The organism is Streptomyces vietnamensis, from assembly GCF_000830005.1.
Lineage (GTDB): Bacteria > Actinomycetota > Actinomycetes > Streptomycetales > Streptomycetaceae > Streptomyces > Streptomyces vietnamensis.
In genome coordinates this window covers 8,087,961-8,145,631 of the sequence record NZ_CP010407.1, presented here as the reverse complement: position 1 = coordinate 8,145,631, position 57,671 = coordinate 8,087,961, and the positions used below count along the sequence as shown (strand labels likewise).

The following is a 57,671-nucleotide window of genomic DNA, read 5'->3' as shown; positions in this document are numbered from 1 at the left end:
CGGCATCCCGGCGGTCCTGGAGGAGGCCGCCGCCCTGGACGGCGCGGGACCGCTGCGCTCCTTCGTCCAGGTCGTGCTGCCGGTGGCCCGGGGCGGGCTGATCACCGCCTTCCTCCTGCAGTTCATCAGCGCCTGGAACGAGACCCTGTTCGCCCTCGTCCTGACGCACAGCCAGGAACAGATCACCCTGCCGGTGGCGCTCGCGTCCTTCGTCGCCTCCGCGCAGCTCAACGGACTCGACTACGGAACGATGTTCGCCGGAGTCTGCGTCATCCTCGCCCCGATGATCGCGCTGTTCTCCTGGATGGGGACGCGCATCATCCAGGGCATGACCGTGGGGATCGGCAAATGACCCGGCACATGACCTCGACACTGCGCACCGACGTCCTCCGGATCGAGGGGGCCGCCGACCCGGTCGGCACGCTGCCGATCCTGCACGGCATCTCCTCGTACACCGCGGAGGGCGCCGGGATCGACGACGAGATGCGCCGGAACCTGGTGTACGGAGCACCGCACGCACTCCTTCCGTACACCCGGCAGGACGGGTACGACCGCGAGCGGACCGCGCGCGAACTGCCCACCGTGGTCCTGGAGAACGAGCACCTCACGGCCACCTTCCTGCCCGGGTACGGGGGCCGGCTCTGGTCGCTCGTCCACCGGCCGACCGGCCGCGAACTGCTGCACCGCAACCCCGTGCTCCAGCCGGCCAACCTCGCCCTGCGCGACGCCTGGCTGGCCGGCGGCGTGGAGTGGAACCTCGGCACGACCGGCCACTGGCCGCTGACCTGCGAGCCGCTGCACGCGGTGAAGGTGAGCGCGCCGGCCGGGACGCCGGTGCTGCGGATGTTCGCCTTCGAGCGGCTGCGCGGCCTGGTGCTGCGGATGGACGCCTGGCTGCCGGCCGGCTCGCCGGTCCTCCTCGTCCACGTCGCCGTGCACAATCCGGCGGAGGAGGAGACCCCGGTCTACTGGTGGTCGAACATCGCCGTGCCGGAGGCCGCCGACGTACGGGTGCTCGCCCCGTCCGACCACGCCTTCCACTGCGACTACGTCAGCGACCTGAAGCGGGTGGGATTCCCGGTCGTCGAGGCCGAGGACCGCAGTTACCCGGGCCGGGCCGCCCGGGCCGCGGACTACTTCCTCGACGTCCCGGCCGGCGAGCGCCGCTGGATCGCCGCGCTCGACGCGAGCGGTACGGGACTGGTCCAGACGTCCACGGACCGGCTGCGCGGCCGCAAGCTCTTCTGCTGGGGCACGTCCACGGGCGGGAAGCACTGGCAGGAGTGGCTCTCCGGACCGGACTCGTCCTATCTGGAGATCCAGGCCGGGCTCGCCCGCACCCAGCTGGAGCACCTGCCGATGCCCGGCGGTGCCACCTGGTCGTGGGTCGAGGCATACGGGCTCCTGGAGGCCGACCCCGAGGCCGTGCACGGGAGTTGGGGCGAGGCCCGGTGGGCCGTGGCCGACGCCCTGGACCGGCTGGTCCCCGCCGCGGAGCTCGACCGTGCCCTGGCCGAGGCCGACGGGTTCGGCGAGCCGGAGGCCCTGCTCGCCGAGGGGTCCGGCTGGGCAGCCCTGGAGATCGAGGCGGGTCGGCTCCCCGCCTCTCCCCTGCTGCCGTTCGGCGCGCCGGGCCCCGAGCAGGAGCCCTGGCGGCAGCTGCTCGCGACCGGCACCCTGCCGGCCTGCGACCCGCCGGCCGCTCCCGTCACCGGGGCGCACTGGCGGAGGCTCCTGGAGAAGGGGGCGCGCGACTGGCACGCCCTGTACCACCTGGGTCTTGTCCGGCTGGCCGACGGCGAGCGGGAGGCCGCGCGCGACGCCTGGCGGCGCTCGCTCGCCGAGCGGCCGACGCCGTGGGTGCTGCGGGCGCTCGCCTTCCTGGCCGACTCCCCCGCCGAAGCCGCCGAAGCCGCCGCGCTGATGGTCGAGGCGCACCGGCTGCGCCCGGACCTGTTCGAGCTGACCGTCGAGGTACTGGACGCGCTCCTGCGGGCCGAGCGCCCGGAGGAGGCGCTCGCCGTCGTCGAGGCGCTGCGCGGACCGGCCCGCGGCCATGGCCGGGTCCGCCTCGCCGAGGCGAAGGCCGCGTACGCCCTGGGGGACGAGGACCGGGTGCGGCGGCTGCTCGCCGAGGGCATCCGGGTGGACAACATGCGTGAGGGCGAGGTCTCCCTCGACCGGCTGTGGATCGCCGTACATCCAGGGCAGCCCGTACCTCCCGAGTACGACTTCCGCATGACGGAAGACTGAGACCCGGCCCCCTGTCTCCGCCGCAGGGGGCCGCCCATCGGGCAGGTGCGTGACATGCGCACCTCACCACCCCACAGGGAGGACCAGTGTCAGCCGCTCGAAGAAGGTTCCGTGGCGCCCTGTTCGCCACCGCCCTCACCGCCGCCGTCGGCACGGCCTCGGTGGCCGCGCCCGCGTCGGCCACGACCACCGCCGCCACCTACACGGTGTCCGTCGGATCGGTCGGAAGCTACGCGTACCCCACGGACACCCCGGCCGCGACGTACATCGACAAGGACGGGACGTTCTACTTCCAGCAGTCCGCCGCCCTCTACGGCGCGAACGACCCCCGGTACTGGGAGTTCTACACCGGCAAGGACCTCGAATCCGCCACAAGGTCGCCGATCAGCGACGCCGTGAACCCGGCGAACAGCTCCGACCGGAACGACGACACCACCTGGCGCTGCAACAACAGCCCCACCGGCGTGGAGTCCACCCCCGCGCCCGCAGGCTCCGGCTACTCGCAGAAGAACTACTGCGACCTCGTCGGCACCTGGGTCGACCCCGACACCGGCGACTGGTACGGCCTCGTGCACAACGAGTTCACGCCGCAGCCCTTCGGCGACGGACTGCACTACGACGCCATCGACTACGCCAGGTCCACCGACCAGGGCCGGACCTGGACCATCGAGGGCCACGCCATCACCTCCGCGTACAGCACCGCCCGCGGCGACAACGCGGCCTTCCCGAACCAGACGTACCACTACGGCAACGGCGATCCCCGCCTGTTCGTCGACACCGCCTCGGGCTACTTCTACGTCTACTACGGCTCCCGCGTCATCCCCAAGGGCGGGGCCGGCGGCAGCAACGGCGGCCTCGCGCACGTCGCACGCGCCCCGATCTCCGGCAAGATGGCCAGCGGTTCCTGGCAGAAGTGGTACGACGGCGCCTGGACGCAGCCCGGCGTCGGCGGCAGGGAAAGCAACATGGTGCCGGCCACCACGGCCAACCCCAACGGCTACACCCCGGTCGCCGACGACTACGACCCGGCCAACACCGGAACCGTCGACCAGCAGGTCGCGGCCGGCCAACTCCCCGCCAAGTCCGACCTGTTCATCATGAACATCGCCTACGACGCCCACCTCGGCCTGTACATCGGCGAGCCCGAGGTCGTCTCCGGCACGGCGCCGCAGCGCTTCTACGTCACCGACGACCTCGCCACCCAGAAGTGGCGGCTGATCGGCGACAGCGGCAGCTACACCTCGGGCTCCTGGTACCGCTGGTTCCTGGACAACGTGAACCGCACCGACTCGACGATCGTCGGCAAGACCTTCCGGTCGTACTGTTCCATCGCCTGCGCCACGTCGAGCGGCGAGTACGCGAACATCACCGTCGACACGGACGCGCCCGCCGCACCGGTCGACACCACGAAGACCTACCGGATCGGCAGCGCCGACGGCCGGGTCCTCGCGCAGGTCTCCGGCGGCTCGACGACCACCTCGGTGGCCACCGCCACCGGCTCCGCCCTGGAGTCGTGGACGTTCCTGGCCCACGGCGACGGCTCGTACCGGATCGTCAACTCGGCGACCGGTCAGCTCCTCGGCGTCGACTCGACCGCCACCGCCGACCGCGCCTGGGGCACCCGCCCCACCGTCACCGCGGCCGGCAGCAGCGGCGCGAGCGCCGGACAGCAGTGGTGGATCGTCCCCAGCACCTCGAACCCGGGGACCTTCCGGCTGGTCAACCGCTACAGCGGCCTGGTGATCGGCATGTCCGCGGCCACCGGCCGCCTGGCCGAGACCACGCCCGGCCGCTCCTGGACGGACAGCACCGGCAGCGCGGTGGGCGGCGGGCGCACGGCCGCCGAGCAGACCCTCTCCTTCACCCAGACCGGCTCGGCCCCCGAGACGATCGTCTTCAACAGCCCGGGTGACCAGTCCGGTCCGGCGGGGGCGGCGGTCTCCCTGCGGCTGAGCGCCACGGACAACGCCGGCAAGCCGCTGACCTTCTCGGCGACCGGCCTTCCGGCGGGCCTGTCGATCAGCTCCGCGGGCCTGATCACCGGCACCCCGACCACGGCCGGGACCTCCCAGGTCACGGTCACCGCCTCGTCCGGCACCGCCACCAGCTCGGTCGCCTTCGCCTGGACCGTCAACCCCGACTTCAGCGGAACCCACCGCCTGATCACCGGGGGCAAGGCGCTCGACAACGGCAACAGCACCACCGCGGGACGCCAGCTCACCACGGTGACCGCCGGCGGCAAGACCAACCAGAAGTGGCAGTTCGTCCGGCAGTCCGACGGCTCCTACGAGCTCGTCAACGCCAGGTCGGGCCTGTGCGCCGACGTCAACGGCGGCTCCACCGCCGCCGGCGCCGCGATCATCCAGTGGCAGTGCAGCGGGGACAGCAACCAGCGGTGGAACGTCCGACGGCTCCCCGACGGCTCCGTCACGGTCGCCTCGGCCCGCAGCGGCCTGCTGCTCACCACGGCCTCCACCGCCAGCGGGGCGCTCGTGACACAGCAGCCGGACACCGGCTCGGCCCTGCAGCGGTGGTCGGTCAACTGATCCGACCCGACTCCGCACGGCGCTCCTTCTGAGGGGCCGTATCCCCGGCAATGACCCCGGGGATACGGCCCCTCAGGTGCGCTCGACCTCCAACGCGTCGAGCGTCCCCTCAGCCACTGCTCGACCCCGGCCACGTGCACGGTCGCCCACGCCCGGGCGGCTTCGGGCTGCCAGGCGGCGACGGCCTCGTAGAGGGCCCGGTGCCGCTGCCAGGCCCGCGCCACGGCACCCTTCCCGGCCACTCCCCGGGACGAGGCTTGCCACGGGAGTCATGTTTACGTAAACATGTCTTGGGTGGGGCACGCCTCCCACCCCGCACCCACCCCGAACACAGGAGCACCACGCGCATGCCCGTTCTCCGGACAGACCAGACCGGCTTCCTGCTCGACGGCCAACCCTTCCGGCTCCTGTCCGGCGGGCTGCACTACTTCCGGGTCCACCCCGAGCAGTGGGCGGACCGGCTGCACAAGGCCCGGCTCATGGGCCTCAACACCGTCGAGACCTACGTCCCCTGGAACCTCCACCAGCCGCGCCCGGACCACTTCGTCCTGGACGGCGGGCTCGACCTGCCCCGGTTCGTCGAGCTGGCCGCCGCCGAGGGGCTGCACGTGCTGCTGCGCCCCGGCCCGTACATCTGCGCCGAGTGGGAGGGCGGCGGCCTGCCGTCCTGGCTGCTCGCCGAGCCCGACATCCGGCTGCGCACCCGCGACCCGCGCTTCCTGGCCGCCGTGGACGACTACTTCGAGCGCCTGCTCACCCCGCTCCTGCCCCACCTCGCCTCGAACGGCGGGCCGGTCCTGGCCGTGCAGGTGGAGAACGAGTACGGGGCGTTCGGCGACGACACCGCGTACATGGAGCACATCGCCGACTCCCTGCGCCGCGTCGGCGTCGACGTACCCCTCTTCACCTGCGACCAGCCGGTCGACCTGGAGCGCGGCGCGCTCCCCGACGTCCTCGCCACCGCCAACTTCGGCAGCCGCTCCGCCGAGCACCTCGCCGAGCTGCGCGCGAAGCGCCCGGAAGGGCCGCTGATGACCTCGGAGTTCTGGATCGGCTGGTTCGACCGCTGGGGCGCCCGCCATGTGGTCCGCGACCCCGAGGAGGCGGCCCGCGAGCTCGACGAACTGCTCGCCACCGGGGCCTCGGTCAACTTCTACATGTTCCACGGCGGCACCAACTTCGGCTTCACCAACGGCGCCAACGACAAGCACACCTACCGCCCCACCATCACCTCCTACGACTACGACTCCCCGCTCGACGAGGCCGGGGACCCGGCGGCGAAGTTCACCGCCTTCCGCGACGTCATCGCCAAGTACGCGCCCGTGCCGGACGAGCCCGTCCCCGCACCCGGCCCGAAGCTGGCCGTCCCGGCCGTCCGGCTCACCGAGAGCGCCGGCCTGCTCGACGACGTCGCCGCCCTCGCGCCCGGCGTCGACTCGATGCGCCCCCTCACCATGGAGGAACTGGAGCAGGACTTCGGTTTCGTCCTCTACGAGACCGTGCTGCCCCTGGTGGGCCCCGCGCTCCTCGAGGTCGAGCAGGTCCGCGACCGTGCCCAGGTCTTCGTCGACGGACAGCCCGTCGGCGTCCTCGAACGGGAGAACCACGAGCACTCCCTGGCCTTCCACGCGCCCCGGGCCGGCGGCAGGCTCCAGATCCTGGTCGAGAACCAGGGCCGCGTGAACTACGGGCAGGGCATCCACGACCGCAAGGGGCTCCTCGGGAAGGTCCTCCTCGACGGCTCCGAGCTCGTCGGCTGGACCAGCCGCCCGCTGCCGCTCGCCACCCTGGAGGGCATCCCCTTCGCGACCACCGCGCGCACGCCCGTCGGTCCCACCCTGCACCGCGGCACCTTCGAGGTCACCGAGCCGGCCGACACCTTCCTGCACCTCGACGGCTGGACCAAGGGCAACGCCTGGGTCAACGGCTTCGCGCTCGGCCGCCACTGGTCCCGCGGCCCGCAGAAGTCGCTGTACGTCCCCGCGCCCGTCCTGCGCGCCGGCACGAACGAGGTCGTGGTCCTGGAACTCCACGCCGGGCACCGGGCCGCCACGGTCGACTTCCGCGAGACGGCCGACCTCGGTCCGACGGAGGAGTGACCGAGAGCCCGTAGACGTACGAGAAGGCCGGGCACCGACTGAGTCGGTGCCCGGCCTGTTTCGCGTGCGCGTCAGCCGAAGGTCAGCTGCTGGTTGGCGCCGCCGTTGCAGGCGTACTGGGAGACCTGGGCGCCGTCGGCCGCCGAAGCCCCCGCACGGTCAGGCCGGTCGGTCGCCCCGCCCGGGCACCGCCGTGCTGGCGCGCTCCACCAGGCTCGTCGGCACGAGCTGCACGCCCGTCACCGTCTCGCCGCGCAGCTCCCGCAGGGCGGCTTCGACGCACAACTCCCCGACCTTCCCGAAGTCCTGGTGGACCGTCGTCAGCGGCGGGATGAAGGAGGAGGCCTCGGCGATGTCGTCGAATCCGACGACGCTGACGTCCTCGGGCACCCGCACGCCCCGCTCGTGGAAGGCGCGCAGCACACCGAGGGCCATCTGGTCGTTGGCGACGAAGACCGCGGTGCAGCCCGCCTCCTCGGCGAGCGCGAGCCCCGCCCCGTAACCGGACTCGGGCGTCCAGTCCCCCCGGAGCACCGGGGGCACCTTCCGCCCCTCCTCGCGCAGGGCCGCCTCCCAGGCCTCCGCGCGGCGCCCCGCGGCGAAGGACTCCTCGGGTCCCGCCAGGTGCCACACGGTCTCGTGCCCGAGGTCGAGCAGATGCCGTACGGCGCTGCGCGCGCCCTGCCGCTGGTCGGTGTCCACGACGGGGAAGCGTCCGGTGGCGTCGGAGTCCACCACGACCACCTTGACGTGCGGCGGGAGCCGCAGCGCCGTCGTGTCGAGGAGGCGCACCTCCATGATGAGGATCACGGCGTCGACGGCGAGCTCGTCGAGCCGGGTGAAGGCCCCGCGCACGTTGTCCTGGGTCGGGGCGTCGAGGGGGATGAGGGTGACCGCGTATCCGGCGCGTGAGGCGGACCCCGCGATGGCCTCGAGGGTGCGCACGTTGCCGGTGCTGGACAGGCCCATGGTGATGACGCCGATGGCGCGGAAGTCGCCCCTCTTGAGGGCGCGGGCGGCGCTGTTGGGCCGGTAGCCGAGCTCCTTCATGGCGTCGAGGACCTTCTGGCGGGTGCTCTCGATGACGGCGGGGTCCCCGTTCGAGACGCGCGAGACGGTCTGCGAGGACACTCCCGCGAGTGCGGCGACGTCCGCCATGGAGACCCGCCGCGGCCGTCCCCTGCCTCCTCGGCCCGTCGCCCGGCGGCCGTTCTCGCCCTGTTCCGTCACCCGAATCCCTCTCACTCGATGCCACTTCGTTCTTGACGCTCCCGGGTGGGAGTGTCACCATCACGCTACCGATGATTACGTAAACATTTCTCGTCGGCCAGCCCCCTCGGGGCCTTTTCCACCTCCGGACCGCTCGGTCATCGACGCAAGGACCCGCCTCATGACGACCCTGTCGACGCGTGCCGCGGCAGCACCACCGCCCCGTACACGACCACGCCTCCGGCTGCGCAAGGAGGCCCTCGTGGGCTGGGGCTTCGCCGGCCCGTTCGTCGCGGTCTTCGCACTGGTCTTCCTCGCGCCGATCGGATACGCGCTGTACCTGAGCCTGTTCCAGGACCGGCTCATCGGCGGCACCTCCTTCGTCGGCCTCGACAACTACCGCGAGGCGCTGACCGACGCCCGCTTCTGGGAGGGGCTGACCAAGGTCGGCCTCTTCCTCCTGGTCCAGGTGCCCGTCATGCTGGGCATCGCGCTGCTGGTCGCCCTCGCGATCGACAGCGGCCGCCTGTACGGGAAGACATTCTTCCGCGTCTCGGTCTTCCTGCCGTACGCCGTTCCCGCGGTCGTCGCCAGCCTGATCTGGGGCTTCATGTACGGCACGCAGTTCGGCCTGGTCGGCAACGTCAACGACGCGCTCGGCGTCGACCTGCCCGACCCCCTCTCCCCGTCCCTGGTCCTCGCCTCCATCGGCAACATCGTGACCTGGGAGTTCGTCGGCTACAACATGCTGATCTTCTACTCGGCCCTCAAGGTCGTGCCGCGCTCGCTCTACGAGGCCGCCGCCATCGACGGCGCGGGCGAGTGGCGCGTGGTGGCCTCCATCAAGCTGCCGGCGATCCGCAGCTCGCTCGTCATCGCGACGATCTTCTCGATCATCGGCAGCTTCCAGCTCTTCAACGAGCCCAGCATCCTCCAGAAGCTGGCGCCGAACGCGATCACCAGCGACTTCACCCCCAACTTCTACACCTACTCGCTGTCCTTCTCGGGCCAGCAGCACAACTACGCGGCGACCGTCGCGATCGTGATGGGCGTCCTCACCGCGATCATCGCCTACGCGGTCCAGCTGCGCGGCATGCGGAAGGGCTGAGCCGATGACCACCACCCTCACCCGGACCCCCTCGGCCACCACGGCCACCACGGCGAAGCGCCGCGCACGTCGCCCCCACACCCCGCTCGACCCGCGCCCCAGCATCCCGCTGACCCTCGTCACCGGTCTCGTCCTGGTCTACACCCTGCTCCCCCTGGCCTGGCTGCTCATCAACGCCACCAAGGACCAGAAGGGACTGCTCGGCTCCTTCGGGCTCTGGTTCGCCGACGACTTCAACCTGTGGGACAACGTCACCCGCACGCTCACCTACGACGACGGCGTCTTCGTCCGCTGGCTGCTCAACACCCTGCTGTACGTCGCCGCCGGCGCGGGCGGCGCCACGGTCCTCGCCGTCCTCGGCGGCTACGCCCTCGCCAAGTACGACTTCCCCGGCCGCAAGGCGGTCTTCGCGGTGGTCATCGGCGCCGTGGCCGTCCCCGGCACCGCCCTCGCGGTACCCACCTTCCTGATGTTCAGCAAGATGGGCCTGACGAACACCCCGTGGGCCGTCATCATCCCGTCCCTCATCTCCCCCTTCGGGCTCTACCTCATGTGGGTCTTCGCGGCCGAGGCCGTACCGAAGGAACTCCTGGAGGCCGCGCGCATCGACGGCTCCGGCGAGCTGCGGACCTTCTTCACCATCGCGCTTCCCCTGCTGACGCCCGGCACGGTGACGGTTCTGCTCTTCTCGATGGTCGCGACCTGGAACAACTACTTCCTGCCGCTGATCATGATCAAGGACCCCGACTGGTACCCGCTGACCCTCGGGCTCAACGCCTGGAACGCCCAGGCCCAGACCGCCGGCGGCGAGGCCGTCTTCGACCTCATCGTCACCGGCTCCCTGCTCACGATCGTCCCGATCGTGGCGGTCTTCCTCCTGCTCCAGCGGTACTGGCAGTCCGGCCTGGCCGCGGGCAGCGTCAAGGAGTGACCGCGCCCGTTCCACCCTCCTGATCCATCCCTCACATGGCTTCTCCCACCCTCATCACCCTCCAGGAGCACATCCCATGCGAATCCACACCACCCGCAGACTCCTCGGCGCGCTCGCCGTGGTCTCCGCCCTCGCGCTGTCGGCCACGGCCTGCGGTTCCGACGCCGCGGACGGCGGCTCCGGCTCGGCGGGCCCGAAGGACGTCGCGGCCGCGCTGGCGAAGGGCGGCAAGGTGACCGTGTGGGCGTGGGAGCCCACGCTGAAGAAGGTGGCGGAGGACTTCGAGAAGAAGTACCCCAAGGTCGACGTCGAGCTGGTCAACGCGGGCACCGGCGACAAGCAGTACACCGCCCTGCAGAACGCGATAGCGGCCGGCTCCGGCGCCCCCGACGTGGCCCAGGTCGAGTACTACGCGCTCGGCCAGTTCACCATCGCCAAGTCCGTCGAGGACCTCGCCCCGTACGGCGCGCAGAAGCACGCCCTGGACTTCACCGGCGGCCCGTGGAACGCCGTCCACCAGGACAAGTCCATCTACGCCCTGCCGATGGACTCCGGCCCGATGGCGTTCTTCTACAACAAGAAGGTCTTCGACAAGCACAGCATCAAGGTCCCCACCACGTGGGACGAGTACGTGGACGCCGCCCGCGCCCTCCACAAGGCCGACCCGAAGGTCTTCATCGCCAACGACACGGGCGACGCCGGTGCCACCACCAGCCTGATCTGGCAGGCCGGCGGCCGCCCGTACAAGACCGACGGCACGGACGTCACCGTCGACTTCGGTGACGAGGGCACCAAGAAGTACACGGCCACCTGGCAGAAGCTCCTCGACGAGAAGCTGGTCGCGCCCGTCACCTCCTGGAGCGACGCCTGGTACAAGGGCCTCGCCGACGGCTCCATCGCCACCCTCTCCACCGGCGCCTGGATGCCCGCCAACCTCTCCTCCGGCGTCGCCTCCGCCTCCGGCGACTGGCGGGTCGCCCCGCTCCCGCAGTGGACGAAGGGCGCCAAGGCCAGTGCGGAGAACGGCGGCAGCTCGCTCGCCGTCCCGAAGGCCGCGAAGAACAAGGAACTCGCCTACGCCTTCACCGAGTTCGCCACCACCGGCGCCGGAGCGAGCTCCCGCATCGCGCAGGGCGCGTTCCCCGCGACCCGCGCCGACCTCGAGTCCAAGGCCTTCCTCGACACCGCCTTCCCGTACTTCGGCGGCCAGAAGGCCAACCAGATCTTCGCCGAGTCCGCGAAGAACGTCGGCACCGACTGGTCCTACCTGCCCTACCAGGTGTACGCCAACTCGATCTTCAACGACACCGTCGGCAAGGCCTACGTCTCCCCGACCAAGCTCACCGACGGCCTGAAGGCCTGGCAGGACGCGAGCGTGAAGTACGGCAACGACCAGGGCTTCACCGTCAACAAGTAGTAGGCGGCAGACAGGGTGAGCGGGCGCCCCGAGCAGATGCTTGCAGTCGCGCTATACATTCTATGGCCGATTTTTGCTCCAGCGGCGTATCCTGGGTTCACGCACCACCGGAAGGAGACCGGAACCCCATGACCGCCACGGACCCCGCACTCACCGCACTCGCCAGCGGCTGGGGCGCGCTCTCCCTGCTGCACGACCGGATCGAGTCGCACATCGAGCGCGCCCTGCAGTCCGGGCACGGTCTGAGCGTGCGGGAGTACTCGCTGCTCGACGTCCTCAGCCGCCAGCACAGCGGCCCCGGCGGCCACCTCCAGATGAAGCAGGTCGCCGACGCGGTCGTCCTCAGCCAGAGCGCCACGACGCGCCTGGTCACCCGTCTGGAAGATCGCGGACTGCTGTCCCGGTACCTGTGCCCGACCGACCGGCGCGGCATCTACACCGATGTCACCCCGGCCGGCCTGAAGCTCCTCGACGAGGCCAGGCCGACCAATGACGCCGCCCTCCGCCAGGCGCTGGACGAGGCCGCCGGGAACCCCGAGCTGGCCTCACTGGTCGCGGCGGTCGAGGCCGTCGACGCACCGGCACAGCGCGCCTGACGCCACACCCCCCGCCCGGGCGACACCTCGGCCCCCGTTCGAGCCCTGCGCCCGGACGGGGGCTCCTTGTCGCAGTCGGAGCCTTGTTCGAGACGCCGCGGCGTGGCCCGGTCGGCCTCCTCTTCGGAGCGCCTTGCGTCCACCGGATCGGCACCGCGTACCGTTGGCCCGCACCGACCCGCCGTGACCTGGCGTTTCCGGTGCGATTGCGTCTGCTGTCACTATCGCCCGCAAGGAGCAGGACCCTGAGTACGTCGTTCGCGGAAGCGCTGTCCATCGGGCTGCTCGTGCTGGTGCTGGTCTGTGCGGTGGTGCGGCCGTGGGGCTGGCCGGAGGCCGTGGTCGCGGTTCCCGCGGCCGGGCTGGTCGTCGTCACCGGCGCGATCTCGCCGGCCGACGCGTGGGCCGAGGCGGAACGGCTCGGACCGGTGATCGGGTTCCTCGCCGCTGTCCTGGTGCTGGCCCAGCTGTGCGACGACGAAGGCCTGTTCCGCGCCTGCGGGGCGTGGATGGCCCGGACGTCCGCCGGGAGTCCGCGGCGGCTGCTTGTGCAGGTGTTCGTGGTCGCCTCCGTGATCACGGCGGTGCTCAGCCTGGACGCCACCGTGGTGCTGCTCACCCCGGTGGTGTTCGTCACCGCGGCCCGGCTCGGCGCCCGGCCCAAGCCGCATGTCTACGCCTGCACCCACCTCTCGAACACCGCCTCGCTGCTGCTGCCGGTCTCCAACCTCACCAATCTGCTGGCCTTCGCCGCCAGTGGGCTGAGCTTCACCCGGTTCGCCGCGCTGATGACGCTCCCGTGGCTGGCGGCCATCGCCGTCGAGTACGTGGTGCTGCGCCGGTTCTTCGCCTCCGACCTGGACGCGGGTGCGCCGCCCGCGGCCGAGGTGACGGCACCGGAGATGCCGCTGTTCGCCCTCGTCACCGTCGCCTGCACGCTCGCCGGATTCATCCTGACCTCGGTCGTCGGTGTCGATCCGGCCTGGGCCGCCCTGGCCGGCGCGCTCGTGCTCGCCGTCCGGGCCCTGGTCCGGCGCAGCACCACCCCGGTCGCGATCGTCCGCTCGGCCTCCGTGCCGTTCCTGGCCTTCGTGCTGGCGCTCGGCATCGTGGTCCGTGCCGTCGTCGACAACGGACTGGCCTCCGCGCTCGGACACCTCGTCCCCGACGGCAGCTCCCTGCCCGCGCTGCTCGGCACGGCGGCGCTGGCCGCGGTGCTGGCGAACGTCATCAACAATCTGCCCGCCACGCTCGTGCTGCTGCCGCTGGCCGTCCCGTCCGGCCCCGGGGCGGTCCTGGCGGTGCTGCTCGGCGTGAACATCGGCCCCAACCTCACCTACGCCGGGTCCCTGGCCACCCTGTTGTGGCGGCGCATCGTCCGCGAGCACGACACCGACATCGGCCTGGGCGAGTTCACCCGGCTCGGTCTGCTCGTCGTGCCCGCCGCCCTGACACTGGCCGTGGTGGCACTGTGGGGTTCGCTGCAGCTCATCGGAACATGAGGAGCACGCCGACCTCGAGGAGGAGGACGAGCCCGTGACCGTCGTCGTCTGGATCACCGAAGGCACCTGGCCCGCCTGTGTCGACGCCGCCCGCGCGCACGCGCCGCAGGGCGCGGAGATCGTCCTGCTGCACGTCAGCGGCGAGGAGGTGCCGGGCGTCGCGCACGGCGCGTTCGCCGGGCTGCTCGGCCGCGGCCATCCCGAGAGGGACCCCGGCACCCGGGTGGAGACCCTGGCGGCGGCCTCCGCCCAGCACCTCCTGGACGCCGCGGCCGACCGTCTCGGCCGGCCCTGCGCCCACGTGGAGCGCACCGGACGCGTCGAGCGCGAGGTCGTCGCAGCGGCCGAGGGCGCCGAGCTGCTCGTCCTCGCGCGCGACGGCGACCGCACCCGCCTCGGACCGCACAGCCTCGGCCCCGCGACCCGTTTCGTCGTCGACCACGCGCCGTGTCCCGTACTGCTCGTCTGGCCGGAACCGGCACCGGACACGGCCACGATCCCTCCCCCGCCCGACCGGCCGTAGCGGCGCGCCCGTTCAGCAGTGCCCGGTGTCCGGGTCCGGGCCGGAGAGCCGGTACCGGCCGCCTGCCGACAGGCGGACCCGTAAGCACCGCGCATCGCCGGGGACTCCGAGGGCCGCGACCGGCCCTCGTGGTCGGTCAGGACGGGCGGGCCTTCGCGCTCGGGCCGCGGGTCACCCCGCCGGGAGCAGGGTGGGGTCCGCCATGATCCGGCGGATCGTGGTCTGCGCGGCACCGAGCACGGGTCCGCGCCGCCCCAGGGCGGACGGGCGCAGCGCCTCCGGGGCCCAGGGCCGGACCCTGACCCGGTCGGCCAGTTCGGCACGGACGGACGGCAGCAGCCACTCGGCCAGTTCGGCGTAGATGCCGCCGAGGACGAGTCCGTCCGGGTCGATGAGGTCGACGGCGGACGCGAGGGCGAGGCCCAGGGCGCGGCCCGCGCGGTCGAGCGCCGCCAGGGTCGGGGCGTGCCCGGCACCCGCCCGTTCGGCCAGCAGGGCGACCGGGTCGCCCTGCCGGCCGTGCTGCTCCAGGCCGGCCTCGCGCAGCACGGCCGCCTGGCCCGCGTACTGCTCCAGGCAACCGCGCGCGCCGCAGGCGCACCGGACTCCGTCGGGGTAGACGGGGATGTGGCCGAGTTCGCCGGCGAAGCCTCGGACGCCCCGGAACAACTGCCCGTCGATGACCAGGGCGGCACCGATCCCGGCCTCCGCGGAGACGTGCACGAAGGTCTCCTCGGCCTGCTCGGCGTTCCAGTACTCGGCCAGGGCCCCGAGGTTGGCCTCGTTCTCCGGCTCGGGCACGGTGTCCTGGTCGGGCCAGTGGTCGGCGACGCCGACGGAGCGCCAGTCGAGGTTGGGTGCGCGCTCGATCCGTCCGACCGCTTCGTTCGGCACCACCCCGGGCACGGCCAGGACCCGGCCCTCGACGCGCAGCCCGAGGTCGCGGGCCTCGGCCTCCGCCTCGGCGGCCAGCGCGGCGATCTCCGCCAGCACCTGCCCTGCCGGACGCCCGGCGTTCGCCCGTTCCGCACGGCGCCACACCCGGGGTTCTCCGCGCAGGTCCACGACGCACGCGCCGAGGTGCGTGACCCCGATCTCCAGACCGAGGCCCGCGGGGCCCCGGTCACTCACCGACAGCGCGCGTCCGGGGCGGCCGACCCGTCCGTCGGGCGCGGTCTCCGCCTCGGTCAGCGCACCCCGCCCGATCAGTTCGTCGACCAGCGAGGAGACGGCCGCCCTGGTCAGGCCGACGCGTGCGGCGACGTCCGCGCGGGACAGCGGGCGGGTGAGCGGGCCGTGCGCGGCGACCGCGCCGAGGACCACCGAGAGGTTCCGCCGCCGCATGTCCTGTTGCGATGCGGGCCCGCTCCCCCGGCCGTTCCCCGCTCTGCCGACCACTGCCACGCGTACGCCCCTCTTAAAGTCCGGTCCTCTTACCGGTCCTCGGCCGGGGCTCCCTGCAAGGCCCCGGCCCGACGCAGGGTATCGCCGATCCGTTCGAGTGCGTCCGTGTCCCGTGGCACGGGCTCGAGGACCGGGCCCTCGGCGGTGCGCCACCGGCGTGCCACCGCGTCGGCGGGCTCGCCGGTGAGCAGTGCGGCGGCCTGGGCGGCCGCGCCGAGCGCGACCAGTTCCTGCGCGTCGGGCACCCGGACGGCCCGGCCCGAGAGCCGCAGGACGGTCCGCTGCCAGGCGCGGCCGCGGGCGCCGCCGCCGATCAGCAGCAGCGGCTCGTCACCCGCCGGGTCCTCGCCGCCCGCGCGCAGGACGTCGTCCAGGGCGGTGAGCAGGGCGTGGGCGGCGCCGTCGTAGGCGGCTTGGAGCAGCTGCCCCGGTGTGGTGTCGTGGCGCAGTCCGTGGACCAGTCCGGAGGCGGCCGGGAGATCCGGTGTGCGCTCACCGTCCAGGTAGGGCAGCACCACCGCGGAACCACCGTCCTCGACCTCCTCGCGCCCGCGTCCGAGGAGGGCGGCGAAGCGGTCGACGGCGAGGGTGCAGTTCAGCGTGCAGGCGAGCGGCAGCCAGCCGCCGAGGGCGTCGGCGAAGCCCGCGACCGTCCCGCTCGGGTCCACCGGCCGGGTCCTGCCGACGGCGTAGACCGTCCCGGAGGTGCCGAGGCTGAGCACCGGCTGCCCGGGCCGCAGGCCGAGACCGAGGGCGGCGGCCATGTTGTCGCCGGTTCCGGCGGCCACCGGTGTCCCCTCGCGCAGCGCCGTCCCCGGGCGGACCGCGCCGGCCGGCGCGCCCGGCGCGAGGACCTGCGGCAGCAGGGCCGGGTCGAGGCCGATGCGGTCGAGGACGTCCTTGTCGTAGCCGTCCGGGCCCCACCAGCCGGTGCCCGACGCGTCTCCGCGATCGGTCACCGCCTCCCCGGTCAGCCGCTCGGTCAGGAAGTCGTGCGGGAGGCGGACGGCGGCGACGCGGTCGGCCGCGGCGGGCTCGTTGGCGCGCAGCCAGGCCCATTTGGGGGCGGTGAAGGCGGCGGTCGGGAGGCTGCCGGTGCGGTGGACGAGCTCCGCCGGGCCGAGTGCGGCCCTCAGCTCGGCGGCCTGGGGGGCGGACCGGACGTCGTTCCACAGCAGCGCGGGGCGGACCGGCGCTCCGGCCGCGTCGAGGGTGACGAGGCCGTGCTGCTGGCCGGCGATCGAGACGGCGGCCGCGCGCTCGGCCCAGCCCGTCCGCACGGCGGCCTCCTCGAACGCCCGCCACCACTGCTCGGGATCGCTCTCGCGGCCGGCTCCCGTGCTGACGGTGTGCGGGGCGCGTCCCTCGCCCAGGACCGCGCCCGTGTCGATGTCGACGGCGAGGGCCTTGGTGGACTGGGTCGAGCTGTCGACGCCGATCACGACACGCTGCTCGGTCATGCGTTCCTCCCCTGGGGGTTCCTTCTGACGTCCCCGCATACTAATTTGTTAAGTGCCATGACAAACACCCCCTCGACACGGATCCGGAGCCGCTCCATGTCCAGCGCCCCGCTCGTCCCCACCCCCGCGCACAAGTTCACCTTCGGCCTGTGGACCGTCGGCTGGCAGGGGCGCGACCCCTTCGGCGACGCGACGCGCCCCGCCCTCGACCCGGTCGAGACCGTGCAGCGACTGGCCGAACTCGGCGCCTACGGCGTCACCTTCCACGACGACGACCTGATCCCCTTCGGCGCGGGCGACGCCACGCGCGAGGAGACCGTCAAGCGCTTCCGCGCCGCGCTGGACGGCGCCGGTCTCAAGGTCCCGATGGCGACCACCAACCTGTTCACCCACCCCGTCTTCAAGGACGGCGCCTTCACCGCCAACGACCGCGACGTACGGCGCTACGCGCTGCGCAAGACGATCCGCAACATCGACCTGGCCGTGGAGCTCGGCGCCTCGGTCTACGTCGCCTGGGGCGGTCGCGAGGGCGCGGAGTCCGGCGCGGCCAAGGACGTGCGCACCGCGCTCGACCGGCTGAAGGAGGCCTTCGACCTGCTGGGCGAGTACGTCGAGGAGCAGGGCTACGACCTGCGGTTCGCGATCGAGCCCAAGCCCAACGAGCCGCGCGGCGACATCCTGCTGCCCACGGTCGGCCACGCCCTGGCGTTCATCAACGAGCTGGAGCGCCCCGAGCGGGTCGGTGTCAACCCGGAGGTGGGCCACGAGCAGATGGCCGGGCTCAACTTCCCGCACGGCATCGCCCAGGCCCTGTGGCACGACAAGCTGTTCCACATCGACCTCAACGGCCAGTCCGGCATCAAGTACGACCAGGACCTGCGCTTCGGCGCGGGAGACCTCCGGCAGGCCTTCTGGCTGGTCGACCTCCTCGAGTCGGCCGGCTACGACGGCCCGCGCCACTTCGACTTCAAGCCGCCGCGCACCGAGGACTTCGACGGCGTCTGGGCCTCGGCGGCCGGCTGCATGCGCAACTACCTGCTGCTGGCCGAGCGCTCCCGTGCCTTCCGGTCCGACCCGGAGGTGCAGGCCGCGCTCGCCGCCTCCCGGCTTCCCGAGCTCGCCCTCCCCACCGCGGAGGACGGCCTGACCGGGCTCCTCGCGGACAGCTCCGCCTTCGAGGAGTTCGACGTCGAGGCCGCCGCCGGGCGCGGCATGGCCTTCGAGCAGCTGGACCAGCTGGCCCTCGAACACCTCCTCGGCGCCCGCTGACCGGAGATCGCCCGCCTCGTCCCACGGCGGTGAGAAAAGGGGCGAGGCCCCGCGCGCCCATGCGGTGGCGCGCGGGGCCTCGTGTCGGGGCCCGTTCAGACCGGGAAGGGCAGGTCCGCCTCGCGGATGCCGGCCGGGGGGACGTGCGGGACGCCCCCGTGAGCCGCCGGGTCAGACGGCGGCCGGCTGCTTCCCGGCGATGGAGGAGGCGGAGGCCGCCGGGGCGGCGGACTTCCGCATCCCCTTGAGCAGCACCACCAACGCCGCGGTGACCACCGTGCCCGCCGCGACCGCGACCAGGTACAGGAACGGGCTGCCGATCAGCGGGAGCACCCAGATGCCGCCGTGCGGGGCACGCAGGGTGGAGCCGAAGGCCATCACCAGGCCACCGGCGGTCATGCTGCCGGCGATGCTCGCCGGGATGACCCGCAGCGGGTCGGCCGCCGCGAACGGGATCGCGCCTTCGGTGATGAACGAGGCGCCGAGCACCCAGGCGGCCTTCCCGTTCTCCCGCTCCTCGGGAGTGAACAGCCTGCGCCGGACGACGGTCGCCAGGGCCAGGCCCAGCGGCGGAGTCATGCCGGCGGCCATCACGGCAGCCATCACCTTGAGGCTGCCGGCGTCCGGGGCGGCACCCGCGGTGGTGAGCACACCGGCCGCGAAGGTGTAGGCGACCTTGTTGAGCGGACCGCCCATGTCGAAGGCCATCATCGCGCCGAGCAGCACGCCGAGCAGGATCGCGTTGGAGCCGGAGAGGCCGTTCAGCCAGTCGGTCAGGCCGTTCATCGCCGAGGCGATCGGCGAGCCGACCACCACGAACATGAGGAAGCCGACCGCGGCCACCGACAGCAGCGGGATCACCACGACCGGCATGATGCCCCTGATCGCCCGGGGCACGTTCCAGCGGATCATCCACAGCACCAGGAAGCCCGCGGCCAGGCCCGACACGATGCCACCGAGGAAGCCCGCGCCGACCGCCACCGAGACGGCACCGCCGGCGATGCCGGCGGCCAGTGCCGCCCGGTCCGCGATCGCCCAGGCGACGTACCCGGAGAGGACCGGGACCAGGAAGCCGAAGGAGGTCTTGCCGGTCTGGAACAGCATCGCCGCCCAGCTGTGCGAGGAGGTCCAGTCGAAGTGGCCGAGCACGGACGGCGCGGAGGCGATCTGGTAGCCGCCTATCGCGAAGGCGAGCGCGATCAGCAGACCCCCGGCCGCGACGAACGGGATCATGTAGCTGACGCCCGTCATCAGGTACGTGCGCAGCCGCTGCGCCCAGTGCTCGCCCGCAGGTGCGCTCGGCGCGGCGACCGGGGGGTGGGCGGTGGCGGGACGTGCGCCGCCATCGGCGTCGGCGACCAGCGCGGCGGCCTGCGCGATCAGGTCGTCGGCGCGGTTGACCCCGGCCTTGACGCCCACGTCCACGGTCGGCTTGCCGGCGAAGCGGGCCCGGTCCCGGACCTCCACGTCATGGGCGAAGATCACCGCGTCGGCCGCCGCGATCGCCTCGGGGTCGAGCGGCGTCGTCCCGGCCGAGCCCTGGGTCTCGACCTGGATCCGCGCGCCCGCCCGGGCGGCGGCCAGTTCCAGGGCCTTGGCGGCCATGTAGGTGTGGGCGATGCCGGTCGGGCAGGAGGTCACCGCGACGAACCGAAGGCCGCCGTCGACGGCGTCCGTCTCGAGAGCGGTGTCCGTCTCGGGAGCCTCGGCCGTCTCCGTAGCGGCGGCCGTCTCCGTAGTGGCGGTCGTCTCGGGAGCCGCGGTCGGCGCCTCCTCGCCGTTGATCCGCGCCGCGACCGCGCTCGGGCTCTCGGCGTCGCGCAGGGCGCCGGTGAAAGCGGGGTCCATGAGGCGGCGGGCCAGCGCGGCGAGGATCTGCAGATGGGTGTCGTCCGCACCGGCCGGTGCCGCGATCATGAAGATCAGGTCGGCGGGCCGTCCGTCCGGGGCGTCGAAGTCCACGCCCCTGGCGCTGCGGCCGAAGGCGAGGCTCGGCCGCGTGACGTGGGGTGATCGGCAGTGCGGGATGCCGATCCCGTCGCCCATCCCGGTCGGGGCCTGGGCCTCGCGGGCGGCGACGTCGGCGAGGAAGCCGTCGAGGTCGGTGACCCGGCCCTCGGCGACCAGCCGCTGGGCGAGGACGCGGAGGGCTTCGTTCTTGTCCTCGGGGGCGAGGTAGAGATCGACGAGTGCGGGTGTGATCAGCCCGCCGGTCTCGCTCATCGTGTCGCTCATCGTGTCGATCCTTCGACTGGTTCCTGACAGTGTCCCTTGCCCCCGGGAATCGGTGCCCTTCCGTCCCACACGGTCGGGCGTGCTGCCTCCGGCGGACGACGCCGCCTTCAGGAGGCCGTTCTCAACCGCGGAGCGGTCGGTCGAGCGGGAGGTCCGCCGTCACGACCACCGCGGCCGGGTCCAGATCGGCCGGGGTCGGCATGACGCTCCCCGGCAGTTGTACGGCGGCGGCGCCGTGCGCCAGGGCCGCCACGAGGGCCTCGGGGCCGGTGCCGCCGGCGCCGAGGAAGCCCGCGAGCGAGGCGTCACCCGCCCCCACGTCGCTGCGGACGGCGGCGACCGGTGCGCTGCCGTACCAGCTTCCCTCCTCGGCGACGAGCAGCATCCCGTCCGCACCGAGGCTGGCGAGGACCTGCTGGGCGCCGCGCTCGCGCAGCTCCCCGGCCGCGTGGACGGCGTCGCCGACGGTGTGGACCGGGCGGCCCACGGCCTCCGCGAGTTCCTCCCGGTTGGGCTTGACCACGTCGGGGCGGGCCGAGAGCGCGGCGAGCAGCGCGGGACCGGAGGTGTCGAGGGCGATCCGGGCGCCTCCCGAGTGCACCTGGGCGACCACCTCCGCGTACCACTCGGGTGCGAGGCCGCGCGGCAGGCTGCCGCAGCAGGCCAGCCAGGCCACGTCGCTCCCGGTGCCCCGTCCGGTCTTCTGGGCGTCGCGGACGAGCGCGAGCAGTGCGGCCGACTCGGCGGCGCTGAGCTCGGGGCCCATGGCGTTGATCTTCGTGAGGCTGCCGCCGTCCTCGGCGATCGAGACGTTGATCCGGGTGTCGCCCGAGATCGTGACCGCCGCGACGTCGATGCCCTGGCGGCGCAGCAGGTCGGCGAGCAGTTGCCCGGAGAGGCCGCCCAGCGGAAGGACCGCGCTGGTGCGGTGGCCCGCGGCCGTGAGGGCGCGGGAGACGTTGACGCCCTTGCCGCCCGGATCGAGCCGGTCGTGCGAGGCCCGGTTGACCTCGCCCGGGACGAGGCTTCCCAGTTCGTAGGTGCGGTCGAGGCTGGGGTTCGGGGTGATGGTGACGATCATGCGCGGATGACTTCCGGTCCGTGGTTCTCGATCTCGGCGGCCTGCTCGTCCGTCAGCCCGGTGTCCGTGATCAGCACGTCCACCTGGTCCAGCGAGCCGAAGCGGGCGAAGTGGCGGGCGCCGTACTTGGAGGAGTCGGCCACCAGGACGACCCGCCGGGCGCCGGTGAGCATGGCCCGTTTGACGGCTGCCTCGGCGAGGTCCGGCGTCGAGAGGCCGCCCTCCGGGGAGAAGCCGTTGGTGGCGACCACCGCGACGTCCGCGTGGACGTCCGCCAGGTCACGCAGTGCCCACGCGTCGACGGCGGCCTGGGTGCGGTGGCGCAGCCGGCCGCCCACGAGGTGGAGGGTGAGCCCGGGGCGGTCGGCCAGCCGGGCGGCGACCGGGAGCGCGTTGGTGACGACGGTGAGCGTGCAGTCGGCGGGCAGCAGCCCGGCCAGTCGGGAGACGGTCGTCCCGGCGTCGAGGATCACGCTGCCCTCCGTGGGCAGCAGGTCGAGGGCCGCCTTGGCGATGCGTTCCTTCTCGGCCGCGGCCGTGGAGTCCCGTTCGGCCAGACCGGGCTCCAGGTGCAGCGCGCCGGCGGGCAGCGCGCCGCCGTGCACCCGGTGCAGCAGACCTGCCCGGTCGAGGGCGCTCAGGTCACGCCGGATGGTCTCCTGCGTGACGCCGAAGTCCTCGGCCAGTGTCGGCACGTCCACCCTGCCCTGCTCCTGGGCGAGGCGGAGGATCTCTTGCTGCCGCTCGGGTGCGTACATGTGGGATTGGGTCCGTTTCATGTCTGTTCACGCTTGATTCAGGCCGACCATACGCCCTCCAGCCGAAAAAGCAAGAGGCCGCAGGGGCATGGAGCCCCTCTTTGGGTTTGCCCGAATGTGTTGACAGCGCTCGCCAATCGGACGTAGAACCAATCGAAACAACGCGCTAACGGGCGTGAAACCACGGTCTGCCCGGTCTTCCGCCACCGCCCCCGTACTGCGGAGACCGGGTTCCGATCACAGTGGTCCACTCCCGCCGACCCGGATCCCACCCGGGTCGGCGCTCGTCTCCTCCGCTCTCCTCCAAGGACCTTCCATGCACTCGATCCAGGTCACCGTCGGCTCCCGGAGCGGCTTGCACGCCCGCCCGGCCTCGCTGTTCGTCCAGGCCGCCGCCCGCCAGCCGGTCAAGGTCACCGTCGGCCGCCCGGGCCAGGCCCCGGTCGACGCCCGCAGCCTGCTCTCCGTCCTCGCCCTCGCCGCCGGCTGCGGCGAGGCCCTGGAGCTCACCGCGACCGGCGACCAGGCCCAGGACTCGCTGAAGGCGCTCGCCGACCTGCTCGCCTCCGACCTCGACGCAGCGGCATGAGCGGTCCGGTCCGCGGGATCGGCGTCGGTACCGGCAGCGCGGCAGGCCCGGTCGCGCGGATGGCGCCCGTACCCGCGCTGCCCGCCCCGAGGCCCGTCGCCGACCCGGCGGCGGAGGCGGCGGCGGTCCACGCCGCCCTCGGCGCGGTCGTCGCCGACCTGGAGGAGCGCGCCGCCCGCGTGAGCGGCCCGGGCTCCGAGGTGCTCGCCGCGCAGGCCATGATGGCCGCCGACCCGGTCCTCGCCGACGAGGCGGCCGCCCTGGCCGAGCGGGGGACCGATGGCGCCCACGCGCTCGCCGCCGCCTTCGACGGATTCCGCACCGCGCTGGTCGCCGCCGGCGGTCATTTCGCGGAACGCGCCGCCGACCTGGACGACCTGCGCGACCGCGCGGTGGCGCACCTGCTCGGCCTGCCCGTGCCCGGCCTGCCCGACCCGGGACACCCGTACGTCCTCGTCGCCGAGGACCTGGCGCCCGCCGACACGGCCCTGCTCGACCCCGCCCGGGTGCTGGCCGTGGTCACCGTCCGCGGCGGGCCGACCAGCCACACGGCCATCCTCGCCAAGGCGCTCGGCGTGCCCGCCGTGGTCGGCTGCGCCGGCGCCATGGAGCTCGAGGACGGCCGACAGGTCCTGGTGCACGGCGCCGACGGCGTGGTCGAGCCTGACCCGAGCCCGGAGACGCTCGCGCGGGCCGCCGAGCGGGAGCTCCGCCGCCGCGAGCTGTCGGCCGGCGTCCGGGGGCCGGGCCGGACGGCGGACGGCCATCCGGTCGCGCTCCTCGTCAACCTCGGTGCGCCGCACGAGCTGGCCGGCGCGGCCGCGGCCGACGCGGAGGGCGTGGGCCTGTTCCGCACCGAGTTCCTCTTCCTGGACCGTGCCGAGGCTCCCGACCTCGCCGAACAGGCCGCCGCCTACCGGCAGGTCTTCACGGCCTTCGCCGGCCGCCGGGTGGTCGTCCGCACGCTCGACGCGGGCGCGGACAAACCGCTGCCCTTCGTCACGGCCGCCGACGAGGAGAACCCGGCCCTGGGCGTCCGCGGTCTGCGAACCGCCGCCCGCGACCCCGGGCTGCTGGCGACCCAGCTCGCCGCGATCGCCGAAGCCGCCGAGGCCGCGACCGCCCAGGTCTGGGTGATGGCCCCGATGGTGTCGGTCCCGCGCGAGGCCGCCGAGTTCGCCGCCCTGGTGCGCGCGCACGGTCTGCCGCTGGCCGGCGCGATGATCGAGGTCCCGGCGGCCGCCCTGCGGACCGACCGGCTGGCGGAGGTCTGCGACTTCTTCAGCATCGGCACCAACGACCTGGCCCAGTACACCTTCGCGGCCGACCGCACGCTCGGCTCCCTCGCCGAGCTCCTCGACCCGTGGCAGCCGGCCCTGCTGGCGCTGGTCGCCGCCGCCGCCCGGTCCGCGGCCGAGCACGGCCGTCCGATCGGCGTGTGCGGGGAGGCGGCCGCCGACCCCGCACTCGCCCTGGTGCTTGTCGGCCTCGGGATCACCAGCCTGTCGGCCGCGCCCGCCTCGCTCCCCGAGGTGCGGGCGGCACTGGCCGCGCACACCCTCGCGGAGTGCCGCGAACTCGCCGAGCTGGCCCTGTTCGCCGATGACGCCGCCGATGCCCGCGACAAGGTCCGGTCGAGGATCACCGGAGGTCGATGAGGAGCGACGCGAGGACGGGACGCGGCCGCACCGGCATTCCGGTGCGGCCGCGTCCCGCCTCCTGGCCGACCCCCTCGTGCCGGTCGTTCCGCCCGTCGCCGGAGCGAGCCGCCCCGGGCCGAGCACGCTCGCGGCCGGGGGCCTCCCGGCACGGGGCGTCGCCCATCCCGCCGCCACCGTCTCGGTGGGCCTCGGGGTGGCCGCGGGACCGGTGCTTCCGCTCCTGAGCGGCTCCCGCAGCGCCTGATGGCCGGCCTGGAGCGGCCCGCTCCCGCCCCGCGGATCGGTGCGCTTCGCCCACGTCGGCGCCTGCCCGGCCCGTTTCGAGGACTACGACGGATGCGGCTCCTCGTTGATCGCGCAGTGGCCCTACCAGGTGCCTACGGCCCGTAGCAGCAGGTGCAGGTCGTGGACCGCCTCGGCCGAGGCGAGGGTCGCGGCGGCGAGCACGGCTGCTGTGGCTGTCGCGAGGACGGGGTGGAGGCCGAGAGGTGGTGCGAGGAGGGCGGCGACGCGGCGCGGTACGGGGCCGGCGGAGGGCCGGCGGTCGCGGCGTCCGAGGAAGGCGAGCGCTCCGCCCGGGGTGCGGGCCAGGGTGCGGCGGGCGGCGAGCGCGGCCTTGCCGACGGTCTGGGCGACCTTGCGCCGGTCACCGGTGGCGGTGGCGGCGTTCTCGTCGGCCCAGCGTTCGATCGTGTACGTGACGGCCCGGGCGAGGGGGCGCAGGAGCGGGTTGGCGGCCGCACCGAGCTGGGCGAGGGCCACGAACGCGTAGTGGTGGGCTGTCAGGTGGGCGCGTTCGTGGGCCAGCAGGATGCGGTGCTCGGCCGCGTCCAGGGTGTCCAGCATGCCGGTGGAGACGACGACGCGGCCGGGAAGCCCGGGCAGCGCGAAGGCGTCGGGAGCCTCGTCGTCGATGACGACCAGGCCGTCGCGGGCGGGCATGCAGGCCGCTTCGAGGGCCGCCGCGGCGAGCGAGCGAACGCGTCGGAGCAGGAGCCGTACGGCCATGACGGTGGCGCCGCCCAGGAGCAGGCCGGCCGCCAGCGCGACGGGCAGCGCGGCCGGGTCGTCGTGTGCGGTGAGCGGGGCCCAGTGGCCGAGGGCGGCCAGCTGCGGGAGGCGGACGAGACCGGTGAAGGCGAGCAGGCCGAGGCACAGGGTGCTCGCCGCGCCGAGGACGAGCGCGGAGGCGGTGAGCAGCCAGGTGGCCAGGCGCGGTTCGCACCGCTCGGCGATGAGGCGGGCGCCGAGCGGTGCGAGCAGCGGCAGCAGCAGCGGAAGGTAGACGGCGAAGCGCAAGGGGGGCTCCTTACCGTGGGTCGCCGCTGCCGGCGTCGCCGAGCATCTGGCGCAGGAGCTCGGCGTCGGAGTCGGAGAGCTCGTCGGCGAAGCGGGCGAGGACGGCCTCGCGGTCGGGCCGGTCGTCCAGGACCGAGCGCATCCGGCGGGCGGCGAAGCCGGCCTCGTCGGTGACCGGCTCGTACGCGTAGGCCCGGCCGCGCGGGGAGCGGTGCAGCATCTGCTTGCCGTGCATGCGGGTCAGGATCGTCACGACGGTGCTGTACGTGAGTTCCCCGCCGAGCCGCTCGGCGACCTCGCCGGGCGTCAGGGCGCCGTCGGCCTGCTGGAGCAGTTCGAGGATCTGCGTCTCCCGGGCGCCGTTGGGCCGCCTGGATGCCTGATCGCGCGTGTTCGCGTCCATGGGTTTGTCGTTCTCCCGACCATCTTCTACAGTCGCGTAGAAGTTCTACGCACGCGTAAATGCTGTTCCACGAGTGTGCCACGCCCCCGTGCCCGGCGACAGCCGCCCGGCTCGCCCGCGGCAGGAAGGAACCCCAGGTGCCCCAGGCCCTCAACCCGCTGGATGCCACATCCCTGCTGACCGCCTTCGGCACGGTCGGCGTCTTCCTCGTGCTGTACGCCGAGACCGGCCTGCTGATCGGCTTCTTCCTGCCCGGCGACTCCCTGCTGTTCACCGCGGGCCTGCTGTGCGCGGCAGGCACCGGCGGTTCGGGCGGCATCCACCTCTCCCTCCCCGGCGTCCTCGCCGCTGCCGCGGCCGGTGCCCTCCTCGGCGCCCAGACCGGCTACCTGATCGGCGCCCGAGCCGGCCGAGTCCTCCTCGAGCGCACCCGTAGCCGTCATCTGCGCGAGGGCGCCGCCCGCGCCGAGGACCTGCTCGCCCGCTACGGCCACGGCAAGGCCATCGTCCTGGCCCGCTTCCTGCCCGTGGTCCGCACCGTCCTCAACCCCCTCGCCGGCATGGTCGGCGTGCCCGCCCGCACCTTCGCCCTCTGGCAGATCGCGGGCGGCCTCGTGTGGACGACGGGCCTGGTCCTCGGCGGCTACGTCCTCGGCTCCAGCATCCCCGACGTCGACCACTACCTCCTCCCGGCGATCGCGGCGATCGTCGCCGTCTCCCTGCTCCCGCTCGCCGTGGAGTTCCGGCGCGCCCGCCGGGCCGCGCGCCGCGCGGGCGCCGGTCGCTGACCACACGCCCGCACCCGTACCCGCCCCCCTCCCCAGACAGGACCTTGATGAGCGCCATCAGCCTCGGTCAGGCCACCATCCTCGGCATCGTCGAGGGCGTCACCGAATTCCTGCCCATCTCCTCAACCGGCCACCTCAAGATCACCGAGGGGCTCATGGGCATCCCGGTCGACGACCCTTCCGTGGTCGGTTTCTCCGCCGTCATCCAGGTCGGCGCCATCGCCGCCGTCCTCCTGTACTTCTTCAAGGACATCGTCCGCATCGTCACCGCCTGGGGACGCGGCCTGGCCGACAAGGAGGAGCGCTACCACCACGACTACAAGTTCGCGTGGTGGATCATCTTCGCGACCATCCCGATCGTGGTGGTGGGCCTCGCGGCCAAGCCGCTCATCGAAGGGCCGCTGGCCTCCCTGTGGGTGGTCGCGGGCTCGCTGATCGTCGGCAGCGGCGTGATGTGGGTGGCCGACCAGATGGGCCGTCACAAGCGCGGCGAGGACGACACCTCGTTCAAGGACGCGATGCTCGTCGGCTGCTCGCAGATCCTCGCCCTGCTCTTCCCCGGCTTCTCCCGTTCCGGCGCCACCATGTCCACCGCGCTCCTGCTGGACCTCGACCGGGTCGCCGCCACCCGCCTCTCCTTCTTCCTCGGCATCCCCGCCCTCACCGGCGCCGGCGTCTACGAGCTCAAGGACGCCGTCGGCGCGGGCGTCGGCCTCGCCCCGCTCGTCGTCGGGACCGCGGTCTCCTTCATCGTCGCTTACGCCTCCATCGCCTGGCTGCTCAAGTACGTCGCCCGGCACTCCTTCAACGCCTTCGTCGTCTACCGGGTGATCGTCGGCGTACTGCTCCTCGGCCTGCTCGGCACGGGCGTCCTCAGCGCCTGACCGGTCCGCGTTCCCGGGCGGCCCGATCCAGCCGGACAGATCGGGCAACGCTTCGGAAGCTCGCCACTCCAGCAGATGTACCCCATTGCTACATTCGTCCTTGTGTCGAGCCTTCATTCGCCGAGGGCATCGCCCGGGCCCTGGAGCTGACGGACAAGGCAGGGGGGCAGGCGCTGACGCTCAACGCCATGGGACGCGGCCCCGAGGACGCGACCCGGCTCAAGAGCTGCGCGGCCGTGTGCGAGGACTACGCCGAGCGCGTCTTCGCCGTTCTCCACGAGGGAGGCGCCCGATGACCGCGACCCCCGCCCGGCAGGCGGCTCCCGCGGCCCGGATGTGGCCGCTGTACGCGGCCGGGTTCACCACCGCCTTCGGGGCCCACGGCATCGCCGCCAACCTCGGCGCCTTCTCCGAGGATGCCGTCACCTCCCTCCTCGTCCTGGGCGGACTGCTCGCCCTCTACGACGGCGCCGAAGTGCTCCTCAAGCCCGTCTTCGGGAGCCTGGCCGACCGCATCGGCGCCAAGCCCGTGCTAATCAGCGGCCTAATCGCGTTCGCCGCCGCCTCCACCCTGTACGCCATGGCCGACAGCCCCGGTTGGCTGTGGGCCGCCCGACTCGGCCAGGGTGCCGCCGCCTCCGCCTTCTCCCCGTCCGCCTCGGCGCTCGTCGCCCGCCTCAACCCCGCGGCCAAGCGCGGCCGCGCCTTCGGCAGCTACGGCTTCCACAAGTCCATCGGCTACGCCCTCGGCCCCCTCCTCGGCGGACTGCTGGTCTGGGCCGGTGGCCTGCGCCTCCTCTTCACCGTCCTCGCCGTACTCGGCGCAGCCGTCGCCGCGTGGGCCGCACTCGCCGTTCCCGCAGTACCTCCGCTGCCCAAGCAGCGCCAGACCGTCCTCGACCTGGCACGCCGCCTGGCCGACCCCGTCTTCCTCGGCCCCACCGCCGCACTGGCCGCCGCGACCGCCGCACTCTCCGTCGGTGTCGGCTTCCTTCCCGTCTCCGGCGCCGCCGCGGGACTCGGCACCATCGCGACCGGAGCCGCCGTCTCCGTCCTCGCCGCCACCGCCGCCGTCATCCAGCCCTACGCCGGACGCGCCCTCGACGAGGAGCGCCTGACCACCCGGACCGGCCTCACCTCGGGCCTGGCCCTCACCGCTGCGGGTCTGGCCTGCGCCATGCTGCCCGGTCTGACCGGGGTCCTGCTCTCCGCCACCCTGATCGGCGCCGGCACCGGCCTGATCACCCCGCTCGGCTTCGCCGCCCTCGCCACGAGCACCCCCGAGGAACGCATGGGCCAGACCATGGGCGCCGCCGAACTCGGCCGTGAACTCGGCGACGCGGGCGGTCCTCTCCTCGTCGCCGCCATCGCCACCGCGGCGACCCTCACCTACGGATACGCCGCACTGGCCCTCCTCATCGCCCTCGGCACCACGATCGCGCTCCTGCGACGCAACGAAACGACCACCGCCGCCCCACGAGCGGAATGACCTGCCGACCTCCCGGTGGAGGGGCACGGGAGCGGCCGGGCCGGGCCGCTCCCGTGTCACCGCGGTCTCTACTTCAGGTAGCCGAGGACGGTCATCATGCCGGACTCGGCGTGGTAGACGTTGTGGCAGTGGATCATCCACAGGCCCGGGTTGTCGGCGTCGAAGTCGACCTCCAGCCGCTTGCCCGGCAGCACGATGGACGTGTCCTTGCGGGCACCGCCGCCGGCGAGCGCGTACGTGTGGCCGTGCAGGTGCATCGGGTGCCACATCGTCGTGCTGTTCACGAAGGCCAGGCGGACACGCTCGCCCGAGCGGACGGGGTGGCGCACAGCGGGGTCGTACTTCTTGCCGTTGACGGCCCAGTCGTACTTCGTCATCGAGCCGGTCAGATGGAACTCGATGGTGCGGTCGGGCCGGCTCGGCTCGAGCCGCACGGACTCCGCGGCCTTGAGCCGGCCGCCGTGCACGACCTTGCCGTCCAGCTCCTTCGGGCGCGCACCGGCGGCGGGCGCGGCTCCGCCGCCGGTGCGCAGGACGGCGAGGGCGGTGCGGCTCTTGCCCTCGGCGAGCGCGGTCAGCGGGAAGGTGCCGCTCCCGGCGGTGACGAGGGCGTCGATGCGCTCGCCCATGCCGAGCAGCAGCGCGTCGGCCCGCGTGTGCTCGACCGGGAAGCCGTCGGTGTGGGTGACGGTGAGCTGGTGTCCGCCGAGGGCGACCCGGAAGGCGGTGTCACCCCCGGCGTTGATGATCCGCAGCCGGATCCGGTCGCCGGGCTTCGCGGTGAACGTCTGCGGGGACTGCGGCGTACGGCCGTTGATCAGGTAGTGCGGGTACCCGACGTCTCCGGCGTCGCCACCGAGCAGATCGCTGTTCGCGCCCATGAGCATGCGGGAGAGGCCGGCCGGCTTCGGGGACGGGGACTTCTTCGTGGTCATCGAGGTCATCGAGGTCATCGAGGTCATCGACATGTTCGACATGTCGTGGCCCTCCATGCTCCCGGAGGCGGAGCCGCCGTGGTCCATGCCGCCCATGCCCATGCCCTTGCCGAGCTCGGCGAGCACGGCGTCCGGGGTGGAGCCGTCGACGCCGTCGACCCAGTCGTCGAGGACGATCACCCACTCCTTGTCGTACTTCAGGGGCTCCCTGGGGTCCTCGACGATCAGCGGCGCGTACAGGCCGCGGTCCTGCTGGACGCCGGAGTGCGGGTGAAGCCAGTACGTGCCGGGGTGGGAGACCGTGAAGCGGTAGTCGAAGGAGCCGCCGGGCTTGATGTCGCGCTGGGTGAGTCCGGGCACGCCGTCCATGTCGTTGCGCAGCGCGAGTCCGTGCCAGTGGATGCTCGTGGCCCGGGGAAGGTTGTTGGCGAGGGTGAGCGCGAGGGTGTCACCGGCGGTGACCCGGACCTCCTTGCCGGGGAGCTCGTCCCCGTACGCCCAGGAGCGGACCGTGCGTCCGCCGCCGAGGTCGAGCGGGGTCTCGACGGCGGTGAGCCTCACCTTGCGCTCGGGGCCGGGCTTGCGCAGCGCCTCGGTCGCCCCGACCTCCTTGCTGTCGGGGGTGACGTAGTCACCGGTCGGCGTCGATGCGCCGCTTCCGTGGGACGAGTGACCGGTGCCGCTGCCGGAGCAGGCGGTCAGCAGGCCGGTGCCGGCGGCGGCGAGTCCGGCGCCGAGGACGGTACGACGGGTGGGTCGGGTCATGCCGGTGGAACCTCTTGACGTGGTCGTTGCATGCGAAAGGGATCGGTTCCGCTCGCGGCGAGGAGCGGTCGGTCGCCCTATATGCGCAACAACGACAGGCGTGCCAGGAGGGACCCGGGCGGAGCGGGAGGCGGGATCGCGCGGAGCGCGTACGCCAGTCGCTCCGTCGCCCGTGAGACATCGCCGAGCGGCAGCCGCCTGCGGGCCGCACGCCACAGGAGGAGCAGTCCGATGCCTGCGCCGAGCACGGCGAGACAGAGCGCGGCGACTCCCGCCCCATGGGCGGGTGCCGGGTGCGACGCGCCATGGTCGTCGGCGGCAGCCGCTTGCTCCACCGCCGGAGCGGAGGCGTGCGACCCGGCCGTCGTGTGGGCGGTGACGCCGACGGCGCGGTGCTCGTCGGAGTGCCCCAGGGCGTGCATGAAGACGATGCCGAAGAGCAGCACGACGGCGAGCACACATCGGCCCGGCCATGTCGCGGTCTCCTGGCGCGTCGCCACTTCACCCTCCGTTCTCGGCCCGATCCGTAGCGACCGGGCGCGCCCCATGATACGGGGAGGGGGTATGGCCGCCGTCAGTGGCCGTGGTGACGGCCACGGCGGTGACCACACTCATGGCCCGGCTCCTCCTCCGCCCCGGCGGGAGTCCGATCCGCGCTTCGGGCCGCGGGCAACAGCCCGGCCAGGGTCACGGCGACGAGCCGACGCGCCGCCGCCTTCGACGGGAGCCCTACAGCAGTACCGAGCAGCCCGCGTCACCCCTGGGCCGACTTAGCCTGCGGTCAGCGCCATCCAGATCACACCACCTACCCGCGCTTGCAAGTATGGCGCGCATGCAACTATTGTGAAGGCATGCAAAGGGATCGTTCAAGCAATTCCGGAAGGGGGCGAGCCATGCCGCTCGCTCTGCTCGCTCTTGCAGTCGGGGCCTTCGGTATCGGTACGACCGAATTCGTGATCATGGGTCTGCTGCCCGAGATCGCCGCCGACTACGGCGTCACCATCCCCACCGCGGGCCTGCTGGTCACCGGCTACGCGCTCGGCGTCGTCCTCGGCGCGCCGCTGCTGACCGTCCTCGGCAACAAGGTGAGCCGGAAGCGGATGCTCATGCTGCTGATGGGCCTGTTCGTGCTCGGCAACCTGGCCTCCGCCCTCGCCCCGAACTTCGGGATGATGCTGACCGGCCGCGTGATCGCCTCGCTCGCCCACGGCTCGTTCTTCGGCATCGGGTCCGTCGTCGCCGCCGAGCTCGTCGCCCCGGACAAGAAGGCCGGCGCCATCGCCACCATGTTCACCGGACTGACCGTCGCCAACATCGTCGGCGTGCCCCTCGGCACCTTCATCGGGCAGGCCGTCGGCTGGCGCACCACCTTCGCGATCGTCGCCGCGCTCGGCGTGATCGGGCTGCTCGGCATCGTCAGGCTCGTGCCCGCCATGCCCCGCCCCGAGGGCGCCCGGCTACGCGGCGAGCTGAAGGCCTTCCGCAACCCGCAGGTGCTGCTCGCGATGGCTATGACCGTGCTCGGCTTCGGCGGTGTCTTCGCCGCGATCACCTACATCGCGCCGATGATGACGCACGCCGCCGGCTATTCCGACGGCGCCGTGACCTGGCTGCTCGTGCTCTTCGGCGTCGGCATGTTCCTCGGCAACCTGCTCGGCGGCCGGTACGCCGACCGGGCGCTGATGCCCCTGCTGTACGCCACCCTCGGCGGCCTCGCGATCGTCCTCGCCCTGTTCACCGTGACCGCCCACGACAAGGTCCTCGCCGCGATCACCATCCTCCTCGTCGGGGCGCTCGGCTTCGCCACCGTGCCGCCGCTGCAGAAGCGCGTCCTCGACCAGGCCCACGGCGCGCCGACCCTGGCCTCGGCCGTCAACATCGGCGCCTTCAACCTCGGCAACGCGCTCGCCGCCTGGCTCGGCGGCATCGTCATCACCGCCGGCCTCGGCTACACCTCCCCGAACTGGGTCGGCGCCGCCCTCGCCGCCGCCGCCCTCGGCCTCGCCTTCTGGTCCGCCGCGCTGGAGCGCCGGACCCCCGCGAAGGACGCCGACCGCGTCCCGGACGAGGCCGGTGCCGGCGCCGTCGAGGCCGGTGCCGTCACGGCGTCCGCCGCCCCCTCCCCCGTACACCACTGATCCCCGTCCCCTCCACCCCACTGGTCCCTCGATCCCCCGGAGCGACCCTCCATGAACACCCCGCACACCCGCACCCCGCAGGAAGTCTTCGCCGACCACGGCCGGCGCCTCGGCACCGGCGACCTGGACCTCATCAGCGAGAACTACACGGAGGACGCCGTCTTCCTCACTCCCGAAGGCGTCCTGACCGGACGCGCGGGAGTCCGCGAGGGCATCGGCCGGCTGCTCGCCGACCTTCCCGACGCCGAGTGGCAGCTGACCCCGCAGTTCGCCGGAGACGTGCTGTTCCTGCGGTGGGCCGCCGCCGGCAGCGCCCACGAGGTCACCGACGGCGTGGACACCTTCGTCTTCCGCGACGGACTCATCAGCGCCCAGACCGTCCGCTACACCCTCTCCACCCGCACCAAGTGAAGGAGCACCCGCACACCATGGCACCGTCCACCACCTCCACCGTCCCCACCGTCACGCTGAACAACGGCGTCGAGATCCCGCAGCTCGGCTTCGGCGTCTTCCAGGTCGCCGACGACGCGACCACCGCCGCCGTCACCTCCGCCCTCGAAGCCGGCTACCGCAGCATCGACACCGCCGCCGTCTACGGCAACGAGGCCGGCGTCGGCCGTGCCCTCGGCGCCTCCGGGCTCGCCCGCGAGGAGCTGTTCGTCACCACCAAGCTGTGGAACGCCGACCAGGGCTACGACGCCACGCTGCGCGCCTTCGACGACAGCCTGGCCAAGCTCGGCCTGGACTACGTCGACCTGTACCTGATCCACTGGCCCACCCCGGCCCGTGACCTGTACCGCGACTCCTGGCGCGCCCTGGAGCGGCTCGCCGAGGAGGGCCGGATCCGCGCCGCCGGCGTCTCCAACTTCCAGCCCGAGCACCTGCGCCGATTGATGGACGGCGCCGCGCTGACCCCGGCCGTCAACCAGATCGAGCTGCACCCCGCGCTGCAGCAGTCCGAACTGCGCGCCTTCCACGGCGAGCACCGGATCGCCACCGAGGCGTGGAGTCCGCTGGCGCAGGGCGCGGTCCTCGACGACCCGGCGATCGCCGCGATCGCCGCCGCCCACGGCAAGTCGCCGGCGCAGGTCGTCATCCGCTGGCACCTGCAGCTCGGCAACGTGGTCATCCCCAAGTCGGTGACCCCGGCCCGGATCCGCGCCAACTTCGACGTGTTCGACTTCGTCCTGACGGACGAGGAGATGGCGGCGATCGCCGGTCTCGACCGCGGCCTGCGCACCGGCCCGCACCCCGACGAGCTGAACTGACCCGCGCACCCACCGGGCGCGTCCCCCTCCCCCTCCCCCTTTCCCTCCCCCTCCCCCTCTCCCTCTCCCGGGCCGGAGCCCTCAGCCGTCGGTCAGGGTGCGGTCCAGGAGGGGGAGCAGGTCGGGGTGGTCGCGGCGGGCCTGCCGAACACGCGGGGGGGCAGGCCATCTCCCGAGGGATGGCATGTGCCGGGCGTGCCGGGGAAGTCGCCGAGACGTGGAGCGCTCGACGCCGGGCGTGCCTCGGTGATGGTTGGGAGGCCGATGATGGTTCGGTCGGTGGGTATCGATCTGGGAACGACGAACTCGGTCGTGTCCGTCCTCGAGGGCGGTGAGCCGACGGTCGTCGCGAACGCGGAGGGTGCGCGGACCACCCCGTCCGTGGTCGCCTTCGCCAAGGGCGGTGACGTGCTGGTCGGCGAGCTGGCCAAGCGGCAGGCCGTGACGAACGTGGACCGCACCGTGAGGTCGGTCAAGCGGCACATGGGAGAAGCCGACTGGCGGTTCCCCGCGAGCGGCGAGGTCGACGGCAAGCGGTACACCGCCCAGGAGATCTCCGCCCGCGTGCTGCAGAAGCTGAAGCGCGACGCCGGGGCCTACCTGGGGGAGGAGGTCACGGACGCGGTGGTCACCGTGCCCGCGTACTTCAACGACTCCCAGAGGACCGCCACGAAGGAGGCGGGCGAGATCGCGGGGCTCAACGTCCTGCGCATCGTGAACGAGCCGACCGCGGCCGCGCTCGCGTACGGCCTGGACAAGGAGAACGATCAGACGGTCCTCGTCTTCGACCTCGGTGGCGGCACCTTCGACGTGTCCCTCCTAGAGATCGGTGAGGGCGTCGTGGAGGTGAAGGCCACCAACGGGGACACGCACCTCGGTGGTGACGACTGGGACCAGCGCGTCGTCGACCACCTGGTCAAGCAGTTCAAGAACGGGTACGGCGTCGATCTGTCCAAGGACAGGATGGCGGTGCAGCGGCTGCGCGAGGCCGCGGAGAAGGCGAAGATCGAGCTGTCGTCGGCGACCGAGACGTCCATCAACCTGCCGTACGTCACGGCCTCCGCCGAGGGCCCGCTGCACCTGGAGGAGAAGCTCACCCGGGCGCAGTTCGAGAAGATGACGGAAGACCTCCTGGAGCGCTGCAGGACGCCGTTCCACCAGGCGGTCGACGACGCGCGGATCCAGGTCGCCGACATCGACCACGTCATCCTGGTCGGCGGCTCCACCCGGATGCCCGCGGTGACCGATCTGGTGCGCTCGCTCACCGGCAAGGACCCGCACAAGGGCGTGAACCCCGACGAGGTCGTCGCCGTCGGCGCGGCCCTGCAGGCCGGTGTCCTGAAGGGCGAGGTCAAGGACGTCCTGCTCCTCGACGTGACCCCGCTGTCCCTCGGCATCGAGACCAAGGGCGGCATCATGACCAAGCTGATCGAGCGCAACACCACGGTCCCGACCCGGCGCTCGGAGATCTTCACCACCGCCGAGGACAACCAGCCCTCGGTGACCATTCAGGTCTACCAGGGCGAGCGCGAGATCGCGGCGTACAACAAGAAGCTCGGCATGTTCGAGCTGACCGGTCTGCCGCCGGCCCCGCGTGGCGTCCCGCAGATCGAGGTCGCCTTCGACATCGACGCCAACGGCATCATGCACGTCACGGCCAAGGACCTCGGCACGGGCAAGGAGCAGAAGATGACCGTCACCGGCGGCTCCTCGCTGCCGAAGGACGACATCGAGCGGATGATGCGCGACGCCGAGGCCCATGCCGAGGAGGACCGGCGCCGCCGCGAGGCCGCCGAGACCCACAACCAGGGCGAGCAGCTCGTCTACCAGACCGAGAAGCTGCTCAAGGACAACGAGGGCAAGGTCCCCGGTGACGTCAAGGCCGAGGTCGAGGCCGCGCTCGGCGAGCTGAAGGAGAAGCTCAAGGGCGAGTCCGCCCCAGGCGACAATACAGCCGAGATCCGCACCGCCGTCGACCGGCTGAGCACGGTCGCGCAGCGGATCGGCGCCGCGATGTACAGCTCCCCACAGCAGGCCCCCTCCGACGCCGGGCCCACGGCCGGAGGCGAGGAGGACATCGTCGACGCCGAGATCGTCGACGAGGACAAGCGGGAGGGCGGGGGCGGATAGGACGGACGGCGAGCGGGACGACAGCGGCCGAATCACGAGTCCGAGGTGCGAGGCGATCGAGCCATGACCGAGAAGAAGATCATCACGGTGATCGGAGCGACCGGTAGGCAGGGCGGCGGGCTCGTGCGGGCCGTCCTCGCCGACCGCGAGGGCGAGTTCACGGTACGCGCCGTCACCCGCCACCCCGAAGGGGAGGCCGCCCAGGAGCTGAAGCGTCTCGGCGTCGACGACATCGTCCAGGCCGACATGGACGATCCGGCCAGTCTCGCGCCGGCCTTCGAGCACGCGTACGGCGCGTTCCTCGTCACCAACTTCTGGGAGCACCTGTCCGCGGAACGCGAGAAGGCCCAGGCACAGGCGCTCGCCCAGGCCGCCTCCCACGCGGGCATCCAGCACGCGGTCTGGTCCACCCTCGAGGACACCCGGGAGTGCATCCCGCTCGACGACGACCGCATGCCCACGCTCCAGGAGCACTACAAGGTGCCGCACTTCGACGCCAAGGCGGAAGCGGACCACTACTTCACCGAGGAAGCGGTGCCGACCACGTTCCTGCGCGCCACGTTCTACTGGGAGAACCTGTTCGGCGCCTTCGCCCCGCAGCGCGGCCCGGACGGCGCCTTCCAGCTCACCTACCCCATGGGCGGGAGCCGGCTCTCCGGCATCGCGGTCGACGACATCGGCAGGACCGCCCTGTCGATTCTCCGGCGGGGCGCCGACCTGATCGCCGCCACGATCAGCATCGCCGGCGAGCACCTCAAGGTCGCCGACATGGCCGCGGCCCTCAGCCTGTCCCTCGACGAACCGGTGCGGTACCGACCCCTCAGCCCGGACGAGTGGCGCGCGCAGGGATTCCCGGGCGCGGACGAGTCGGGCAACATGTTCCAGTTCTACGCGGAGTGCGAGCACCGCTTCACCGCGGCCCGGGACCTCGTCGCCGTCCGCGACCTGAACCCGGCCCTCCAGGACTTCGCCACCTGGCTGGCCGGCCACCACGGCAGACTGCTCACCGCCTGGACGTGACAGCAGTCAGGTGACCGGCTCCGGCAGGGGTACCGGCCCGGGCAGTGGACCGGGATGAGGCCCCGGCTCCGGGCGCGGGCCGCCTGGTCCAGGAGGATCCGGTCGGGGCTGCGGCGGCGCCGGCGGCACCGGGTCGGGGCCGCCCGGTGCGGGCACCGGGCCGGGGAGCGGGCCCGGCTGCGGGCCGGGGCCGGGCCCCGGCGCCGGGGTGGGGCTCGGCGGAACCGGGTCGTCGGGCGGCGTACCCGCCGTCGCCTCCGGTGGTCGGCGCTCGGGACCGGGCCGCGGCGGCGGTGCCGGCCGGGGACCCGGTGCCGGTGGCGGTGGGTCGGGAGGGAAGGGGTTCGTAGGGGGCGTCGGCTGCGGCTCCGACGGGCCCGGACGGGTCGGAGGGCCGGTCCGTGCGGCACGTGCCATGATCACACCAGCTCCCTGGGTCGTGAGGGACGCGGCTCCCTCGCCGTTCGACTGCCCGCGAAGATCCTCCTCATGCCCCGGCCCCCGTCTCCCGGCATGTCCCGGCATGCGTGCGTGTGGTCCGGGAAGACGCTCGGAAGAGGGCCGGGCGAGCCGAAGGGGGCGCCCCGCGTGACCCGGCCGATTCCGTGGTCGAGCCGAGGAGGCCCCATGGACACCCCGCTTCCGGAGACGATGCCGGCCTGGGTCGTCCCCGCCGACCGATCGGGCAGCCTGGAGCGCGCGGAACTGCCCGTACCGTCCCCGTCGCCGGGCGAGCTGCTGGTCCGCGTCCGGGCCTGCGGTGTGTGCCGTACCGACCTGCACGTCCGCGACCACGACCTGCTGCCGCACCGCGAGCGGGTCGTGCCCGGCCACGAGGCCGTAGGCGACGTCGTGGCCACAGGCCGTGGGGTCACTGGGCCCACGGCCGGTGCCCTGATCGGCATCCCGTGGCTCCGCGGTACGTGCGGGGTGTGCCCGTACTGCACGCGCGGCCGGGAGAACCTGTGCCTCTCGTCGCTCTACACCGGCTGGGACGCGGACGGGGGCTACGCCGCGTACGCCACCGTCCCCGCGGACCACTCCTACGAGATGCCCTCCGGATATCCGGCCGAGGAGCTGGCGCCCCTGCTCTGCGCCGGGATCATCGGCTACCGGGCCCTGCGCCGGGCGGACCTCCCCGCCGGCGGCCGGCTCGGCGTCTACGGCTTCGGCGCCTCCGCCCACCTCACCGCGCAGCTCGCCCTCGCCGAGGGCGCCACCGTCCACGTCCTCACCCGCTCCCCCGCCGCCCGGGCCCTCGCCCTGGAGCTCGGCGCCGCCTCCGCACGCGACGCCCGGACAGGGCCGCCCGAACCGCTGGACTCCGCCATCCTCTTCGCCCCCGTGGGCGCCCTCGTCCCGGTGGCCCTGGAGGCCCTGGGCAGCGGCGGAACGCTCGCCGTCGCGGGCATCCACCTGTCCGACATCCCGCGGCTGGACTACCAGAGGCACCTCTTCCGGGAACGGACCGTCCGCAGCGTCACCGCCAACACCCGCGAGGACGGCCGCGCCTTCCTGGCCGCCGCCGCGGAACACCGGCTGCGGCCGACGCTCACCCGCTACGACTTCGCCGACGCCGACACGGCCCTGGACGACCTCGCCGCCGGCCGCGTCCACGGCGCGGCCGTCCTCCATCTGCCCAGCCCACCGTGACGTGGCGAAGGCCGCCACCCAGCCTGTGGGTGGCGGCCTTCACTTGTTGTCGTACTGTCAAAGGGCGGCGCACTGGCCGCGTCGGCTACCGGTCACGTCGTTCAGGACGCCCCGGTTGGTCGGCGGGGGCACGTTGCGCGCGCAGCTGAGCGATCCGCCGATGGTGTTGCCCACGATCGCGGCCCGGTTGTCGATCGGGAACGGTCCGCTGCCCGTGGTTCCGTTCACCTGGACGGAGCCGTCGATCAGGTTGGAGACGAGCTCGGCGCCGGAGCCGTTGTCGGACAGCTGTACGCCTCCGGTGACGTGGTTGGGTGCGCAGCCGTCGTCACCGGGGTCGCCCAGGAGGACGAATCCGGTGGCCCGGGCGACGGAGACGGTCCCGTCGATCGTGCTGTCGCAGATGGCGAACAGGGTGCCCCGCGTCGACAGGACGCTGCCGTCGATGGTCGAGTGGCCGATGAACAGCGCGCCCTGCGCGATGCCGTGGACCGTGCCGCCCACGTTCGCGTCGATGATGCAGGTGCTCTCACGGCTGGCGAACACGTCCCGGGGCCAGTCGCCGGTGATGGTCCGGGTGCAGGTCACCGTCTGGGTCAGGCTCGCGGGGTCGCCGGCCAGGTAGTTGCCGTCACCGCTGTACTGGGCGGTGACGGTGTGGCTGCCGGGCAGCAGGTTCGCGTGGGTGAGCTGCGCCTGCGCGCAGTTCGTGCCGCCGCCGGGGCTCAGCGTCCGGGTGCCGAGGACGGTGCTGCCGTCCCGGAAGGTCACCGTGCCCGTCGGCGCCGACGTGGGGTTGGTGCTGCCGCCGGTCGGGCAGACGACGGCCGTGAAGGTCACCGGCCGGCCGTACGAGGACGGATTGGCGCTGGAGGTGAGCGTGGTGACGGTCGGCGCCTTGCTCACCGTCTGGGTGAGGGAGGCGGCCGTGCTGCCCTGGAAGTCCGTGGTGCCGCTGTAGGTGGCGTCGACGGTGTGGTCGCCCACGCTCAGCGTGGCGATCGGGTCGGAGGTCGCCCGGCCCGTCGTCGTGTCGACCGGGACCGCTCCGCCGAGGGCGTTGCCGTCGACCTTGAAGCTCGCGGTGCCGCCGTCCGGGACGGGCCGCACGGCCGCGGTGAACGTCACCGGCTGGCCGTACACCGACGGGTTGGACGAGGAGGACAGGGAGGTCTCGGTGCGCTGCGGGATGCTGAAGAACAGGGCGTGGATCGGCGGCGAGCCGACGGGGTCGCGGCCGCCGGTGTGGCCGGGGAAGGCGCCGTAGAAGGTGTTCCCGACGGCCTTCAGCTGCTGGTAGTCGCCGAGGACGCGCTGCCGGGCGCAGGTGAGGTTCGGCGGGTTCGGGTTCGGCGGCTGCGGGCGGGTGTCACAGCCCGTCTGGTCCGTCTGCGGTGACGAGAAGGTCTGCAGCAGGGTGTCGGTGAACGTCGCGCCGTGGTCGGTGCTGCGGGCCAGGTGCGCGGAGAAGACCGGGAAGCCGGCCGTGTTGGTGCCGTCGAACGTGTCGTACAGGACGCCGATGGTGCCGTTGTCGAGGACCGCGACGGACGGCATTGCCGCGTCGGTCGACGCCGAGATGTTCACCGCCCCGCCGACGGTCAGACCGCCGGAGCCGTTGGGGGTGAGCCGGCGCATCCGCAGCTGGTTGTTGCCGGAGGCGGTGTCGGCGCCGTACGCGACGTAGACGTCGCCGTTGCCGGGGTCGACGGCCGCGTGGTCGATGCCGCCGAGCAGGGCGTTCACGCCGCCGAACTTGAAGCCCAGGCCCTGGTCGCTGTTCTCTGTGGCGACGGCGATGCCGTTGGTGTTGCCGTTGAGCGTCCAGGTCTGTCCGTTGTCCGTCGACCGGTTGAGCCGCCAGGTGACGCTGACGGGCTGGTTGCGGAGCACGCTGTTGGTCTGGTTCGTGCCGGTCGAGGTCTGGTACAGCGCGTACATCGCGCCGCCGCCCGTGGCGCGCGGGTCCTTGGCCAGCCGCAGGCCCCCGTTGGTGACCAGGGGGCTCATGGTGCCGGCGATGTTGTCCCGGCTGACTCCGGCCGGCTGGGACGCCACCGCGCCGTCGTAGACGGCCACGCGCGCGTCCGGGGCGCCGCCGAAGTCCTGCATGGCGATGTAGGCGTTGTCCTGGGCGGCGTTCGTGGCGTCGCGGTTGACCAGCAGCCACGGCTGGTCGGTCCCCGTGCGGGTGCCGCTCGTGGCCTGGGTGGGCGGGTTGCCGAACCATCTCCAGTGCGTCGCGTCGGCCGGGTCGTCCGTCGCGCCCGTCACCACGTGGGACGTGGCGCAGAACGCGGCCGTCATGGTGGCGGAGCTGCAGGTGAGGAACGCGCCGTGGAGGTTGCCGTTGCGGTCGAAGTCGACCGTCTGGTCGTTCGGGCCGTTCGTCGTGTCGGTGAGGCCGTGGAAGGGGATGGTGGCGCGGTTCGTCCAGGTGATGCCGCCGTCGAGGGAGTGCAGCAGGTCTGTGTTGCTGCCGCCGACGCCCGACCAGGACCCGTTGAACCGGGTGATCACGATCTCTTTGGTGTCGGCCGGGTTGATGGCGATCGACGTTTCGTTGCCGCCGCCGCTGGAGGCCGCCGCCGACGCGTCGATGATCGCGACTCCGGGGGTGGCCTGCGCGACCAACGGGGTGCGACCGGCGTTCTTCGGGCGGGGCAGTTTCGTGAGGTCCGTCGGGCTGCTGAGCAGTTCCCGGTCGGCCGGCGCGGGCGCCGGAGGCGGTGTGTTCGCCCACGCCTGCAGGGGGGCCGTGAGCCCCAGGGTGAGAGTGGCGGCAAGTACGCGGCCCATGACCGATCGGGACCGTCTGATGCCGGGGCGAGCCGGAGCGGCTTTCACGCGCGGATCTCCTCGTCGGGAGGTGTACGAGACGAGCAGCAGCGTGATCACCGAGCGTGAGGAACGCCAGCCACAGGGCGTCACGGACACCCCTTCGCCGACGAACTGCACCCCTTCGGTCGAGTGTGGGCGGGCGGCCGTCACTCAGACGGACGGAAGGGTCAGGGTCACGGTGACGGTCTCCCCTGCCCGTACGCGCACCTGTACGCCGACGCCGAGGATGTCCTCGGTGATCCGGTACGCGCCGGGCGGCAGGTCGAAGCGGAAGCCGCCGTCGGGCGGCGCGCTGACCGTGCTCGCCACCACGCGGCCGTGCTCGTCCCGCGCCCGTACCGGGTCGCCGTTCACCGGCACCCGGGCCGTGTCCCGGCCGTCCGACCCGCCTCCGCCCGACCGCGGGTCTTGCCCCGGCGGCCGTACGACCGTGCCGCGTACGGTCCCGGTCGCCTGCTCCGCTCCCGGCCCGCAGCCCACGGCCGCCGCGGCCACGAGCAGCAGCCCGAGCATCGCCAGCGCCTTGACGCCCCGGCCGATCCGCGCGTCCATCGCGTTCACCTCCGTCACCAGGTATGCCCCGTGGACGGGCTACTGCCTCCTTCCGGCCGCTGCGCCCCCGGGGCGGACCGACGAGGAGGTGTCACCGGAGTTCGGTGAGGGCGCGGTCGAGGGTGGCGGTGAAGAAGTCGGCGGCCGTGCGGTCGATGCACAGCGGCGGCTTGATCTTCAGGACGTTCTGGTGGTCTCCGGTCGGCTGGACGATGACGCCCAGGTCCAGCATGCGGTCGCAGAGTTCCGTGGTCTCCTCGGGTGCGGGTTCGAGGGTGGCGTGGTCGCGGACGAGTTCGACGCCGAGGTAGAGGCCGGCTCCGTGGACGGCGCCGATGAGCGGGTGGCGTTCCGCGAGTTCCTCGAGCCGGGCCTTGAGGTGGGCGCCGACGCGTACCGCGTTCCCCTGGAGGTCCTCGTCCCGGAGGGTGTCGAGGACGGTGAGGCCGGCGATGCTGGAGACGGGGCTGCCGCCGGTGGAGGAGAAGAAGTAGCCCTGGTCGCGGTAGCGCTCGGCCACGGCCCGTGAGGTGATCACGGCGCCGAGCGGGTGGCCGTTGCCGATCGCCTTGGCCACGGTGACGATGTCGGGTGTCACGCCCTGCTGCTCGAATCCCCAGAACCAGGAGCCGAGACGGCCGTAACCGACCTGGATCTCGTCGGCGATCGTCAGTCCGCCGTGGCGCCGCACGGCCGCGTAGACCTGGGCGAGATAGCCGTCGGGCAGCGCGACGGCTCCGGCGTTGCCGTAGAAGGACTCGCTGATGAACGCGCCCGGCGCCCGTCCCGTCGCCGCGAGGTCCTCGACGGTCCGGACGGCTTCGGTCGCGTAGGCCGTCGCGGCCTCGCCGCGGTGGTTCCCTCGGTAGGGGTTGGGCGAGTCCACGGTGTGGACCCAGTCGGGGCGGCTGGCGAGGGCGTTGGGGTTGTCGGCGATCGAGGTGGACACGGCGTCCGAGGCGTAGGTCCAGCCGTGGTACGCCTCGCGCAGCGCGACGACGTCGTGGCGGCCGGTGGCTCCGATGGCCAGCCGGATGGCCAGGTCGACCGCCTCGGAGCCCGAGTTGACGAGGAACACCGTGTCGAGCGGCGCGGGCAGCAGGGCGGCCAGCCGTTCGGAGAACTCCACGACCGACGCGTAGTGGAAACGGGAGTTGGTGTTCAGTCGGCGCAACTGCCGTGCCACGGCCCGCTCGACACGAGGGTGCGCGTGGCCAAGCGGGGTGACGTTGTTGACCATGTCCAGGTAGGCGCGGCCGTCGGTGGACAGCATGTGGTGGCGCCAACCGCGTTCGATCCTGGGCGGGTTGCCGTAGTAGTGCTCCTGCACGGTGGCGAAAGAGGCGTCGCGCCGGGCGAGCAGGTCCTCCTGCGGCCGGCCCTCGGCGGTCGGCACTCCGATGAGGGGCGCGGGGTCGGTGGTGAGCGCCAGCCAGCCCGCGGCGTACTCGGGCCTGACCAGGGCGGGGACTTCGGGACCGTGCCGGTGCCGGAGGGTCAGGTGCAGCCGGGTGCCGGAGGGCAGGGCGGCCAGCCGGTCGCCGGCGCGCAGCAGGCTGCCGGTGGGCGGGTACGGGGCGTCGGCGCCGTTCCACGACAGGTCGAGGAGCCGGGAACCGCAGGTGAGGGTGGCCCGGCCGGGTGACGCGTGGACGATCTCGCCGTCGTGCGGGGCCCGCAGCTCCGAGGGTCTGCCGAGCCAGAGGTCGATGCCGGTGGGGACCGTCGCGGATGAGGTGGCGGACAGTACGGCGGAGGCGCTCAGGCGCGGCTGGGCATACGCGGTGGTCACGGCGTCGGCGCCCCGGTCGAGCAGCTCGGCCGCCAGCCGCTCTTCCGTTCCGGGCTCCAGCCACGTGCCGTGGTCCATCGCGTCGGACTCGACGGAGAGGTCGAGCAGCCTCGTACCGGATGCGGTCAGGTCCGCCACGAGGGGCCCGAGGACCGGCAGGGAGGGGGCCGGCCGACGGGGCAGTTCGAGCGCGTCGTCGATCAGGCCGGTCATCACGGCGGAGGGCACCGCGATGGCCTGCTCGAAGATCCGCCACTCCCGGTCGAGCGCCGCGTTCACATAGGCGTTGTCCCGATCGACGGCGGCTTGCTGGCGGCCGCTGACGACGAGGGTGGCGGCGCGCAGCACGACGAGCGGCCAGAGCGCCGCTGCCTCGTCGGCGGACAGGGGGCGGATGCCGTGGAAGGCCCGGACGGCGGGGAGGACGTGGTGGGGTTCGGCGCCATCGTGGTGCAGTACGGACGACAGGGTCACCGCGAGCTCGGAGACGGCCCAACTGTGCGTCAGGTCACCGAAGTCGATGATCCCGTCGGGGACGTGGGACGGACTGCCGGCCGCTCGGACCAGATTGTCGTCGGTGAGGTCCAGGTGCACGGCCTGGCGGGGCAGTCCGTCGCCGACCTCGCGTACGGCGGCCCAGGATTCGGCCGTTGCCGTCTCGACGGCAGCGCGGCGCGCGGGTTCGGACACGTGACGGAGCAGCAGCTCCACGACCCGGTCCGCGTGCCGCGGGTCCCACTGCAGGACGCGGTCGAGTCCGGGGTGTCGGAAGTCGTGGAGGGCGCTGCTCACCCGGCCGGCCACGGCCCCCATGGCCGACACCGTACGCGGCGAGAGGTGACGGGGCCCGGAGAGGGATCCGCCGGGCAGGTAGCGCAGCAGTCGCGCGGTGAGCGGTCCGTCGGCGGTGTCGACCGCGGCGACCTGGCGCGCGCCGTCGTGGTCGCGCAGGACGGTGGCCACGCGCAGGGCGGGGTTCGCCTCGGCGACGAGGTCGGCGGCGGCGTCCTGGGCCTCGATCTCGGTCTCGCCGAACGCCGGATTGGCGATCTTGAGTACGGCCGCGGGCTTCCCGTCGGATCCGCGCAGCAGGAAGTTGGTGTCCTGTTGGCTGCCCAGCGATACGGCGTGGGTGGCGAGCCCGAAGACCTCGGCGGCGATGCGCTGCGCGTCGCCCTCCGTCACCCGAGGGGCCGGCAGTGCCTCGCGGGCGAAGAAGTCGACGCCGAATGACTGGCGAGGGGGCATGTCTGATCCTTGTCGGGGGTGGTGGGGTGCCGCCGCACGCGAGGCGGGCGCCGCGAGATGTTCGATGGGGCCGCGCATGGCGCGCGAGGGGGACGGTCCGGCCGATTCGTCGAGGGCCCTCAGCCGACGTCCCAGAGGAACCGGTGGGTGTGGATCCCGAAGTAGGGGAAGCTCTCGACCGCCGTGACGCCCTCGATGGGGCGCACCACGTCGTTGACGATGTCGAGGAGTTCGGCAGGGCGACGGCAGACGACCTCGACGAACAGGTCGAAGGTGCCGGAGGTGAGAACGGTGTAGACGACCTCCTCATGACGCGCCAGCTCGTCGGCCACCGCCCGGGGATCTCCGTCGACGCGGACGCCGAGGAGGGCCATCGCCTGCCCGCCCATGGCCACGGGGTCGGTGACCCCCACGACCTGGACCACCTTGGCGTCGATCAGCCTCTGCAACCGCTGCCGGGCCGCCGACGGCGACAACCCCACCTTGGGCCCCAGCTCCGCGTAGGGAATGCGCCCGTCGGTCTGCAGCTCGCGCAGGATGGCCCGGTCGATCTCGTCCATGACTGCCCTTTCAGCCTTGCCCATGAAGCGACTGTACAACGGTTTCGAGTCCAGATGAAGTATTCGACGCTCGATTCAATTGCCATGACAACAGAATCGAGCGTGCGCGGGAAGTCCCCCGCCACGCCGACCTCCTCCGCTGGCCGGCGGGCGGGGCGAGCGGCGGTAGCGTGCCGTCCGTGTCCGAGTACCGCCACGATCTGGTCGGCTACGGTGCCGAGCCGCCGCGTGCCGCCTGGCCCGGTGGCGCCCGCGTGGCCGTCAGCCTCGTCCTCAACTACGAGGAGGGCGGCGAGCACAACGTCCTCGACGGCGACCCGGCCTCGGAGGGGTTCCTGCACGAGGTCGTCGGCGCGCCGCCCGTGGCCGGCGGTCGTGATCTGAACGCCGAGTCGATGTTCGCCTACGGTTCGCGGGCCGGGTTCTGGCGCGTTCACCGCACGCTCGGGGCGCACGGCGTGCCGCTCACCGTCCACGCCGTCGGACAGGCCCTCGAGCGCAATCCGGACGCGGCGCGCGCGATGGGCGCCGCCGGCTGGGAGGTGGCCGGGCACGGCTGGCGCTGGATCGACCACCGCGACGTGCCCGAGGACGTCGAGCGGGCCGGGATCGCACGCACGACCGCGGTGATCGAGCGGCTCGTCGGCCGCCGTCCCGTCGGCTGGTACACCGGCCGGACGAGCGCCGCCACACGGCGCCTCGTCGCCGAGGAGGGCGGTTTCCTCTACGACTCCGACGACTACTCGGACGACCTGCCCTTCTACGTCGAGGCGGCCGGTCGGCCGCACCTCGTGGTGCCGTACAGCCTCGACGCGAACGACTTCAAGTTCCTGCTCGTCCACGGGTTCACGACCGCGGACGACATGCTCGCGTATCTCGTCGACACCTTCGAGACCTTGTACGCGGAGGGCGCCGAACGTCCCCGCATGATGAGCGTCGGCATGCACGGCCGGATCATCGGCCGACCCGGCCGTATTCGTGTGCTCGACGGCTTCCTGCGGCACATCGCTCGGCGCGGCGGTGCGTGGGTCGCCACGCGCGAGCAGATCGCCCGGCACTGGCTGGCCACGCACCCTCCAACCTCCTGAGCAGGGCCGGGACTTGACCTGGGGAGCACTCCACCTCCTGGCGTCACGGCCATGAGTGCTTCGACTCCGGTGAACAACGCGGGGATCGGCATGCGCACGGTCAACCCGCGTTTCATGACGCACCCACAGGGCTTCCGGGAGGTGCCGGCCGACGGCTTCCCACGTACCGCGAAGGCCGGCCCGGACGCGTCGACCAGGCCTGACAGGGGTTGTTTTCGGTCCCGTTTCCCTGTGAGACCTGGACCACATACAGCACCGTCCACCTTTTGAATCCCTTTAGGGGGCACCGGAGTTAGAGGTTCCGCAGCCCCGGAAACGGTCGTCTTCACAGGTCACGGGCCCATCCCCGCCGGCAGGGCATCCCGGGGTGGCCATCCCTAGGTGAACTCCCCTTCAAAGCTTGACCACAAATTGCATACATCCCCTCTCCTGACGGGCCCCGATGGTCTAGATTGACCGTGCGTCACAGCTCGGACACGAGGCGACAAACGGTGATCTATGGGTCAGGCGTCAGGGACGGTCAGTAGCGTCCCCGGCACCAGGCGTGGGGGTGATCAACTCTCGGAGTCCGAGGGGGCCTTGGGTGTAGGGAGCACCCGGGGTGTCGACGGGTTCCCGTGTACCTCGGGGCTCCGGCAGGGCATTCGAGTCCGCTGACGCCTGGGTGGGGTGTTCAAACAGCGTCGCAAGAGACCGTTACGTCTTCGCGGATGTGCTCGCGGGGAGAGGAACAGCGCGGCGCGGGGGGCGGGGGCCTCCCGAGGGGAGGAACAGTGCGGGAGGCGGGGGCCTCCCGAGGGGGAGAGGAACCGTGTGGGGTGAACACGTCGAGTCCACTGGCGGCCTGGGGGGGTCTGTGCAGCAGCGGGAGTTGGTCAACCCGTTTCCATCGGCGCGCGGGCGTCTGGAGAACGGAGCCGTCAGTCGGCCGGCGAGCGACTGGGAGCAGCGCTACCGCCGTGCCGTGATCATCAGCGACACCGTGGCCACCGCCTTCGTGGTGGCGGCGATCGGCGGCTTCTTCGGCGCCCGCGACGCGGCCAACTGGCATGAGAAGTGGAGATTCCTCGCCTTCGGCACCGAGTTGCTGGTGCTGGGAGCGCTTGCGGTGAGCCGGTCGTGGGCTCCTGCCGTGCTCGGCCAGGGCGCCGAGGAGTTCCGCCGTCTCGGCCGCTCACTGTGCGGCGCGGCCGTCGTCCTGGCGCTCGGCGGGATCGCCCTCACCTCGCGCAACATCAAACTCTGGATCTTCGTCGCGCTCCCGGCGATCGCGCTCGTCACCATGACCGAGCGGTATCTGCTGCGCCTCTGGCTGCACAGGGAGCGGAAGGAAGGGCGCTGTCTGCGCCCGGTGCTCGCGGCCGGCAGCCCGGACACCGTGCGCGACCTGATCACCCGGACCCGCAAGTTCCCGCACATCGGCTGGCAGGTGGAGGCCGTGTGCACGACGGACGGTCGCGGGCTCGACGGTGACCTGGTGGACGGAGTGCCGGTCGTCGGACAGCTGGAGGACGTCGCCAAGCACGTCCGCCACGACGGCTACCGGGTCGTCGCGGTCACCCCTGACCCGCACTGGTCGCCCGAGCGGCTGCGGCGACTGGCCTGGAACCTCGAAGGCAGCGATGCCGAGATGGTCGTGGCCCCCGTGCTGATGGAGGTGGCCGGCCCGCGGCTGCACGTCGACGCGGTGCTCGGGATACCTCTGCTGCGGGTCAGCATGCCGGCCTTCACCGGCGGCCGCCGGGCGATCAAGGGGGTCGTCGACCGGCTGGGCGCGGCGGCCCTGCTGATCCTGTTCGCGCCGCTGATGGTGCTCGTCGCACTGCTCGTGATGCTGGACAGCCGGGGCGGGGCGTTCTACCGCCAGCGCCGGGTCGGCAAGGACGGCCGCGAGTTCACCATTCTCAAGTACCGCACGATGGTCACCGGGGCCGACGGGGCGGCACGCGCCGCGCTCGCCGAACGCAACGAGGGTGCGGGACCGCTGTTCAAGCTCCGCCGGGATCCGCGGGTGACCCGGGTGGGATCGGTGCTGCGGCGGTACTCGATCGACGAGCTCCCGCAGCTCTTCAACGTGCTCACCGGATCGATGTCGCTCGTCGGCCCTCGGCCGCCGTTACCCGAGGAGTCCGCCGCGTACGGCCCGGACGTCCAGCGACGGTTGCTGGTCAAGCCCGGACTGACCGGCCTGTGGCAGATCAGCGGACGCAGCGACCTGCCGTGGGAGGAGGCCGTGCGCCTCGACCTGCGGTACGTGGAGGACTGGTCGCTCGCCCTGGACACGGTGATCTTGTGGAAGACGCTGCGCGCGGTGCTCTACGGGCAGGGGGCGTACTGATGCACGGGGGAAGTCGTCCGGCCTGCACGCGGACCGCAGGCCGGAAGGGCCTGACTGGGGGGAGGAACGGGTCATGAGAATCAGCGTGTTCGGGCTCGGCTACGTGGGCTGCGTGTCGGCCGCGTGCCTGGCCGGCATGGGGCACGAGGTCATCGGGGTGGACGTGAACCAGGTCAAGGTCGACCTGGTCAACGACGGCAAGGCCCCGGTGGTGGAGGAGCGGATCGGCGAGCTCGTCGCCGAGGTCGTGGGGACCGGCGCGCTGCGCGCCACCCGCGACGTCCGCGAGGCGATCATGGGCAGCGAGGTGTCGCTGGTCTGCGTGGGCACCCCTTCGGAGCCCAACGGCAGCCTGTGCACCACCTATCTGGAGCGGGTCACCGAGGAGATCGGTGCCGCGGTGGCCGAGCGAGGCGGACGGCACACCGTCGTCTTCCGCAGCACCATGCTCCCGGGCACCTGCCTGAACCTGCTCGTGCCGATCCTGGAGAAGTACGTCGGCGGTACGGCCGGGGTGGACGTCGGGGTCGCGGTCAACCCGGAGTTCCTGCGCGAGGGCACGAGCGTGAAGGACTTCTTCGACCCGCCCAAGACCGTCATCGGCGAGCTCGACCCGGCGAGCGGCGACGTGGTGGCGGCGCTGTACGAAGGACTGCCCGGCGAGGTGTTCCGGGTGCCGATCCCGGTCGCCGAGGCGATCAAGTACGCGGACAACGCCTTCCACGGCCTCAAGATCGGCTTCGCGAACGAGCTGGGCGCGGTCTGCCAGGCGCTCGGGGTGGACTCGCACCAGGTGATCGACGTGTTCCTGGCCGACCGCAAGCTGAACATCAGCCCCGCCTATCTGCGGCCCGGCTTCGCCTTCGGCGGCTCCTGCCTGCCCAAGGACCTGCGCAGCCTGGTCCACGCGGCACAGCGGGCCGACGTCTCGGTGCCCATCCTCTCCCACGTACTGCCCTCCAACGCCGACCATCTGCAGCGCGCGGTGGAACTGGTCGAGCGCACCGGGAAGCGTCGGGTGGGCCTGTTCGGTCTCTCCTTCAAGCCCGGCACCGACGACCTGCGCGAGAGCCCGCTCGTCGAGCTGGCGGAGCGGCTCTTCGGCAAGGGGTACGACCTGCGGATCTACGACCCCAATGTGAACCTGTCCCGGCTGCTCGGCGCGAACCGCGAGTACATCGAGACCCGGCTGCCGCACCTCGCGCAGCTGCTCGCGGACTCCGTCGACGAGGTGCTCGACCATGCCGAGGTGTGCCTGGTCGGCACCAAGGACCCGGCCGTACTGTCCGCGCTGCCGCACGGCGACAGCCCGGTGATCATCGATCTCGTCCACCTTCCCGACGCCGACGCGCGGCGGGCCGAACCGGGGTACATGGGTCTTGCTTGGTAACACGAAGCCGGGTGGCACGACGCCCGGTGGCACGAAGCCCGGTGGCAGGAGGCGGGCCAGGCGCGCGCTGATCCTGGTGGAGAACCTGTCGGTGCCGTTCGACCGGCGGGTGTGGCAGGAATGCACGACGCTGCGCGACGCGGGCTGGACGGTGGACGTCATCTGCCCGCAGGGAAGCAAGCGGGACACGGAGCGGGAGGTGGAGATCGACGGGGTGCGGATCCACCGCTACCCGCTGCAGGCGGCCACCGGAGGACCGGCCGGATACCTCAAGGAGTACGGATCGGCGCTGTGGCACACCTTCCGGCTGGCCCGGAAGGTCGGCCCGGTCCACGTGGTCCACGCCTGCAACCCGCCCGACCTGCTGTTCCTGCCCGCGCTCTGGCTGAAGCGGCGCGGGACGCGGTTCGTCTTCGACCAGCACGACCTGGTGCCCGAGCTGTACCTGTCCCGGTTCGACCGCGGCAAGGACCTGCTCTACCGCGGCGTGTGCGCGCTCGAACGGATGACGTACCGGGCCGCGGATGTCGTGCTCGCCACGAACGAGAGCTACAAGGACGTCGCGGTGCGCCGTGGCGGCCGGCGGCCCGAGGACGTGTTCGTGGTGCGCAGCGCGCCGGACGTCGACCGGTTCCACCCCGTGCCGCCCGAGCCGGAGCTGAAGCGCGGCAAGCCCCATCTGCTGTGCTACCTCGGCGTCATGGGCCCGCAGGACGGCGTCGACTACGCCCTGCGCGCCCTCGCGAAGCTGCGCGACGAGGTCGGGCGGACCGACTGGCACGCGGTGTTCGTCGGCGGCGGCGACACCTTCGACGCGATGGTGGAGCTGTCCCGGCAGCTGGGGCTCTCGGAGCAGGTGGAGTTCACCGGGCGGATCCCGGACGCCGATCTGGTGCGCTACCTGTCCACCGCCGACGTGTGCCTCTCCCCCGACCCGCACAATCCGCTCAACGACGTGTCGACCATGAACAAGGTCCTGGAGTACATGGTCATGGGCCGGCCGATCGTCTCCTTCGACCTCCGGGAGGCGCGCGTCTCCGCCGGTGACGCCGCCGTCTACGCGCCCGCCAACGACGAGTCCGAGTTCGCCCGGCTGGTCGGGCAGCTCCTCGACGACCCGGAGAAGCGGGAGCTCATGGGCAAGACCGGTCAGGAGCGGATCGGCGGGCCGCTGTCCTGGCCGAACTCCCAGCGCGCACTGCTCGACGCCTACGCTGCCGCCTGCCGTCCCCACGCTCCGGCGTCGGCGGACGACACGGAGGCGAACGACACGAAGGCGGACGACACGGACCGGGAAGGGACGAGGCCGCTCCGTTGAGCGATGACACCATACGTCTGGCCACGGTCGGGCGGATCCTCCGTCGGCGACGGCGGCTTCTCACCATCCTCGTCGTCGTGGGCGCGCTCGTCGGGTACGGCACCTCGCTGCTGTTCCCGCCGCGCTACACGACGTCGGCGTCCGTCCTGCTGCCGGGCGCGTGGGAGGAGCGCGAGCTGCGGACCCAGGCGGAGGTCGCCACCAGCTCGGTGGTGATCGACCGCGTGGCGTCCGCGCTCCACTGGACGGGGGTCGGCACCACCGAGCTGAAGGAGCGGGTGACCGCCAAGACCTCCGAGGGAAACATCATCGAGATCTCGGGCACCGCCGACACGCCCGAGCGCGCACAGCAGCTCTCCGACCAGGTGGCCGAGCAGTTCGTCGCCTTCGCCGCGCGGATCGTGGGCGACAACGCCGACCCCGAGGCGGCGGCGCGGCTCGAGACCCTGCGGCAGACGGTCGCGCAGGCCGGCCGCCGCATCACCGAACTGGCCGACGCGGCCGGTACGGGGCGGAGCGTGGAGAGCGTGCAGACCCGCACCGAGCTGGAAGGGCTGCGGACCTCGCTGCAGGAGTCCATCGAGAAACTGGGCCAGGCCGACCCCAGGTCGAGCAAGGCCCACATGGTCGTCATGGGCCCGGCGGCCCGGCCCACCGGCGAGGCGCCGCCGACGCGGGAGCAGCTCGTCGCCGCCGGGGCGCTGCTGTTCTTCCTGGTCGCGGTCATCGGTCATCTCACCGCGGCGCGGATGAGCCGCCGGCTGCGCACCGAGGGGGAGATCGCCGGGGCGCTTGGCGTGGCGCTCCTCGGCACCGTCGACGTGCCCTCCGACCGGCACGCGCACCGGCCGGAGGGGCGGGGCCCGCGGACCTGGTTCCGCCGGCTGCTCGGCACCGACGTGCGGTGGGACGTCCCGGCCCCGCGGACCTCGGGCGACGAGGCCGGGCGGCAGATCCGCTACCGGCGGGTGTGCGCCCGTCTCCGGGACCGGCTGCCGGCCCCCCGGCCGCTGCTCGTCGTCGTCCCGGACGGCGACCCGATCGCCCGCCGGGCCGCCGGGGAGCTCGTCGCCGAGGCCGGAGGCGACCCCGCGCTGCGGATGGTGGGCGTCTCGGTGTCCGAGCCGATGGTGCCGGACCGCGACGACGCGTCCGGCGCCCTGGTCGTGCTCAGCGCGGGCCACTGGACGGCCGGTGAGCTCGCCGGCATCGCCGAGGCGTGCGCGGACGCCGGGCACGAGGTCGTCGGCGTCGTCCTCGCCGGCACGGTCCGGATCCGTACGAAGCGGTCCGCCGGCCGGCCCCGGGAAGCCGCGACGGCGGCGCCCGCCGTGGGTGCCGACGCGACGGGAGGTTCCGCGTGACGACACGTACGACCGCGGAGTCGCCTGCCGCCGCTCCGCTGCTCGACCTGCACTCCCTGGTGGTGGCGGTACGCAGACGCCGCCGCCTCTGGGGTTCGCTCGCGCTCCTCGGGCTGATCCTCGGCGCGGTGGTGGCGGTCCTGCTGCCGGCGCCGCCGACCGCGATGACGAAGGTCCTCGTCGCCCGCCAGGAGGACCAGCCGAACGACCCCGGAACACTGATCCGGACCGATGTCGCGCTGCTGCAGACCACGCGGATCGCCGATGAGGCCCTGAAGGCCCTCAAGTCCTCGGAGAAGCCCGAGGACTTCATGAAGGACTACGAGGGGCTCGGCCTCACCAACAACCTGCTGCAGATCAACGCGAAGGGTGACAGCGACGCCGAGGCGGTCGCCCGCGTCAAGGCGCTGGCCGACGCGTTCGTCGCGGACCACGTACGGCGGATACAGCAGGCCGCGAACGCCGACGCCAAGGCCCTGCTCGACCAGCGGGACCGGCTGAAGGACGAACTCGCCCAGGTCAACAAGGAGATCGGGGACGAATCGCCGGAGGGCGCGCCGAAGGGTTCCGCGAACGCGGAGTCGCTCTTCTCCCGCCGGGCCGAACTCACCTCGCGGATCTCCGACTTCAGCCAGCGCGCCGAGGAGGCCCGCATCGGCACGCCCCGGCTGATCTCCGGCACGCAGATCGTGGACGACCCGCGCCCGGTCAAGCGCTCCCTGCTCAAGACCCTCGCCAAGGACGCCGGGATCGGGCTGGTCCTCGGGCTCGCCCTGGGGCTCGCGGTGGCGGCCGTCGGCACGGTGGTGGCGGACCGTCCCGTGCTGCGCCGGGAGATCGCGGCGAACCTCGGCGCCTCGGTGATCGCGGAGCTGCCCGGCCGGCCGGACAGACGGTGGCAGCGCCGCCGGACCCGGGCGGCACGGACCCGGCTCACCGCGTCCCTGGCCCGTACGGCGCGCGGCTCCGCGGAGCCGATGTCCCTGCTCGAACTGGGCTGCGCGGGCGGCGCGAGCGCGATCGCCCTGGACCTCGCCGGGGCCCTGGGCGCGGAGGGGCCGGTGGTCGTCGTCGACGGACTGCCGGGACCGGAGCTCGCCGACCGCCGCCCGCGGCCCGGGGACCCGACCGTGGTCGGCCTGGAGCGTGCCGCGGCCGTGGCGCACCAGGAGCGCCGGCTCGGCGTCGGCTCGGTGGCGCCCGGCGCGGCGTGGACCGACCTGCCGTACCTCGGCACGCGGACCGTGCTCGTCGTGCGGGCCGGGCACGGCAGCGCCGCCTGGCTGCACACCGTGGCGCGGCAACTCGCCGACCAGCGCATCCTCGTGCTCGGTGTGGTGCTGATCGACCCCGATCCCCGTGACCGGACCGACGGCACGCTGTGGGACGGGGGGCCGCAGGCCGCGCCGCGCGGCCAGAACGAGGGGCCGGCCCGGCCGAACGGCGCGGGCCGGCGGCGGAGGGAGCGTCTGCCCGTGTGGGTGACGGTCCCGGACAGCGACCAGGAGGCTCGGTAGCACATGTGTGGCATCGCAGGCACGTACCGCTGGCCTGACGGGAAGGAAGTGACCGACCGGCTCACCGAGACCCTCGCCCATCGCGGCCCTGACGGGTCCGGCCGGTACGGCCATCCCGTCGGCGACGGCGAAGTGCACCTGGGGCACCGCCGGTTGTCGATCGTCGACCTGTCCGAGACCGGCGCCCAGCCGATGGTCTCGGACGGACTCGTCCTGACGTACAACGGCGAGCTGTACAACGCGCCCGAGCTGCGGGCCGAGCTGGCGGCGGCCGGTGTGCGCTTCCGGGGCACCTCCGACACCGAGGTGCTCCTGGAGGCCTGGCGGCGCTGGGGCACGGACTGCCTGCCCCGGCTGCGCGGCATGTTCGCGTTCGGGATCTTCGACGAGCGCACCGGTGAGCTGGTGCTCGCCCGCGACCAGCTGGGCATCAAGCCGCTGTTCCTGCTGCGGCGCGGCGAGGGTCTGGTGTTCGCCTCGGAGCTCAAGGCGCTCGCCGCCGTGACCGGCGGATCCCTGGAGGTGGACCACGCGGCCCTGGTGGCCTCGCTGCTCTACTACTGGGTTCCGGACTCGCGGTGCGCGTTCCGCGAGGCGGAGAAGCTGCCGCCGGGGAGCTGGCTGCGGGTCCGGCCGGACGGCCGGGTGGAGCGCGGCCGGTTCTGGCACCTGAAGGACGTCGCCGCCGAGGGCCGGGAGCGGGCGCTGGCCGGTGAGCTGCCGGATCTCGCCGCGATCGTGGAGGAGTCGACCCGGCGTCATCTGCTGTCCGACGTCCCCGTGGCGACCTTCCTGTCGGGCGGGCTCGACTCCAGTTACCTGACGGCGCTCGCGGCCCGCGAGCAGCCGGGGATCTCGGCCTACACGATCGGGTTCCGTGCCGAGGACGCCAAGTTCGAGGCGATGCCGGACGACCTGCGCTACGCCCGGCAGGTGGCCGAGCGGTTCGGCGTCGACCTGCGCGAGATCGAGATCGCTCCGGACGTCCTTGACCTGCTGCCGCGGATGACGTACCACCTGGACGAGCCGATCGGCGACCCCGCCGCGATCAACACCTTCCTGATCTGCTCGGCCGCCCGGGAGGCCGGGGTGAAGGTGATGCTCTCGGGGATGGGCGCCGACGAGCTGTTCGCCGGATACCGCAAGCACCTGGCCAATCTGATCGCGCTGCGCTACCAGCGCGTCCCGCGGCCCCTGCGGAGCGGCCTGTCCAGGGCCGTGGACCTGCTGCCGGTCGCCTCGGCCCGCCGGGGGTACCGGTCGGTGCGCTTCGCGAAGCGGTTCCTGTCCTTCGCCGATCTGCCGGAGGAGACCGCGTTCCGGCGGAGCTACACCATGTACGACCGGGACGAGCTGCTCGGCCTGATCGATCCGGACCTGGCCGGGACGGTCGACGACGTGCTGACGGAGCACGCGGACGTCTACGAGGACAACGAGCTGGACGACTTCGTCAACCGCATGTGCCTGGGCGACTCCCGGATGTTCCTGCCGGGTCTCAACCTCGCGTACACGGACCGGTCGAGCATGGCCGCGTCGACCGAGGTGCGGGTGCCGTACGTGGACGTCGAGGTGGTCAAGGCGGCGTTCACCGTGCCCGGGGACCGCAAGATCGTCGGCCGGCAGGGCAAGGCCGTCCTCAAGGAGGCGGCGACCTCGGTGCTGCCCCGGGAGATCGTGTACCGGCCCAAGGGCCTGTTCAGCGCCCCGCTGCGCGCCTGGATGAGCCGCGACCTGGCCCCGCTGGTGCGCGAGGTGATCCACGACGGCGAGCTCGTCCGCTCCGGCTTCCTGCGCCGCGACGCCCTGGAGCGGCTCGCCGCGGAGGACGCGGCCGGGCACCGGGACCACTCCAAGCATCTGTGGCACGTGCTGACCCTCGAGTACTGGTACCGCGGCGCGACCTCCCGGTCCGGCCAGGGCTCCCCGGCGACGACGTAGAGAACGACCAGAACTCCCCCGCGACGGCGTAGAGAACAAGAGGACTTCGGTGAAACAGGTCGTACAGAACTACAAGAGCGGCGAACTGGCCGTGCTCGACGTGCCGGTGCCGGGGTGCAAGCCGGGCGGTGTCCTCGTCCGGACCGCCTACTCGTTGATATCCACCGGCACCGAGCTCATGAAGGTGTCCGAGGCCGGGATGTCGATGCTCGGCAAGGCCCGCTCGCGCCCCGACCAGGTGGCCAAGGTCGTGCAGAGCGTGGCCACCAACGGGGTGCCCGCCACGTACCGCAAGGTGATGGGCAAGCTGGA

General features: G+C 72.6%; 44 protein-coding genes (2 of these 44 cut by a window edge). 30 read left to right on the top strand and 14 right to left on the bottom strand.

Translation table 11 applies throughout. The features are described from left to right. The 4 genes from SVTN_RS36285 to SVTN_RS36270 all read left to right on the top strand — a co-directional run. Nucleotides 1–352 carry the final stretch of a carbohydrate ABC transporter permease gene (locus SVTN_RS36285; RefSeq protein WP_041132889.1) on the top strand. It extends 494 nt beyond the left edge of the window, so only the last 352 of its 846 coding nucleotides appear in the window; its start codon lies beyond the left edge, outside the window; the stop codon is at nucleotides 350–352. An 8-nt stretch (nucleotides 353–360) separates the two neighbouring features. Then, a complete protein-coding gene (locus SVTN_RS36280) occupies nucleotides 361–2,253 on the top strand; it encodes a DUF5107 domain-containing protein (RefSeq protein WP_041134620.1) in 1,893 nt (630 codons plus the stop codon). 86 nt (nucleotides 2,254–2,339) lie between these two features. After that, nucleotides 2,340–4,799, top strand: coding sequence for an RICIN domain-containing protein (locus SVTN_RS36275; RefSeq protein ID WP_041132888.1), 2,460 nt, complete (start codon nucleotides 2,340–2,342; stop codon nucleotides 4,797–4,799). Nucleotides 4,800–5,146: 347 nt separating this feature from the next. After that, nucleotides 5,147–6,898: a glycoside hydrolase family 35 protein gene (locus SVTN_RS36270; protein WP_041132887.1), complete on the top strand. Its 1,752-nt coding sequence runs from the start codon at nucleotides 5,147–5,149 to the stop codon at nucleotides 6,896–6,898. A gap of 159 nt (nucleotides 6,899–7,057) precedes the next feature. Here SVTN_RS36270 and SVTN_RS36265 read toward each other — a convergent pair whose 3' ends face one another. Then, entirely contained in the window at nucleotides 7,058–8,056 is a 999-nt protein-coding gene (locus SVTN_RS36265; protein WP_041132886.1) for a LacI family DNA-binding transcriptional regulator, read from the bottom strand. 232 nt (nucleotides 8,057–8,288) lie between these two features. Between SVTN_RS36265 and SVTN_RS36260 the strand changes: the two genes are divergently transcribed. The 6 genes from SVTN_RS36260 to SVTN_RS36235 all read left to right on the top strand — a co-directional run bounded on the left by SVTN_RS36260 (nucleotide 8,289) and on the right by SVTN_RS36235 (nucleotide 14,184). Then, nucleotides 8,289–9,215: a carbohydrate ABC transporter permease gene (locus tag SVTN_RS36260; protein ID WP_041132885.1), complete on the top strand. Its 927-nt coding sequence runs from the start codon at nucleotides 8,289–8,291 to the stop codon at nucleotides 9,213–9,215. Between the two features lie 4 nt (nucleotides 9,216–9,219). Further along, nucleotides 9,220–10,146, top strand: a complete 927-nt coding sequence (locus SVTN_RS36255; RefSeq protein WP_041132884.1) for a carbohydrate ABC transporter permease — start codon at nucleotides 9,220–9,222, stop codon at nucleotides 10,144–10,146. 76 nt (nucleotides 10,147–10,222) lie between these two features. Further along, nucleotides 10,223–11,563, top strand: a complete 1,341-nt coding sequence (locus SVTN_RS36250) for an ABC transporter substrate-binding protein (RefSeq protein WP_041132883.1) — start codon at nucleotides 10,223–10,225, stop codon at nucleotides 11,561–11,563. A gap of 128 nt (nucleotides 11,564–11,691) precedes the next feature. Continuing rightward, the gene (locus tag SVTN_RS36245) at nucleotides 11,692–12,159 is read left to right on the top strand and encodes a MarR family winged helix-turn-helix transcriptional regulator (RefSeq protein ID WP_041132882.1); all 468 of its coding nucleotides are present in this window, start codon (nucleotides 11,692–11,694) and stop codon (nucleotides 12,157–12,159) included. A gap of 245 nt (nucleotides 12,160–12,404) precedes the next feature. Continuing rightward, a complete protein-coding gene (locus SVTN_RS36240; RefSeq protein WP_041134619.1) occupies nucleotides 12,405–13,661 on the top strand; it encodes an arsenic transporter in 1,257 nt (418 codons plus the stop codon). 34 nt (nucleotides 13,662–13,695) lie between these two features. Beyond that, a complete protein-coding gene (locus SVTN_RS36235; protein WP_041132881.1) occupies nucleotides 13,696–14,184 on the top strand; it encodes a universal stress protein in 489 nt (162 codons plus the stop codon). 171 nt (nucleotides 14,185–14,355) lie between these two features. On the opposite strand, the gene SVTN_RS36230 is transcribed toward SVTN_RS36235, so the two are convergent. After that, nucleotides 14,356–15,528 carry an ROK family transcriptional regulator gene (locus SVTN_RS36230; protein ID WP_041132880.1) on the bottom strand — a complete coding sequence of 391 codons (1,173 nt, stop codon included), beginning with the start codon at nucleotides 15,526–15,528 and terminating at the stop codon, nucleotides 14,356–14,358. Nucleotides 15,529–15,617: 89 nt separating this feature from the next. Next, nucleotides 15,618–17,048 (bottom strand): xylulokinase, encoded by a 1,431-nt coding sequence (xylB, locus tag SVTN_RS36225; RefSeq protein WP_041132879.1) that lies wholly within the window; start codon nucleotides 17,046–17,048, stop codon nucleotides 15,618–15,620. Nucleotides 17,049–17,144: 96 nt separating this feature from the next. Between xylB and xylA the strand changes: the two genes are divergently transcribed. Then, nucleotides 17,145–18,317, top strand: coding sequence for a xylose isomerase (gene xylA / locus SVTN_RS36220; protein ID WP_041132878.1), 1,173 nt, complete (start codon nucleotides 17,145–17,147; stop codon nucleotides 18,315–18,317). A gap of 171 nt (nucleotides 18,318–18,488) precedes the next feature. Here xylA and SVTN_RS36215 read toward each other — a convergent pair whose 3' ends face one another. The 3 genes from SVTN_RS36215 to SVTN_RS36205 form a co-directional block, all read right to left on the bottom strand. Next, nucleotides 18,489–20,540: a PTS fructose transporter subunit IIABC gene (locus tag SVTN_RS36215; RefSeq protein ID WP_041134618.1), complete on the bottom strand. Its 2,052-nt coding sequence runs from the start codon at nucleotides 20,538–20,540 to the stop codon at nucleotides 18,489–18,491. Nucleotides 20,541–20,673: 133 nt separating this feature from the next. Then, on the bottom strand, nucleotides 20,674–21,633 hold the full coding sequence (pfkB, locus tag SVTN_RS36210; protein ID WP_041132877.1) for a 1-phosphofructokinase: 960 nt from the start codon (nucleotides 21,631–21,633) through the stop codon (nucleotides 20,674–20,676). Next, nucleotides 21,630–22,391 carry a DeoR/GlpR family DNA-binding transcription regulator gene (locus SVTN_RS36205; protein WP_041132876.1) on the bottom strand — a complete coding sequence of 254 codons (762 nt, stop codon included), beginning with the start codon at nucleotides 22,389–22,391 and terminating at the stop codon, nucleotides 21,630–21,632. Before SVTN_RS36205 ends, pfkB begins: the two co-directional genes overlap by 4 nt. Before the next feature lie 316 nt (nucleotides 22,392–22,707). On the opposite strand from SVTN_RS36205, the gene SVTN_RS36200 reads away from it, so the two are divergent. Both SVTN_RS36200 and ptsP read left to right on the top strand, forming a co-directional pair. Further along, complete coding sequence (locus tag SVTN_RS36200; protein ID WP_041132875.1) at nucleotides 22,708–22,980, top strand: HPr family phosphocarrier protein; 273 nt, start codon at nucleotides 22,708–22,710, stop codon at nucleotides 22,978–22,980. Next, nucleotides 22,977–24,638, top strand: a complete 1,662-nt coding sequence (gene ptsP / locus SVTN_RS36195) for a phosphoenolpyruvate--protein phosphotransferase (RefSeq protein WP_041132874.1) — start codon at nucleotides 22,977–22,979, stop codon at nucleotides 24,636–24,638. The genes SVTN_RS36200 and ptsP overlap by 4 nt, the downstream gene beginning before the upstream one ends. Before the next feature lie 369 nt (nucleotides 24,639–25,007). Here ptsP and SVTN_RS36185 read toward each other — a convergent pair whose 3' ends face one another. Continuing rightward, on the bottom strand, nucleotides 25,008–25,940 hold the full coding sequence (locus tag SVTN_RS36185) for a M56 family metallopeptidase (RefSeq protein ID WP_041132872.1): 933 nt from the start codon (nucleotides 25,938–25,940) through the stop codon (nucleotides 25,008–25,010). 10 nt (nucleotides 25,941–25,950) lie between these two features. Continuing rightward, nucleotides 25,951–26,343 (bottom strand): BlaI/MecI/CopY family transcriptional regulator, encoded by a 393-nt coding sequence (locus SVTN_RS36180; protein WP_041132871.1) that lies wholly within the window; start codon nucleotides 26,341–26,343, stop codon nucleotides 25,951–25,953. Nucleotides 26,344–26,480: 137 nt separating this feature from the next. On the opposite strand from SVTN_RS36180, the gene SVTN_RS36175 reads away from it, so the two are divergent. The 3 genes from SVTN_RS36175 (at nucleotide 26,481) to SVTN_RS36165 (ending at nucleotide 29,504) form a co-directional block, all read left to right on the top strand. Continuing rightward, a complete protein-coding gene (locus tag SVTN_RS36175; protein ID WP_041132870.1) occupies nucleotides 26,481–27,131 on the top strand; it encodes a DedA family protein in 651 nt (216 codons plus the stop codon). Nucleotides 27,132–27,178: 47 nt separating this feature from the next. Then, complete coding sequence (locus tag SVTN_RS36170) at nucleotides 27,179–28,015, top strand: undecaprenyl-diphosphate phosphatase (RefSeq protein ID WP_041132869.1); 837 nt, start codon at nucleotides 27,179–27,181, stop codon at nucleotides 28,013–28,015. Nucleotides 28,016–28,307: 292 nt separating this feature from the next. Continuing rightward, on the top strand, nucleotides 28,308–29,504 hold the full coding sequence (locus SVTN_RS36165) for an MFS transporter (RefSeq protein ID WP_245727764.1): 1,197 nt from the start codon (nucleotides 28,308–28,310) through the stop codon (nucleotides 29,502–29,504). Between the two features lie 68 nt (nucleotides 29,505–29,572). On the opposite strand, the gene SVTN_RS36160 is transcribed toward SVTN_RS36165, so the two are convergent. Next, nucleotides 29,573–31,204 (bottom strand): multicopper oxidase family protein, encoded by a 1,632-nt coding sequence (locus SVTN_RS36160; protein WP_041132868.1) that lies wholly within the window; start codon nucleotides 31,202–31,204, stop codon nucleotides 29,573–29,575. Nucleotides 31,205–31,281: 77 nt separating this feature from the next. After that, nucleotides 31,282–31,704 carry a DUF6153 family protein gene (locus tag SVTN_RS36155; RefSeq protein ID WP_041132867.1) on the bottom strand — a complete coding sequence of 141 codons (423 nt, stop codon included), beginning with the start codon at nucleotides 31,702–31,704 and terminating at the stop codon, nucleotides 31,282–31,284. Nucleotides 31,705–32,097: 393 nt separating this feature from the next. On the opposite strand from SVTN_RS36155, the gene SVTN_RS36150 reads away from it, so the two are divergent. From SVTN_RS36150 to SVTN_RS36125, 6 genes are all read left to right on the top strand, one after another. Continuing rightward, entirely contained in the window at nucleotides 32,098–33,342 is a 1,245-nt protein-coding gene (locus SVTN_RS36150; RefSeq protein ID WP_041132866.1) for an MFS transporter, read from the top strand. Nucleotides 33,343–33,393: 51 nt separating this feature from the next. Further along, nucleotides 33,394–33,753, top strand: coding sequence for a nuclear transport factor 2 family protein (locus SVTN_RS36145; protein WP_041132865.1), 360 nt, complete (start codon nucleotides 33,394–33,396; stop codon nucleotides 33,751–33,753). A 17-nt stretch (nucleotides 33,754–33,770) separates the two neighbouring features. Further along, nucleotides 33,771–34,610 (top strand): aldo/keto reductase, encoded by an 840-nt coding sequence (locus tag SVTN_RS36140; protein WP_041132864.1) that lies wholly within the window; start codon nucleotides 33,771–33,773, stop codon nucleotides 34,608–34,610. A gap of 267 nt (nucleotides 34,611–34,877) precedes the next feature. After that, a complete protein-coding gene (gene dnaK, locus SVTN_RS36135; RefSeq protein WP_041132863.1) occupies nucleotides 34,878–36,740 on the top strand; it encodes a molecular chaperone DnaK in 1,863 nt (620 codons plus the stop codon). A gap of 63 nt (nucleotides 36,741–36,803) precedes the next feature. Beyond that, nucleotides 36,804–37,760, top strand: coding sequence for an NmrA/HSCARG family protein (locus tag SVTN_RS36130; RefSeq protein WP_041132862.1), 957 nt, complete (start codon nucleotides 36,804–36,806; stop codon nucleotides 37,758–37,760). A 651-nt stretch (nucleotides 37,761–38,411) separates the two neighbouring features. Beyond that, nucleotides 38,412–39,413: a zinc-dependent alcohol dehydrogenase family protein gene (locus SVTN_RS36125; RefSeq protein WP_179949640.1), complete on the top strand. Its 1,002-nt coding sequence runs from the start codon at nucleotides 38,412–38,414 to the stop codon at nucleotides 39,411–39,413. Nucleotides 39,414–39,470: 57 nt separating this feature from the next. Here SVTN_RS36125 and SVTN_RS41280 read toward each other — a convergent pair whose 3' ends face one another. The 4 genes from SVTN_RS41280 to SVTN_RS36105 form a co-directional block, all read right to left on the bottom strand. Further along, nucleotides 39,471–42,212, bottom strand: coding sequence for an Ig-like domain-containing protein (locus SVTN_RS41280; protein WP_052499507.1), 2,742 nt, complete (start codon nucleotides 42,210–42,212; stop codon nucleotides 39,471–39,473). Between the two features lie 192 nt (nucleotides 42,213–42,404). Beyond that, on the bottom strand, nucleotides 42,405–42,824 hold the full coding sequence (locus SVTN_RS36115) for a peptidase associated/transthyretin-like domain-containing protein (RefSeq protein WP_041132860.1): 420 nt from the start codon (nucleotides 42,822–42,824) through the stop codon (nucleotides 42,405–42,407). A gap of 73 nt (nucleotides 42,825–42,897) precedes the next feature. Further along, on the bottom strand, nucleotides 42,898–45,846 hold the full coding sequence (locus tag SVTN_RS36110; RefSeq protein ID WP_041132859.1) for an aminotransferase: 2,949 nt from the start codon (nucleotides 45,844–45,846) through the stop codon (nucleotides 42,898–42,900). Nucleotides 45,847–45,965: 119 nt separating this feature from the next. Then, nucleotides 45,966–46,406, bottom strand: coding sequence for an Lrp/AsnC family transcriptional regulator (locus SVTN_RS36105; protein WP_041132858.1), 441 nt, complete (start codon nucleotides 46,404–46,406; stop codon nucleotides 45,966–45,968). Between the two features lie 179 nt (nucleotides 46,407–46,585). On the opposite strand from SVTN_RS36105, the gene puuE reads away from it, so the two are divergent. The 8 genes from puuE to SVTN_RS36065 form a co-directional block, all read left to right on the top strand. Next, complete coding sequence (gene puuE, locus SVTN_RS36100) at nucleotides 46,586–47,494, top strand: allantoinase PuuE (RefSeq protein ID WP_041134615.1); 909 nt, start codon at nucleotides 46,586–46,588, stop codon at nucleotides 47,492–47,494. Nucleotides 47,495–48,350: 856 nt separating this feature from the next. Continuing rightward, nucleotides 48,351–49,832 (top strand): sugar transferase, encoded by a 1,482-nt coding sequence (locus tag SVTN_RS36095; protein WP_078908639.1) that lies wholly within the window; start codon nucleotides 48,351–48,353, stop codon nucleotides 49,830–49,832. 73 nt (nucleotides 49,833–49,905) lie between these two features. Beyond that, nucleotides 49,906–51,222: a nucleotide sugar dehydrogenase gene (locus SVTN_RS36090; RefSeq protein ID WP_041132856.1), complete on the top strand. Its 1,317-nt coding sequence runs from the start codon at nucleotides 49,906–49,908 to the stop codon at nucleotides 51,220–51,222. Next, nucleotides 51,212–52,540, top strand: a complete 1,329-nt coding sequence (locus SVTN_RS36085; protein WP_078908638.1) for a glycosyltransferase family 4 protein — start codon at nucleotides 51,212–51,214, stop codon at nucleotides 52,538–52,540. Before SVTN_RS36090 ends, SVTN_RS36085 begins: the two co-directional genes overlap by 11 nt. Next, on the top strand, nucleotides 52,537–53,904 hold the full coding sequence (locus tag SVTN_RS36080; RefSeq protein ID WP_041132855.1) for a YveK family protein: 1,368 nt from the start codon (nucleotides 52,537–52,539) through the stop codon (nucleotides 53,902–53,904). The genes SVTN_RS36085 and SVTN_RS36080 overlap by 4 nt, the downstream gene beginning before the upstream one ends. Beyond that, the gene (locus tag SVTN_RS36075) at nucleotides 53,901–55,421 is read left to right on the top strand and encodes a Wzz/FepE/Etk N-terminal domain-containing protein (protein ID WP_041132854.1); all 1,521 of its coding nucleotides are present in this window, start codon (nucleotides 53,901–53,903) and stop codon (nucleotides 55,419–55,421) included. Before SVTN_RS36080 ends, SVTN_RS36075 begins: the two co-directional genes overlap by 4 nt. A gap of 3 nt (nucleotides 55,422–55,424) precedes the next feature. After that, nucleotides 55,425–57,359 (top strand): asparagine synthase (glutamine-hydrolyzing), encoded by a 1,935-nt coding sequence (gene asnB / locus SVTN_RS36070; RefSeq protein WP_041132853.1) that lies wholly within the window; start codon nucleotides 55,425–55,427, stop codon nucleotides 57,357–57,359. 49 nt (nucleotides 57,360–57,408) lie between these two features. Then, nucleotides 57,409–57,671 carry the 5' portion of a bi-domain-containing oxidoreductase gene (locus SVTN_RS36065; RefSeq protein ID WP_041132852.1) on the top strand. The gene runs 1,912 nt beyond the window's last position, so only the first 263 of its 2,175 coding nucleotides appear in the window; the start codon lies at nucleotides 57,409–57,411; the stop codon falls past the right edge of the window.

Bases quoted from the DNA above. Each gene is read 5' to 3' on its own strand.
- SVTN_RS36280 (WP_041134620.1), top strand. From the start codon at position 361: ATGACCTCGACACTGCGCACCGACGTCCTCCGGATCGAGGGGGCCGCC.
- SVTN_RS36270 (WP_041132887.1), top strand. From the start codon at position 5,147: ATGCCCGTTCTCCGGACAGACCAGACCGGCTTCCTGCTCGACGGCCAA.
- SVTN_RS36265 (WP_041132886.1), bottom strand. From the start codon at position 8,056: ATGGCGGACGTCGCCGCACTCGCGGGAGTGTCCTCGCAGACCGTCTCG.
- SVTN_RS36260 (WP_041132885.1), top strand. From the start codon at position 8,289: ATGACGACCCTGTCGACGCGTGCCGCGGCAGCACCACCGCCCCGTACA.
- SVTN_RS36255 (WP_041132884.1), top strand. From the start codon at position 9,220: ATGACCACCACCCTCACCCGGACCCCCTCGGCCACCACGGCCACCACG.
- SVTN_RS36250 (WP_041132883.1), top strand. From the start codon at position 10,223: ATGCGAATCCACACCACCCGCAGACTCCTCGGCGCGCTCGCCGTGGTC.
- SVTN_RS36245 (WP_041132882.1), top strand. From the start codon at position 11,692: ATGACCGCCACGGACCCCGCACTCACCGCACTCGCCAGCGGCTGGGGC.
- SVTN_RS36230 (WP_041132880.1), bottom strand. From the start codon at position 15,528: ATGCGGCGGCGGAACCTCTCGGTGGTCCTCGGCGCGGTCGCCGCGCAC.
- xylB (WP_041132879.1), bottom strand. From the start codon at position 17,048: ATGACCGAGCAGCGTGTCGTGATCGGCGTCGACAGCTCGACCCAGTCC.
- xylA (WP_041132878.1), top strand. From the start codon at position 17,145: ATGTCCAGCGCCCCGCTCGTCCCCACCCCCGCGCACAAGTTCACCTTC.
- SVTN_RS36215 (WP_041134618.1), bottom strand. From the start codon at position 20,540: ATGAGCGAGACCGGCGGGCTGATCACACCCGCACTCGTCGATCTCTAC.
- pfkB (WP_041132877.1), bottom strand. From the start codon at position 21,633: ATGATCGTCACCATCACCCCGAACCCCAGCCTCGACCGCACCTACGAA.
- SVTN_RS36205 (WP_041132876.1), bottom strand. From the start codon at position 22,391: ATGTACGCACCCGAGCGGCAGCAAGAGATCCTCCGCCTCGCCCAGGAG.
- SVTN_RS36200 (WP_041132875.1), top strand. From the start codon at position 22,708: ATGCACTCGATCCAGGTCACCGTCGGCTCCCGGAGCGGCTTGCACGCC.
- ptsP (WP_041132874.1), top strand. From the start codon at position 22,977: ATGAGCGGTCCGGTCCGCGGGATCGGCGTCGGTACCGGCAGCGCGGCA.
- SVTN_RS36180 (WP_041132871.1), bottom strand. From the start codon at position 26,343: ATGGACGCGAACACGCGCGATCAGGCATCCAGGCGGCCCAACGGCGCC.
- SVTN_RS36170 (WP_041132869.1), top strand. From the start codon at position 27,179: ATGAGCGCCATCAGCCTCGGTCAGGCCACCATCCTCGGCATCGTCGAG.
- SVTN_RS36165 (WP_245727764.1), top strand. From the start codon at position 28,308: ATGACCGCGACCCCCGCCCGGCAGGCGGCTCCCGCGGCCCGGATGTGG.
- SVTN_RS36160 (WP_041132868.1), bottom strand. From the start codon at position 31,204: ATGACCCGACCCACCCGTCGTACCGTCCTCGGCGCCGGACTCGCCGCC.
- SVTN_RS36150 (WP_041132866.1), top strand. From the start codon at position 32,098: ATGCCGCTCGCTCTGCTCGCTCTTGCAGTCGGGGCCTTCGGTATCGGT.
- SVTN_RS36145 (WP_041132865.1), top strand. From the start codon at position 33,394: ATGAACACCCCGCACACCCGCACCCCGCAGGAAGTCTTCGCCGACCAC.
- SVTN_RS36140 (WP_041132864.1), top strand. From the start codon at position 33,771: ATGGCACCGTCCACCACCTCCACCGTCCCCACCGTCACGCTGAACAAC.
- dnaK (WP_041132863.1), top strand. From the start codon at position 34,878: ATGGTTCGGTCGGTGGGTATCGATCTGGGAACGACGAACTCGGTCGTG.
- SVTN_RS36130 (WP_041132862.1), top strand. From the start codon at position 36,804: ATGACCGAGAAGAAGATCATCACGGTGATCGGAGCGACCGGTAGGCAG.
- SVTN_RS36125 (WP_179949640.1), top strand. From the start codon at position 38,412: ATGCCGGCCTGGGTCGTCCCCGCCGACCGATCGGGCAGCCTGGAGCGC.
- SVTN_RS41280 (WP_052499507.1), bottom strand. From the start codon at position 42,212: ATGGGCCGCGTACTTGCCGCCACTCTCACCCTGGGGCTCACGGCCCCC.
- SVTN_RS36110 (WP_041132859.1), bottom strand. From the start codon at position 45,846: ATGCCCCCTCGCCAGTCATTCGGCGTCGACTTCTTCGCCCGCGAGGCA.
- SVTN_RS36105 (WP_041132858.1), bottom strand. From the start codon at position 46,406: ATGGACGAGATCGACCGGGCCATCCTGCGCGAGCTGCAGACCGACGGG.
- SVTN_RS36090 (WP_041132856.1), top strand. From the start codon at position 49,906: ATGAGAATCAGCGTGTTCGGGCTCGGCTACGTGGGCTGCGTGTCGGCC.
- asnB (WP_041132853.1), top strand. From the start codon at position 55,425: ATGTGTGGCATCGCAGGCACGTACCGCTGGCCTGACGGGAAGGAAGTG.